This is a genomic window from Streptomyces sp. V3I7, from assembly GCF_030817495.1.
In the GTDB taxonomy this organism is placed as follows: Bacteria; Actinomycetota; Actinomycetes; order Streptomycetales; family Streptomycetaceae; genus Streptomyces.
In genome coordinates, this window is the sequence record NZ_JAUSZK010000001.1 from 1183379 (window position 1) to 1240465 (window position 57087).

The 57087-nt window shown below is 71.5% G+C and carries 51 protein-coding genes and 3 pseudogenes (1 of these 54 running past the window's edge); 10 read left to right on the forward strand and 44 right to left on the reverse strand.

Annotation, left to right across the window (positions count from 1 at the left end; all coding sequences use genetic code 11):
- The 8 genes from QFZ74_RS05675 to infC form a co-directional block, all read right to left on the reverse strand.
- Positions 1–386, reverse strand: the beginning of a protein-coding gene (locus QFZ74_RS05675; RefSeq protein ID WP_307619675.1) for a PP2C family protein-serine/threonine phosphatase. Its footprint begins 784 nt before the window's first position; only the first 386 of its 1170 coding nucleotides appear in the window; the start codon lies at positions 384–386; the stop codon falls past the left edge of the window.
- A 249-nt stretch (positions 387–635) separates the two neighbouring features.
- Positions 636–3179, reverse strand: coding sequence for a phenylalanine--tRNA ligase subunit beta (gene pheT / locus QFZ74_RS05680; protein WP_307619676.1), 2544 nt, complete (start codon positions 3177–3179; stop codon positions 636–638).
- Positions 3179–4300 carry a phenylalanine--tRNA ligase subunit alpha gene (gene pheS, locus QFZ74_RS05685; protein ID WP_307619677.1) on the reverse strand — a complete coding sequence of 374 codons (1122 nt, stop codon included), beginning with the start codon at positions 4298–4300 and terminating at the stop codon, positions 3179–3181. Before pheS ends, pheT begins: the two co-directional genes overlap by 1 nt.
- A 138-nt stretch (positions 4301–4438) precedes the next feature.
- Complete coding sequence (locus QFZ74_RS05690; protein ID WP_307619678.1) at positions 4439–5587, reverse strand: ATP-binding protein; 1149 nt, start codon at positions 5585–5587, stop codon at positions 4439–4441.
- Positions 5588–5636: 49 nt separating this feature from the next.
- On the reverse strand, positions 5637–6497 hold the full coding sequence (locus QFZ74_RS05695) for an RNA methyltransferase (protein ID WP_307619679.1): 861 nt from the start codon (positions 6495–6497) through the stop codon (positions 5637–5639).
- A 174-nt stretch (positions 6498–6671) separates the two neighbouring features.
- On the reverse strand, positions 6672–7055 hold the full coding sequence (rplT, locus tag QFZ74_RS05700) for a 50S ribosomal protein L20 (protein WP_100825257.1): 384 nt from the start codon (positions 7053–7055) through the stop codon (positions 6672–6674).
- A gap of 109 nt (positions 7056–7164) precedes the next feature.
- The gene (rpmI, locus tag QFZ74_RS05705; RefSeq protein ID WP_004933563.1) at positions 7165–7359 is read right to left on the reverse strand and encodes a 50S ribosomal protein L35; all 195 of its coding nucleotides are present in this window, start codon (positions 7357–7359) and stop codon (positions 7165–7167) included.
- 110 nt (positions 7360–7469) lie between these two features.
- Complete coding sequence (gene infC, locus QFZ74_RS05710) at positions 7470–8204, reverse strand: translation initiation factor IF-3 (protein WP_307619680.1); 735 nt, start codon at positions 8202–8204, stop codon at positions 7470–7472.
- Positions 8205–8526: 322 nt separating this feature from the next.
- Between infC and QFZ74_RS05715 the strand changes: the two genes are divergently transcribed.
- Positions 8527–8895 (forward strand): DUF1844 domain-containing protein, encoded by a 369-nt coding sequence (locus QFZ74_RS05715; protein ID WP_307619681.1) that lies wholly within the window; start codon positions 8527–8529, stop codon positions 8893–8895.
- A gap of 18 nt (positions 8896–8913) precedes the next feature.
- Here the strand turns inward: QFZ74_RS05715 and QFZ74_RS05720 are convergent.
- The 3 genes and pseudogenes from QFZ74_RS05720 to QFZ74_RS05730 all read right to left on the reverse strand — a co-directional run bounded on the left by QFZ74_RS05720 (position 8914) and on the right by QFZ74_RS05730 (position 11724).
- Positions 8914–9694: pseudogene (locus QFZ74_RS05720) on the reverse strand (SseB family protein).
- 45 nt (positions 9695–9739) lie between these two features.
- Positions 9740–10921 carry a type VII secretion-associated serine protease mycosin gene (gene mycP / locus QFZ74_RS05725; RefSeq protein WP_307619682.1) on the reverse strand — a complete coding sequence of 394 codons (1182 nt, stop codon included), beginning with the start codon at positions 10919–10921 and terminating at the stop codon, positions 9740–9742.
- Complete coding sequence (locus QFZ74_RS05730) at positions 10918–11724, reverse strand: hypothetical protein (protein WP_307619683.1); 807 nt, start codon at positions 11722–11724, stop codon at positions 10918–10920. Before QFZ74_RS05730 ends, mycP begins: the two co-directional genes overlap by 4 nt.
- A 19-nt stretch (positions 11725–11743) precedes the next feature.
- On the opposite strand from QFZ74_RS05730, the gene QFZ74_RS05735 reads away from it, so the two are divergent.
- The gene (locus QFZ74_RS05735) at positions 11744–12529 is read left to right on the forward strand and encodes a hypothetical protein (RefSeq protein WP_307619684.1); all 786 of its coding nucleotides are present in this window, start codon (positions 11744–11746) and stop codon (positions 12527–12529) included.
- A gap of 515 nt (positions 12530–13044) precedes the next feature.
- The gene (locus QFZ74_RS05740; RefSeq protein ID WP_307619686.1) at positions 13045–14247 is read left to right on the forward strand and encodes an amino acid deaminase/aldolase; all 1203 of its coding nucleotides are present in this window, start codon (positions 13045–13047) and stop codon (positions 14245–14247) included.
- 18 nt (positions 14248–14265) lie between these two features.
- Here the strand turns inward: QFZ74_RS05740 and QFZ74_RS05745 are convergent, their stop codons facing one another.
- The 4 genes from QFZ74_RS05745 to QFZ74_RS05760 are packed head-to-tail and all read right to left on the reverse strand — an operon-like array spanning position 14266 to position 19107.
- Complete coding sequence (locus QFZ74_RS05745) at positions 14266–15516, reverse strand: haloacid dehalogenase-like hydrolase (protein WP_307619687.1); 1251 nt, start codon at positions 15514–15516, stop codon at positions 14266–14268.
- Between the two features lie 34 nt (positions 15517–15550).
- Positions 15551–16369 (reverse strand): 3-oxoacyl-ACP reductase, encoded by an 819-nt coding sequence (locus QFZ74_RS05750; RefSeq protein ID WP_307619688.1) that lies wholly within the window; start codon positions 16367–16369, stop codon positions 15551–15553.
- A complete protein-coding gene (locus QFZ74_RS05755; RefSeq protein WP_307619689.1) occupies positions 16366–17739 on the reverse strand; it encodes an aldehyde dehydrogenase in 1374 nt (457 codons plus the stop codon). Before QFZ74_RS05755 ends, QFZ74_RS05750 begins: the two co-directional genes overlap by 4 nt.
- A gap of 9 nt (positions 17740–17748) precedes the next feature.
- A complete protein-coding gene (locus QFZ74_RS05760; protein WP_307619690.1) occupies positions 17749–19107 on the reverse strand; it encodes a glutamine synthetase family protein in 1359 nt (452 codons plus the stop codon).
- 86 nt (positions 19108–19193) lie between these two features.
- Here QFZ74_RS05760 and QFZ74_RS05765 point away from each other — a divergent pair, with 86 nt between their 5' ends.
- Positions 19194–19952: a FadR/GntR family transcriptional regulator gene (locus QFZ74_RS05765; RefSeq protein ID WP_307619691.1), complete on the forward strand. Its 759-nt coding sequence runs from the start codon at positions 19194–19196 to the stop codon at positions 19950–19952.
- A 110-nt stretch (positions 19953–20062) separates the two neighbouring features.
- Positions 20063–20749, forward strand: a complete 687-nt coding sequence (locus tag QFZ74_RS05770) for a gamma-glutamyl-gamma-aminobutyrate hydrolase family protein (RefSeq protein ID WP_307619692.1) — start codon at positions 20063–20065, stop codon at positions 20747–20749.
- A 489-nt stretch (positions 20750–21238) separates the two neighbouring features.
- Here QFZ74_RS05770 and QFZ74_RS05775 read toward each other — a convergent pair whose 3' ends face one another.
- The 4 genes from QFZ74_RS05775 to QFZ74_RS05790 form a co-directional block, all read right to left on the reverse strand.
- Positions 21239–21964 (reverse strand): helical backbone metal receptor, encoded by a 726-nt coding sequence (locus QFZ74_RS05775; RefSeq protein ID WP_307619693.1) that lies wholly within the window; start codon positions 21962–21964, stop codon positions 21239–21241.
- An 8-nt stretch (positions 21965–21972) separates the two neighbouring features.
- Entirely contained in the window at positions 21973–22545 is a 573-nt protein-coding gene (locus QFZ74_RS05780) for a helix-turn-helix domain-containing protein (RefSeq protein WP_307619694.1), read from the reverse strand.
- 502 nt (positions 22546–23047) lie between these two features.
- Positions 23048–24874 (reverse strand): ABC transporter permease/substrate binding protein, encoded by a 1827-nt coding sequence (locus QFZ74_RS05785; RefSeq protein ID WP_307619695.1) that lies wholly within the window; start codon positions 24872–24874, stop codon positions 23048–23050.
- The gene (locus QFZ74_RS05790; protein WP_307619696.1) at positions 24867–25955 is read right to left on the reverse strand and encodes a glycine betaine/L-proline ABC transporter ATP-binding protein; all 1089 of its coding nucleotides are present in this window, start codon (positions 25953–25955) and stop codon (positions 24867–24869) included. The genes QFZ74_RS05785 and QFZ74_RS05790 overlap by 8 nt, the downstream gene beginning before the upstream one ends.
- A gap of 193 nt (positions 25956–26148) precedes the next feature.
- Here QFZ74_RS05790 and QFZ74_RS05795 point away from each other — a divergent pair, with 193 nt between their 5' ends.
- The 3 genes from QFZ74_RS05795 to QFZ74_RS05805 all read left to right on the forward strand — a co-directional run bounded on the left by QFZ74_RS05795 (position 26149) and on the right by QFZ74_RS05805 (position 29531).
- Positions 26149–27078, forward strand: a complete 930-nt coding sequence (locus QFZ74_RS05795) for a 5'-3' exonuclease (protein ID WP_307624051.1) — start codon at positions 26149–26151, stop codon at positions 27076–27078.
- Positions 27079–27153: 75 nt separating this feature from the next.
- A complete protein-coding gene (locus tag QFZ74_RS05800) occupies positions 27154–27999 on the forward strand; it encodes a siderophore-interacting protein (protein ID WP_307619697.1) in 846 nt (281 codons plus the stop codon).
- A 578-nt stretch (positions 28000–28577) separates the two neighbouring features.
- Entirely contained in the window at positions 28578–29531 is a 954-nt protein-coding gene (locus tag QFZ74_RS05805; RefSeq protein ID WP_307619698.1) for an RluA family pseudouridine synthase, read from the forward strand.
- A 34-nt stretch (positions 29532–29565) separates the two neighbouring features.
- On the opposite strand, the gene QFZ74_RS05810 is transcribed toward QFZ74_RS05805, so the two are convergent.
- The 16 genes and pseudogenes from QFZ74_RS05810 to QFZ74_RS05885 form a co-directional block, all read right to left on the reverse strand.
- Positions 29566–31062 carry a cytochrome P450 gene (locus QFZ74_RS05810; RefSeq protein WP_307619699.1) on the reverse strand — a complete coding sequence of 499 codons (1497 nt, stop codon included), beginning with the start codon at positions 31060–31062 and terminating at the stop codon, positions 29566–29568.
- 87 nt (positions 31063–31149) lie between these two features.
- On the reverse strand, positions 31150–31770 hold the full coding sequence (locus tag QFZ74_RS05815) for an ATP/GTP-binding protein (protein WP_307619700.1): 621 nt from the start codon (positions 31768–31770) through the stop codon (positions 31150–31152).
- Positions 31751–32188 carry a DUF742 domain-containing protein gene (locus QFZ74_RS05820; protein ID WP_307619701.1) on the reverse strand — a complete coding sequence of 146 codons (438 nt, stop codon included), beginning with the start codon at positions 32186–32188 and terminating at the stop codon, positions 31751–31753. The genes QFZ74_RS05815 and QFZ74_RS05820 overlap by 20 nt, the downstream gene beginning before the upstream one ends.
- A complete protein-coding gene (locus tag QFZ74_RS05825; protein ID WP_307619702.1) occupies positions 32185–32592 on the reverse strand; it encodes a roadblock/LC7 domain-containing protein in 408 nt (135 codons plus the stop codon). The genes QFZ74_RS05820 and QFZ74_RS05825 overlap by 4 nt, the downstream gene beginning before the upstream one ends.
- Positions 32589–34292, reverse strand: coding sequence for an ATP-binding protein (locus QFZ74_RS05830; RefSeq protein ID WP_307619703.1), 1704 nt, complete (start codon positions 34290–34292; stop codon positions 32589–32591). The genes QFZ74_RS05825 and QFZ74_RS05830 overlap by 4 nt, the downstream gene beginning before the upstream one ends.
- 335 nt (positions 34293–34627) lie before the next feature.
- Positions 34628–37436: pseudogene (locus tag QFZ74_RS05835) on the reverse strand (DEAD/DEAH box helicase).
- A gap of 148 nt (positions 37437–37584) precedes the next feature.
- Positions 37585–38535, reverse strand: coding sequence for a twin-arginine translocase subunit TatC (gene tatC / locus QFZ74_RS05840; RefSeq protein ID WP_307619704.1), 951 nt, complete (start codon positions 38533–38535; stop codon positions 37585–37587).
- Between the two features lie 47 nt (positions 38536–38582).
- A complete protein-coding gene (gene tatA / locus QFZ74_RS05845) occupies positions 38583–38867 on the reverse strand; it encodes a Sec-independent protein translocase subunit TatA (protein ID WP_307619705.1) in 285 nt (94 codons plus the stop codon).
- Between the two features lie 259 nt (positions 38868–39126).
- Positions 39127–39321, reverse strand: coding sequence for a hypothetical protein (locus tag QFZ74_RS05850; protein WP_307619706.1), 195 nt, complete (start codon positions 39319–39321; stop codon positions 39127–39129).
- Between the two features lie 10 nt (positions 39322–39331).
- Positions 39332–39592 carry a hypothetical protein gene (locus tag QFZ74_RS05855; protein ID WP_307624052.1) on the reverse strand — a complete coding sequence of 87 codons (261 nt, stop codon included), beginning with the start codon at positions 39590–39592 and terminating at the stop codon, positions 39332–39334.
- A gap of 53 nt (positions 39593–39645) precedes the next feature.
- Complete coding sequence (locus QFZ74_RS05860; protein WP_307619707.1) at positions 39646–40725, reverse strand: YafY family protein; 1080 nt, start codon at positions 40723–40725, stop codon at positions 39646–39648.
- A gap of 19 nt (positions 40726–40744) precedes the next feature.
- Positions 40745–41698 (reverse strand): YafY family protein, encoded by a 954-nt coding sequence (locus QFZ74_RS05865; protein ID WP_307619708.1) that lies wholly within the window; start codon positions 41696–41698, stop codon positions 40745–40747.
- A 120-nt stretch (positions 41699–41818) separates the two neighbouring features.
- The gene (locus tag QFZ74_RS05870; protein WP_307619709.1) at positions 41819–42193 is read right to left on the reverse strand and encodes an FKBP-type peptidyl-prolyl cis-trans isomerase; all 375 of its coding nucleotides are present in this window, start codon (positions 42191–42193) and stop codon (positions 41819–41821) included.
- A gap of 95 nt (positions 42194–42288) precedes the next feature.
- Positions 42289–43293: an FKBP-type peptidyl-prolyl cis-trans isomerase gene (locus QFZ74_RS05875; RefSeq protein ID WP_307619710.1), complete on the reverse strand. Its 1005-nt coding sequence runs from the start codon at positions 43291–43293 to the stop codon at positions 42289–42291.
- 144 nt (positions 43294–43437) lie between these two features.
- Positions 43438–44799 (reverse strand): Pup--protein ligase, encoded by a 1362-nt coding sequence (pafA, locus tag QFZ74_RS05880; RefSeq protein ID WP_307619711.1) that lies wholly within the window; start codon positions 44797–44799, stop codon positions 43438–43440.
- Positions 44800–44808: 9 nt separating this feature from the next.
- Positions 44809–46068: an MFS transporter gene (locus tag QFZ74_RS05885; RefSeq protein ID WP_307624053.1), complete on the reverse strand. Its 1260-nt coding sequence runs from the start codon at positions 46066–46068 to the stop codon at positions 44809–44811.
- A 167-nt stretch (positions 46069–46235) separates the two neighbouring features.
- On the opposite strand from QFZ74_RS05885, the gene QFZ74_RS05890 reads away from it, so the two are divergent.
- Positions 46236–47252: a LacI family DNA-binding transcriptional regulator gene (locus tag QFZ74_RS05890; RefSeq protein WP_307619712.1), complete on the forward strand. Its 1017-nt coding sequence runs from the start codon at positions 46236–46238 to the stop codon at positions 47250–47252.
- An 84-nt stretch (positions 47253–47336) separates the two neighbouring features.
- Here the strand turns inward: QFZ74_RS05890 and prcA are convergent, their stop codons facing one another.
- The 6 genes and pseudogenes from prcA to arc all read right to left on the reverse strand — a co-directional run bounded on the left by prcA (position 47337) and on the right by arc (position 53181).
- Positions 47337–48095: a proteasome subunit alpha gene (gene prcA, locus QFZ74_RS05895; RefSeq protein WP_307619713.1), complete on the reverse strand. Its 759-nt coding sequence runs from the start codon at positions 48093–48095 to the stop codon at positions 47337–47339.
- 60 nt (positions 48096–48155) lie between these two features.
- Entirely contained in the window at positions 48156–49001 is an 846-nt protein-coding gene (gene prcB / locus QFZ74_RS05900; RefSeq protein ID WP_307619714.1) for a proteasome subunit beta, read from the reverse strand.
- A pseudogene (locus QFZ74_RS05905) lies at positions 48953–49139 on the reverse strand (recombination endonuclease VII); the annotation flags it as partial. The gene prcB and the pseudogene QFZ74_RS05905, both read right to left, overlap by 49 nt.
- 127 nt (positions 49140–49266) lie before the next feature.
- Positions 49267–49485: a ubiquitin-like protein Pup gene (locus QFZ74_RS05910; protein ID WP_307619715.1), complete on the reverse strand. Its 219-nt coding sequence runs from the start codon at positions 49483–49485 to the stop codon at positions 49267–49269.
- A gap of 186 nt (positions 49486–49671) precedes the next feature.
- The gene (gene dop, locus QFZ74_RS05915; RefSeq protein WP_373462350.1) at positions 49672–51183 is read right to left on the reverse strand and encodes a depupylase/deamidase Dop; all 1512 of its coding nucleotides are present in this window, start codon (positions 51181–51183) and stop codon (positions 49672–49674) included.
- A 231-nt stretch (positions 51184–51414) separates the two neighbouring features.
- Positions 51415–53181, reverse strand: a complete 1767-nt coding sequence (gene arc, locus QFZ74_RS05920) for a proteasome ATPase (RefSeq protein ID WP_307619716.1) — start codon at positions 53179–53181, stop codon at positions 51415–51417.
- Positions 53182–53424: 243 nt separating this feature from the next.
- On the opposite strand from arc, the gene QFZ74_RS05925 reads away from it, so the two are divergent.
- Positions 53425–53730: a ferredoxin gene (locus QFZ74_RS05925; RefSeq protein WP_307619717.1), complete on the forward strand. Its 306-nt coding sequence runs from the start codon at positions 53425–53427 to the stop codon at positions 53728–53730.
- Between the two features lie 41 nt (positions 53731–53771).
- Here the strand turns inward: QFZ74_RS05925 and QFZ74_RS05930 are convergent, their stop codons facing one another.
- The 3 genes from QFZ74_RS05930 to QFZ74_RS05940 all read right to left on the reverse strand — a co-directional run bounded on the left by QFZ74_RS05930 (position 53772) and on the right by QFZ74_RS05940 (position 56977).
- Positions 53772–54350, reverse strand: a complete 579-nt coding sequence (locus QFZ74_RS05930) for a hypothetical protein (RefSeq protein WP_307619718.1) — start codon at positions 54348–54350, stop codon at positions 53772–53774.
- Between the two features lie 232 nt (positions 54351–54582).
- Entirely contained in the window at positions 54583–55485 is a 903-nt protein-coding gene (locus QFZ74_RS05935) for a tRNA (adenine-N1)-methyltransferase (protein WP_307619719.1), read from the reverse strand.
- 49 nt (positions 55486–55534) lie between these two features.
- Complete coding sequence (locus QFZ74_RS05940) at positions 55535–56977, reverse strand: site-2 protease family protein (RefSeq protein ID WP_307619720.1); 1443 nt, start codon at positions 56975–56977, stop codon at positions 55535–55537.
- Positions 56978–57087: the final 110 nt, after the last annotated feature.

Below are 57087 nucleotides of genomic sequence, written 5' to 3' on the forward strand. Positions count from 1 at the left end.
ACGTCGCCCATCACCACCCGTACGCCGTGCTCGGTGGCGACCGCCTCGTACAGGTCGCCGCCGATGTCCGCGCCGCGGTCGGCGGACAACTGCGCGGCGGCGACGGCGAGTCCGTCGAGGCGCGCGGGCGGCGGCCGCAGCAGCACGCGCTGGGCGGCGTCGGCGACCCGGCGCACCTGCCTCAACTCCCGTAGCAGCAGCCAGCGGATGTGGAGCACGAGTCCGGTGCCGACCGCGAAGAACACGGCGCTGGTGGCGATCCGGGCACCCAGCCCGTTCTGCTGGGCGAGCGGGCAGCCCAGCTTGTACACGACGGCCACGCCACCCCAGACCGTAGGCAGCCCCAGGGTGAGGGCGGGCCGCGCCCGTGCCGTGATCCGGATCATGCCGATGCCACCCCACAGAGGGCCAGACAAAACAGACGGACCGGCCCCGAAAGGCCGGTCCGATTCTGTCCACTCCATGCCCCGCGAGGGCCATGCCCGCCGGAAGTTGCCACCCGAACGAGTGAGACTCCGTCAGCTAGCCCGCATTTATGCAGCTGACAGCAGGGCAACTCACCTAGGGGCGAGGGGAACTGCGCGACCAGCCACGAACAACCCGCAGCCGGTAAACAGCACAGTCCCCCACGACGATCAGCCCCTGAGGACCGCTCCCGTGCGCTCCCCGGCAAGGGCGACCGCCGCATCCCGAGCCGCCGAAGCCTCATCCACGGTCAGCGTCCGGTCACCCGCCCGGAAGCGGAGCGCGTACGCCAGCGACTTCTTGCCGTCACCGAGCTGCTCGGCGTTCTCGTAGACGTCGAACAGACGGATGGACTCCAGGAGTTCACCCGCGCCCTCGCGCAGCGCGGCCTCGACGTCGGTGTGCGGCACGAACTGGTCGACGACCAGGGCGACGTCCTGCGTGGCGACCGGGAACGAGGAGATGCTCGGGGCCTGCGGGACCCCGTCACCGGCCTGTTCCAGGGCGTCCAGGTCCAGCTCCATCGCCGCGGTGCGCGCGGGCAGGTGCAGGGCCTTGAGCACGCGCGGGTGCAGCTCGCCGGCGTGGCCGACGACGCGCTCGGTGCCGTCGACGACGATCGCCAGCTCGGCGCACCGGCCTGGGTGCCAGGGGCCGTACTGGCCCTTGCGCACGATCAGTTCGGCGCCCGCCTCGGCGGCGACGTTCCGCGCGGCCTCGACCGCGTCGGCCCAGTCGGCCGGACGGCCCTTGCCCCACCAGCCGGCCTGCTCGCGGGCGCCCGCGAGGACGACGGCGACGTGGCGCGGCTGCTCGGGCAGCGCGGCGTTCAGCGCGGCGATCTCCTCGTCGGTCGGGCGGCGGTCGACGGGCAGATGCCCGGCGACGCGCTGCTCCTCGCGCGGGAGGAAGACCAGACCGGTCTCGAAGAGGGCCAGGTCGTGCGAGCCGCGGCCGTCGTTGCGGCGCAGCGCGCCGAGCAGGCCCGGCAGCAGCGACGTACGAAGCGCGGGCTCCTCGTCGTTGAGCGGGTTGGTCAGCTTGACGACGCGGCGGGCCGGGTCGTCGGCCGCGAGGCCCAACTGGTCGAAGACCTGCTCGCTGACGAACGGGTAGTTCGGCGCCTCGACGTAACCCGCACCGGCCAGCGCGCGGCCGACACGGCGGTGCAGCCGCTGGCGGTCGGTCAGACCGCGGCCCGAGGGAAGCTTGGGCAGCGTCGAGGGCAGGTTCTCGTAGCCCTCCAGCCGGATGACCTCTTCGGCCAGGTCGTTGGGCTCGACGAGGTCGGGACGCCAGGACGGGACGGTGACGGTCAGCTCGTCCTGCCCGTACACGTCGCAGCCGATCTCCTGCAGCCGCCGGACGACGACCTCACGGCCGTACTCGACGCCCGCGACCGTGTCCGGGTGGTCGGCCGCCATGGTGAGGGTGTGCGGCTCGGACGGCGTGCTGACCTGGGTGACCCCGGCCTCGGCGCTGCCGCCCGCGAGCAGCACCAGCAGGTCGGCGGTGCGCTGCGCCGCGGCGGCGGCCGCCTCCGGGTCGACACCGCGCTCGAAGCGGCGGGACGCCTCCGACGACAGCTTGTGCCGGCGGGCGGTGCGCGCGATCGCGACCTGGTCGAAGTGGGCGGCCTCGATGACCACGTCGGTCGTGGCGTTCTCGAGGTCGTCGTGGTCGGCGATCTCGGTGTTGGCGCCGCCCATCACACCCGCGAGGCCGATCGGGCCGCGCTCGTCGGTGATCACCAGGTCCTCGGCGTGCAGCTTGCGCGTGACACCGTCGAGGGTGACGAGCTTCTCGCCCTCGCGGGCGCGGCGCACGCCGATGGTGCCCTGGACCAGGTTCCGGTCATAGGCGTGCAGCGGCTGACCGAGCTCCATCATCACGTAGTTGGTGATGTCGACGGCGAGCGAGATCGGGCGCATGCCGACCTTCTGCAGCCGGCGCTGGAGCCAGATCGGGGAGCGCGCCTCGGGGCTCAGACCGGTGACCGTACGGGCCGTGAAACGGTCGCAGCCGGCGGGGTCCAGGACCTCGACCGGGTAGCCGTACTCGTTCGGGGCCGGTACGTCGATCAGGGCCGGGTCGCGCAGCGGCAGGCCGTAGGCGATGGCGGTCTCGCGGGCGACGCCGCGGATGGACAGACAGTCGCCGCGGTTGGCGGTGACGGCGATGTCCAGGACCTCGTCGACCAGCTCAAGCAGCTCGATGGCGTCCTTGCCGACCTCGGTCTCCGGCGGCAGCACGATGATGCCGTGGCTGCCGTCGTCGCCCATGCCCAGCTCGTCGCCGGAGCAGATCATGCCGTGCGAGACCTTGCCGTAGGTCTTGCGCGAGGCGATCGAGAAGCCGCCGGGCAGCGTGGCGCCCGGCAGGACCACGACGACCTTGTCGCCGACGGCGAAGTTGCGGGCGCCGCAGACGATCTCCTGGGGCTCACCGGTGCCTCCCCCAGTGCCGAAAGCCTGGGAGGTGCCCCCAGCCATGCCCACGTCGACGGTGCAGAAGCGGATCGGCTTCTTGAAGCCCTCCAGCTCCTCGATGGTCAGCACCTGGCCGACGACGAGCGGCCCCTTGAGGTCGGCGCCGAGCTGCTCCACGGTCTCGACCTCGAGGCCTGCCTCGATGAGCTTGGCCTGGACGTCACGGCCGGTCTCCGTCGCCGGCAGGTCGACGTACTCCCGCAGCCAAGAAAGCGGGACCCGCATCAGATCTCCATCCCGAACGGCCGGGTGAACCGGACGTCACCCTCGACCATGTCTCGCATGTCTTCGACGTTGTGGCGGAACATCAGCATCCGCTCGATGCCGAACCCGAAGGCGAATCCGCTGTACTTCTCCGGGTCGACGCCGCAGGCGGTCAGTACCTTGGGGTTGACCATGCCGCAGCCGCCGAGCTCGATCCAGCCCTCGGAGGAGCAGGTGCGGCAGGGGCGGTCGGGGTTGCCGACGGACTCGCCCTTGCACACGTAGCAGAGCATGTCCATCTCGGCCGACGGCTCGGTGAACGGGAAGAAGTTCGGCCGCAGCCGGGTCTTCATGCCGGGACCGAACAGCGACTGGACCATGTGGTCCAGGGTGCCCTTGAGGTCGGCCATGGTCAGGCCCTCGTCCACGGCGAGCAGCTCGACCTGGTGGAAGACCGGGGTGTGCGTGGCGTCCAGCTCGTCGGTGCGGTACACGCGGCCGGGGCAGATCACGTAGACCGGCGGCTCGCGGTCGAGCAGGGAGCGGATCTGCACGGGCGAGGTGTGCGTGCGCAGCACGGCGCCGGATTCGGTGCCGCCCTGGGGGCCCTGCACGAAGAACGTGTCGGCCTCGCCGCGGGCCGGGTGGTCCGGGCCGATGTTGAGCGCGTCGAAGTTGAACCACTCGGCCTCGACCTGCGGGCCCTCGGCGACCTCGTAGCCCATGGCCACGAAGATGTCCTCGATGCGCTCCGAGAGCGTGGTCAGCGGGTGGCGGGCGCCGGCCGGTACGCGGTCGTACGGCAGCGTGACGTCCACGGCCTCCTCGACCAGCACTCGGGCGTCGCGCTCGTCCTCCAGCTCGCCCTGGCGGGCGGCGAAGGCCTTGTTCACGGCGCCGCGGGCCTGGCCGACCAGCTTGCCGGCGGCGGCCTTGGCGTGCGGGGGCAGGGCGCCGATCTCGCGGTTGGCGAGCGCCAGCGGGGACGCGCCGCCCGTGTGGGCGACCTTGGCCTCCTGGAGCGCGTCGAGGGAGTCCGCGGCGGCGAAGGCGGCGAGCGCCTCGTCCCGCATGCGCTCGATCTCTTCCGGTTTCAACGCCTCGACCTCGACAGGGTCGTACGACTTATTCGGTGCCGACATCTCTTCCCGTGCTTCCGATTGGCTGGCTGGAGGTCCCCGTCGCCGATCCGATGACGGATCGTCCCTGACTTCGGGACACAAAGGTGCCAAAGGCCGAGTCTAACGGGGTTGAGGTAGGCGAATGCGCCCGCGGGCGGCTCAGGCCATGAAGGCCGGCGCGCTCACGGGCAACGTAAATCGGAACTCGGCGCCGCCGACAGCGGCCCGGCCGACCGTGATGGTGCCGCCGTGGGCCTCGACGATGCCCTTGACGATGTAGAGCCCGAGCCCCGTGCCCCCGCGCTTGCTGCCCCGCCAGAAGCGGGTGAAGACGCGGTTCATGGACTCCTCCGGGATGCCGGGCCCCTCGTCGCTCACCGTGACCGACGTGCCGGTGTCCTCTCCCTCGCGGGGGGACGCCGAGGGCGTGATGTCAATGGTGACCGTTCCCTCGCCGTGCCGCACCGCATTTTCGAGCAGGTTGCTGAGCACCTGGTCGATCTTGTCGGGGTCGGCCCACAGGGCGGGCAGCGGCTGCTCGACGCGCAGCAGGAACCGGTCGGCGGGCTGGCCGGCGGCGACGTACGCCTGGATGTGCCGCCCCACGGCCGCCCCCATGTCGACGGGCTGGCGGCGCACCTCCAGGCGGCCCGAGTCGATCCGGGAGATGTCGAGCAGCTCGGCGATGAGCCGGGTGACGCGGTTGGCGTCGGCGTCGACGGTCTCCAGCATCAGCCGCTTCTGGTCGTCGGTGAACCGCTCCCACTTGGCGAGCAGGGTGGCCGTGAAACCCTTGACGGAGGTGAGTGGCGAGCGCAGCTCGTGGGCGACGGTGGCGATCAGCTCGGCGTGACTGCGTTCGGTACGGCGGCGGGCCTCGGTGTCGCGCAGGCAGACGACGACGCGCCGCACGGGACCGGTGGGCTCGCCACGCACGTACCGCGCGGAGACGAGCACCTCCCGTCCGCCGGGCAGCAGCAGGTTCCGTTCGGGCTGCCGCGTCCGGATGGTGAGGCCGGCGTACGGCTCGGTGAGCTGCCACCACCGCCGCCCTTCGAGGTCCTCCAGCGGCAGCGCCTTCTCCAGCCGCAGGCCGAGGGCGTCGGCGGCGTCAATGCCGGTGATGCGGACGGCGGCCGCATTGAAGCGGACGACGCGGCCGTGCTCGTCGGCGACGACGAGGCCGTCGGGGAGGTCGTCGGGGTCGATGCCGGGGTGGGCGGGAGGCTCGTCGGGTTCGCCCTGCCGGGGCGCGGGTGCGCACCGCGCGCCGTGTTCCTCCGGCGCACTGCTGGTGCCGACGTTCATCCCCGCACCTCACCCTTCAGCCGCCGGGGCCCCCGAGCTGGTCACCCTACTAGCTCTTGGTGACGGAGCGGCACCCTCCGGAGGCGCGCTGTGCACGGGCCGACGCGTAGAGACATACGGCCGCGGCGGTCGCGAGGTTCAGACTCTCGGCCTTGCCGTGGATGGGAACGCGTACGACGGCGTCCGTGAGCGCCCGGGTCTCCTCCGGCAGCCCCCAGGCCTCGTTGCCGAACACCCAGGCCGTGGGGCCGCCCATCGTGCCCTTGTCGAGCTCGTCGTCGAGGTCGTCGGTGCCGCAGCCGTCGGCGGCGAGGATGCGGACCCCGGCGGCCTTGAGGCCCTCGACGGCGCGCTCGACGGGGACGCCGACGGCGACGGGCAGATGGAAGTGGGAGCCGACGGAGGCGCGGACGGCCTTGGGGTTGTACAGGTCCACGGAGGCGTCGGTGAGGACCACGGCGTCGGCACCGGCGGCGTCGGCGCAGCGCAGGACCGTGCCGGCGTTGCCGGGGTCACGGACGTTGGCCAGGACGGCGACGAGCTGGGGCCGGGCGGCGAGGATGTCCTCGAAGGGGGTGTCGAGGAACCGGCACACGCCGACCAGGCCCTGCGGGGTCACGGTGGTGGAGATGTCTGCGATGACCTCCTCCGAGGCCAGGTGCACCCGGGCACCGGCGGCACGGGCCTCCCCCACGATGTCGGCGTACCGCTCCGCGGCCTCGACGGTGGTGAACAGCTCGACGAGGGTGGCGTCGCCGCCCGCCCGGTGCGCAGCCGCCTCCCGCACGGCCTGCGGCCCCTCCGCGAGAAACATCCGGTCCTTGCTCCGGAAGTTCCGCTTGGCGAGCCGACGCGCGGCGCTCACACGCGCGGACCGGGGAGAGATCAGCTCGGGGGTGGCGGGGGCCATGGGGTTCACCTCTACAACTATGGTCCGCTGGCTCTCTCTCCGCCGCGACGGTGCACAACCACGACGGCGGTCTTCGGCGGTGCCGAACCCAGCGGAAGTCTCGGGACACAAGCGGACCCGCAGGCCATGCGGCCTGCGGGTCCTCAAGTACGTCGGCCTAAAGCCAGCGCAGCGTCACGCGGCCTTCGGCGCGTTGACGTCCGCCGGCAGCGCCTTCTGCGCGGCCTCGACCAGCGCGGCGAACGCGCCGGCGTCGTTGACGGCCAGCTCGGCCAGGATCTTGCGGTCGACCTCGATGTTCGCGGCCTTCAGACCCTGGATGAAGCGGTTGTAGGTGATGCCGTTGGCGCGGGCAGCGGCGTTGATGCGCTGGATCCACAGCTGACGGAAGTCGCCCTTGCGCTTCTTGCGGTCGTTGTAGTTGTAGACCAGCGAGTGGGTGACCTGCTCCTTGGCCTTGCGGTACAGGCGCGAACGCTGACCGCGGTAGCCGGAGGCCTGCTCGAGGATCGCCCGGCGCTTCTTGTGGGCGTTGACTGCCCGCTTGACGCGTGCCACTTTTTTAACTCCTTGTAGCGGGGCCGTGGAGTGGACTCAGACTCGCACGACCCGGAAACGATTGGGTCCCGGTCCAGACGTACGGCGCTCGGTGCGAGCGCCGCTCACGTCACTTGCCGAGAAGCTTCTTGATCTTCGCGGCGTCGCCCGGGGCCATCTCGGCGTTGCCGGTGAGGCGGCGCGTCACGCGGGACGACTTGTGCTCGAGCAGGTGGCGCTTGCCGGCGCGCTCACGGAGCACCTTGCCGGAGCCGGTGACCTTGAAGCGCTTGCTGGCACCGCTGTGCGACTTGTTCTTCGGCATAGCGCCGTAATCTCCTCGTCGGTGGCGCCCCGGTGCCCGGTCGTGAAACCGGGCACGGTGGAGCGTCGCTCTTGTATGGGTTACATCCTGGGGACTCGCGTCCCCCGGGATCACGCCTCGGCGGAAGCCTCGGCAGGAGCCTCGGCGGCAGCCTCGGCAGGGGCCTCGTCGCTGTCGGCCTCCGCGGCGTTCTGCGAGCGGCCGGGGTTGGCCTTCGCGTCCGCCTTGCGGGCCTCCTGCGCCTGACGGGCCTCGGCCATCGCCTCGGTCTTCTTCTTGTGCGGACCGAGGACCATGATCATGTTGCGACCGTCCTGCTTCGGGTTCGACTCGACGAAACCGAGGTCCTGGACGTCTTCCGCGAGGCGCTGCAGCAGTCGGTAGCCCAGCTCGGGCCGGGACTGCTCGCGACCACGGAACATGATCGTGATCTTGACCTTGTCGCCCTGCTTGAGGAACCGGACGACGTGACCCTTCTTGGTGTCATAGTCGTGCGGGTCGATCTTCGGCCGGAGCTTCATCTCCTTGATGACCGTGTGCGCCTGGTTCTTGCGCGCCTCACGGGCCTTCATGGCCGACTCGTACTTGAACTTCCCGTAGTCCATGAGCTTGCACACGGGCGGACGGGCGTTCGCCGCGACCTCGACCAGGTCCAGGTCGTACTCCTGTGCAAGCTCCAGGGCCTTGGCAAGCGGAACAATCCCGACCTGCTCGCCGCTGGGACCGACAAGTCGCACCTCGGGAACGCGAATCCGGTCGTTGATGCGGGGCTCGGCGCTGATGGATCCTCCTCGGTAAGCACCACGCGACGGTCTGGCGGACAGCCGCGTAACGTCTGTATGCATTAGACCTAACCGAGCCGGAGCACAAAAAATGCCCCGGACGATCTCACAAGCGGGGCTCCTCGAACTACCGGAGCACCGCCGCGGACATCGCGGGGCGCTATCGGACGGATCACCGCCACGAGGACGGGACCGTCTGACCGGTGACCCGCCGCCCCGAGGGGCGGTCAGGTGGGAGTTCGAAACCTCCACTTGTGGGCCGGACGCGCTCACCATGAGGCATACGTGTCCAGCCGGTCGTCACACAAGGTTAGCAGCATCGCCAGGGAAGGGCTAATCGGGCCGACGGCGCTGACCGGTCGGTGCTGCGCCTATCGTGTGGGGCATGAGTGAGACCTCCCCTTCCGGCCCCGCCGAGCAGCCCGACTACGACGAGATGACCCGCGACATCGCCGAGGTCCCCGCCGTCGAGGTGATCGTGACGGTCGCCGTCAACCTGATGAGCGCCGCCGCCGTGAAGCTGGGGCTGACCGAGGAGGGCGACCGGTACAAGGACCTGGACGAGGCCCGCAAGCTGATCACCGCGCTCGCCGGTCTGCTGGACGCGAGCACGACCGAGATCAGCTCCTTCCACGCGGCTCCCCTGCGTGACGGCCTGAAGTCGCTCCAGCTGGCGTTCCGCGAGGCCTCGCTCGTCCCGGACGACCCGGGCCAGGGCCCGGGCGAGAAGTACACCGGCCCGGTCTTCGGCTAGCCGGCCCCGCCATCGGCCTCATCCCCGTACGTACAAGGGCTCGCCCGGAGGCGTGGTCCCGGCCGGCAGCAGTGCCAGGTCGAGGCCCCGCACCAGGCGGGCCCTCAGTGTTTCGTCGGCCGCGAGGCGCTGGGCGACCGCGCGGGCGGTTTCGGCGGGGGCGGCGGACGCGTCGAGGACGAGGGCGAGCGTGCCGTCGGCCCGGCCCGGGCCGAGGTGGGCGCGGAGGACCGCGGGCTCGGCGGCGACGGCGGCGCGCACGGCCTCGGTGACGACCGGGTCGGCGAGCGGGTCGGTGGTCGTACGGCCCTCGGCGAGCGCGAGCAGCGCGGGTCCCGTGAGCTCGAACGGCACCGGGCCGGCCAGGTCCAGCACGACCGTGTCCGCCTTCTCGTGCGCGGCGGCCCGGAGCGCCTGGTGCAGGGGTACGGCGACGGGCCGGGCCTCGGGGTCCCAGAGGGCCAGCGACTCGGTGGAGGTGAAGGCGGGCAGCGCGGTGCGGGGTCCGGCCTTCAGGGTCGGTACGGCCATGTCGCTGGTCTTCTCGCGGCGCAAGCCGCCCGCCCGTCGCCCACCACCACCCTTCCAAGGAGCTTCGCGCCCCTCCTCACTGTCCTCCTCGACCTCGCCGAGCACGGCCACCACGGGCACGAGCAGCCGGGCACCCTTGAGCGCCTCCAGGACGGGGCCCACGGCGGTGCGGTCCCCGGCCCAGGCGGCGAGCGCGGCGCTCAGCGCGGGGGTCGGCGGAGCCGTCGTCATCGGAGAAGCCAGAGTCGGGAATGTTCTTGTTCGCCACGGTCACCGACCTTATCGGGCGCCCCGAGGGGCGTACGTGGCCGGTCTAGCGGAAGTCGTTGCGGCGGCCGCGGTAGAGGACGACGGCGCCGACGAGGAGCACGACGCCGAGCCCGCCCGCGACGAGTCCCGCCCAGGTGGAGGGGTCGGAGGTGCCGTCCGGGTCCGGACCGGGACCGAAGTACTTCTTGCCGTACGCGGCCTGGCCGGCGTGCTGTGCCTTGACGTCCCCGCCCTCCTTGATGGCGGCGGCCGGGTCGATGAAGCCGAAGCCGCGGGAGTCGTCGCGGCCGTGCGTCGGGGCGTCGCGGGCGGTGTCCTCCAGGAGCTTCTTGATCTGGGCCGGAGTGAGGTCCGGGTGGGCGGCCCTGATGAGCGCGACGGCACCGGAGACGAAGGCAGAGGCGGCGCTCGTCCCCCAGCCCTCGTAGTACTTGTGGTCGGGGTCGGCGATGACGACGTCGACGCCCGGCGCGCTGACGGTGGCGTACCAGCGGCGGGTGGAGAAGGAGGCGCGGGTGCCGTAGCGGTCGACGGCGGTGGCGGCGATGACGCCCGGGTAGGCCGCCGGGTAGGAGATGTGGTCGCCCTTGTCACCGCCGTTGCCCGCGGAGGCGACCACGGCGACGTTCTTCTTCAGCGCGTACTGGACGGCCTCGTCCTCGCTGGGCTCGGGGTGCGCGGAGGCGGAGTCGTCGCCGAGGGAGAGGTTGATGACGTCGGCGCCGTGGTCGGCGGCCCAGCGGATGCCTTCGGCGAGGGCGTTGCCGCGGGTGCTGCGGGCCTTGCCGCGGGCCCGGTCGCCGTCCTCCAGGATCACGCGGACGGGGAGGATCCTGGCCTCGGGGGCGACGCCCATGACGCCTTCACCGTGGCCGGCCCCGTGCCCGTGGCCGGCGATGATGCCGGCCATCGCAGTGCCGTGCCGGGCCCAGGCGCGGTCGCCGCGCTCGGCGCCGAAGCGGATGAGGTCGGTGCCGGTCAGGACGTTGCCGGCCAGGTCGGGGTGGTCGGCGTCCACCCCGGTGTCCAGGACGGCCACGGTGATGCCCTTGCCCTTGGTGGTGCGCCAGGCCTCGTCGGTGTGCAGGGCGGACAGGGCCCACTGCCGGGCGCGTATGCCGTCGGCGTGCGCGGTGGTGGACGGCAGGAGGGCGAGGGAGCCGGCGAGGAGAACGCTCAGGGCCGCGGACCGTGCCGTACGCCGATTCCGGTTCACGAGGCTCATGAGGGCGTCTCCGTGGACGGGCTGACGGTCTGGCGCAGGCGCCGCTCGATGCGGTCGGTGAGGCCCTGCGCCTCGTTGCCGAGGCCCGCCTGGCCGGGTGCGGTGGTGGCGCCGGACTGCATGGCCTCGGCGGCGGGCTGCGAGGTGTCGACCTCGCGGCCGTCGGCCCAGCCGGAGACAGCGAAGGCGACGACCGGGGCGTCGGTGAGGACGGACACCGTCCAGCTGGCGCGCTGCCGGGCGCCGAAGTGCGCGGCGGCGGTGCCCTTGGCGGCGTACGGGCGGGGCATCAGGTCGGGGCGGCGGCTCAGGCCGTCGTCGTCGAAGCGCCGGGCGAGGGCGGACATGCCGGCGGGGTCGGCCTTGGTGAAGAGCAGGCCGACGGTGGTGACGTGGCTCTGGGTGGCGTCGACGTAGGTGGCGCGCAGGAGGCGGCGGCAGCCGGCGGGCGCGAGCGCCTTGCGCAACAGCGGGTCGAAGGCGTCCGCGCAGGTGTCGTCCGGGGCGACGGCGATCCGCGTCCAGGTGCGGTCGGCTCCGCCGGGGCCCGCTCCCCGGCCGTCCACGGTGGGCGGGAAGAGGTCGTCGACCGGCACGTTGTGCCACAGCTCGGCGGCGGAGCTGAACCCGCTGTCGCCGCCGGGGCCGTCCGAGTCACCGAGCCAACTCCCGGTCACCGCACCGCCGATGAGCCCGATCCCGAGCACCACGCAGGCGGCGGCAGCGGCGACGCGCGGCCGCGAGCCCCAGCCGAGCAGCCGCGAGCGGCGGGGCTCGGCGTGGCCCGCGGGCTGGTCGAACACGCTGTAGCTCTGGGACTGGGTGAACCTCTGCCCCGCGGGCACCCCGGCCATGGGCGCGGTCCAGGACAGAGCAGGGTCCGGGGACGCCGCGGGCGGCGGTCCGACCGTCGGCGGGGCGACCGGCCGGGGCGGCACCTCCGCGACGCCGGGCCGGGCGGCGGGCATGGGGCCCGGGCCGGGGTTCCGCTCGGCCGGGGCCGGCTCCGGCGGCACGGGCCGCAGCCGGGTGGTCGTCTCCGACGGGGTCTGGGGCGGGACCGTGGACGGGCGGGCCAGGGCGGAGCGAGGATCCGCGCCGGGCTGCGGCCGGGGCCGCGGCTCCGGCTTCGCCGCCTCTGGCGCGACGGGGCGCAGCCGGGCGGTCGACTCGGCCGGAGCCAGAGCGGAAGCCGAGGCCGGGACGGAAGCCGGGGGCGAGGCCGAGGCCTGGGCCGAAGCGGACGCCGGGGCCAGAGCCGGAGCGGACGCCGGGGCGGAAGCCGAGGCGGCCTGGGCGGAAGCCGAAGCTGGGGTCGGAGTCGAAGCGGACGCCGGGGCAGAACCCGAGGCCGGAGCCGGAGCCGGGGCGAAAGCCGAGGCCCAAACCGAAGCAGACGCCAGGGACGAGGCCGAGGCCGGAACCGAGGCCGGGGCGGAAGCCGAGGCGGCCTGGGCCGAAGCCGAAGCTGGGGTCGGAGCCGGAGCGGACGCCGGGGCGGAAGCCGAGGCGGCCTGGGCGGAAGCCGAAGCTGGGGTCGGAGTCGAAGCGGACGCCGGGGCCGGAGCCGGGGCGGGAGCCGAAGCGGAAGCGGAAGCCAGGGCATGAGCCGAGGCCGAGGCCGTAGCGGAAGCCGGGGCAGAAGCCGGGGCCGGGGCCTGGCCCGGGACCGTGCCCGTGCTGCCGGGGGTCGGAGGGGTGTCGGGGAAGCGCGCCGTGGCGGGTGGGGGCGGCATGGCGTCGGTGCGGGGCGGGGTTTCCGGGGACTCGCCGGAACCGGGGGTGGCGTTCGCGGGGCCGGGGGCGGAGGAGACGGGAGCGTGCCGTGCTTCCGTGCTCATGCACACCCCGTTTCCTCGTGCCCAGCCCGTGGTCGTACGCGCGTTTCGTCCGCGGGCCGACACCCCGTCCGGCGGGCCCGTGGGAAGTCGTCCGTCCGGGCACGCCTACCCGCACGGGCGAAGCGGCATCCCGGTGCGGTCCTGCGGCCCGGGGCGTTCCGCCGCGTGTGCGCGTCACTCTACGGGTTGTTCCTGACCGAGCGGGAACCAGTCCGCGCCCCCGGGGCATCTGCCCGGAACATCCCCCTACCCTGCGGTAATCCTGTCTGGCAGGCTTCGTTCATGACTGTGCGCGCCGCCGAGCGGGCCCGGTACGGCCGGGCCACGGCCCATCTGGACGCCCCTCTCGCGCTCGTGGATCTGGAGGCCTTCGACGCCAACGCGGACGATCTCGTCCGCCGCGCGCGCGGGAAGCCGGTCCGGGTCGCCAGCAAGTCCGTGCGCTGCCGGGCCCTGTTGGAGCGGGTCCTGGCCAGGCACGGCTTCTCGGGCGTGATGTCCTTCACGCTCGCCGAGTCGCTGTGGCTCGCGCGCTCCGGTTTCAACGACGTCCTGCTCGCCTATCCCTCGGCCGACCGGCAGGGCTTCGCCGCGCTGGCCGCCGACGCCGAGCTCGCGTCCGCCGTGACGGTCATGGTGGACGACCCCGCCCAGCTCGACCTCATCGACGCGGCCCGCGACGGTGGCCGTGAAGTGGTGCGGGTCTGCCTGGAGTTGGACACCTCGCTGAAGCTGTTCGGCGAGCGGCTGCGGTTCGGCGCGCTGCGCTCGCCGGTGCGCTCCCCCGGCCAAGTCGCCGAGCTGGCACGGGCGGTGGCTCGGCGACCGGGCTTCGCGCTGGTGGGGATCATGGCGTACGAGGGGCACATCGCCGGGGTGGGCGACGACGTCGCCGGGCGCCGGCTGCGCTCGCGCGCCGTGCGGCTCATGCAGGCGGCCGCCCGGCGCGAACTGGCCGAGCGGCGGGCCGCGGTGGTGCGGGCGGTGCGGTCCGTGGCGCCGGACCTGGAGTTCGTCAACGGCGGCGGCACGGGCAGTGTGCAGCACACGGCCGCCGAGGACGCGGTCACGGAGATCGCGGCCGGCTCCGGGCTGTACGTGCCGCATCTGTTCGACACCTACACATCCTTCACCGGCCGTCCGGCCGCCCTCTTCGCGCTGCCCGTCGTACGGCGGCCGGGCGCCGGGGTCGTGACCGTGCTGGGCGGCGGCTATCCGGCCTCGGGTGCGCCGGGACGCGACCGGCTTCCGGTGCCGTACCTCCCGGAGGGGCTGCGGTACGACGGCTCGGAGGGCCCCGGCGAGGTGCAGACGCCGCTGCTCGGCTCGGCCGCCGACGGCCTGCTCATCGGCGACAAGGTGTGGTTCCGGCACGCGAAGGCCGGCGAGCTGTGCGAGCGGTTCGAGGCGCTGCACCTCGTCGAGGGGGACGCGGTGACGGCCACGGTGCCCACGTACCGGGGCGAGGGCCGCACGTTCCTCTGAGGCCGCGTCCGGTTCAGTTCAGTACACGGTGTCCGCCTGGTCCGGGACGACCGAGCCGTCGTCGCGCAGCAGCGGGGTGTGGCTGCCGTCGGGCGCGTTGTAGGCGGTCGTGGAGCATGGGTACGGCTCGGGCCTGCGCGGCAGCGGTTCGATGAACATCGGGTTGACGACCCAGCGTCCGTCGGCGTCGTCGTAGGCCCGGCACATCAGCTCGGCCTTGTCGCGGTTGACGACGAGGTGGGCGCCGGTGGCGTCGCCGACGAAGGTGACGTCGGTGTCGGCGTCGCCGCCCGCGACGACGGGCCGCCGCGCCGCGGGCTGCTTCTCCCAGGCGGCGGCGCCGTGGATGCCGTACACCTCCTGGTTGATCCAGCAGCGCTTGCCGTCGATGTACGGGATCGCCGCGCCGCGCGTGGCGGGGACGTCGCCGCAGCCCTGGTTCCACGTGGTGATGCGGCCGTGGCGGTCGAGGACCGAGCGGATGGCGATGGTGTGCGCGGCGTCGATGCCGACGGCCCGGGACCAGACCTCGGTGACCGGCTCGGAGCCCGCCGAAACGATGTACACGTCGAATCCGGCTCGTCGGAGGGTGCGGATCAGGGCGCGCTGCTGGTCGTAGTAGCGGGCGTAGGCGGGGATCGTGTGGGTGCCGAGGGTCCGGGTGGCGCCGATGGGCGAGGCGAGTGCCTCGCGGCGGGCGGCCGCGGCGTAGGAGGAGAGTTCGGCCGGGGTGCGGCCGGCGAAGAGCTGGGGCACCCAGGCGTACTGCGGCACGGTGCGCCGGTGGTTCCAGGTGCCCGCGAAGGCCGGGGCGCCGCTCATGGTGCGGGCGTTCTCGCGGATCTCCAGGATCTCGTCCGTGCAGCGGGCGTTGTCCGACGTGCGCAGGGGGACGGGCGTTCCCGCGCCGCAGGCCCGGGTCAGGGCCTGGTCGGCGGCGTCGGTGAGCCAGGCGCTGGTGTCCTTCCACCGGGCGGGGCGCAGGAGTTCGTCGTGTCGCAGCGCCCAGGAGATCGTGGCGTCGGTGATGTCGTTCTTCGTGATCGTGTTGTCCCAGTCGAAGGCGGCGACCGGGTGGGTCCTGCCGGGATCCCCGGCGCAGGTGCCGTACGCGTCGATCACCTGCTGGAGGCGGGCGCGGTTGTCGCCGTACCAGTCCCCGGCGAGGCGGGGGCAGTGGGGGCGTACCGGCGCCGATGCTGCCGAGGTGGGTGCGGCCGCCAGGGTGGCGGCCGCGACCAGGGTCCACGTGAGGAGATGGCGTCGCATGGGACGTGGACCGTACACCGGCAGAACGCTCCGGCTAGAGAGGCGTGACGTACGCGCCCGAGATTCCGCCGTCCACCAGGAAGTCGGTGGCGTTCACGAAGGAGGAGTCGTCGCTGGCCAGGAAGGCGACGGCGGCGGCGATCTCGTCGGCCTCGGCGAACCGGCCGAGCGGGATGTGCACCAGGCGGCGCGCGGCCCGCTCCGGATCCTTGGCGAACAGCTCCCGCAGCAGGGGGGTGTTGACCGGCCCGGGGCACAGCGCGTTGACCCGGATCCCCTCCCGCGCGAACTGCACGCCCAGCTCGCGCGACATGGCGAGGACCCCGCCCTTGGAGGCGGTGTACGAGATCTGCGAGGTCGCCGCGCCCATCCTGGCCACGAAGGACGCGGTGTTGATGATGGAGCCCCTGCCCTGGCGGCGCATGTAGGGGATGGCTGCCTTGCAGCACAGGTAGACGGAGGTGAGGTTGACCTCCTGGACGCGCTTCCAGGCCTCCAGGCCGGTCTCCAGGATGGAGTCGTCGTCGGGCGGGGAGATGCCCGCGTTGTTGAAGGCGACGTCGACGCTGCCGTAGGTGTCGTACGCCGTCTTGAACAGCGCCTCGACCTGCTCGGGGTCGGTGACGTCGGCCTGCACGAACAGCCCGCCGACGTCTTCCGCGGCGGCCTTCCCGGCGGTCTCGTCGATGTCGGCGCAGACCACATGGGCGCCCTCGGCGGCGAGGCGCCGGGCGGCGGCGAGTCCGATGCCGCTGCCAGCTCCGGTGACGACGGCGGTACGGCCGACCAGACGGCGGCAGATGCTCTCCTGAGCCTGGCTTTCCTGAGCCTGGCTTTCCTGAACCTCGGTCACAGTGCGGGCCCCTCCGTGCTGATGAAGACGTTCTTGGTCTCAGTGAAGGCGGTCAGCGCGTCGGGGCCCAGTTCACGGCCGACACCCGACTGCTTGAACCCCCCGAAGGGGGTCCAGTAGCGCACGCTGGAATGGGAGTTGACGGACAGGTTGCCGGCCCGCACGGCCTGCGAGACGCGCAGGGCGCGGCCCAGGTCGCGGGTCCACAGGGAGCCGGCGAGGCCGTACGGGGTGTCGTTGGCGAGGCGGACGGCGTCCGCCTCGTCGGTGAACGGCAGCAGCACGGCGACCGGGCCGAAGATCTCCTCGCGGGCGGCGGCGGAGTCGTGCCGCTCCCCGGTGAGCACGGTCGGCGGGAACCAGAAGCCGGGCCCGTCGGGCGCGCCGCCGCGCAGGGCGGGGGCATCCGCCGGTACGAACTCCCGTACCCGGTCGAGCTGTTGGCGCGAGATCAGCGGCCCCATCTGGGTCTTCTCGTCGGCCGGGTCGCCCACCACCACGGCGGACAGCGCGTCGGCGAGCAGCTCGCGAACCTCCTCGAACACCGGCTCCTGAACGAGGATCCGCGTGCGGGCGCAGCAGTCCTGGCCGGAGTTGTCGAGGAAGGAGAAGGGATCGACGGCGGCCTTCAGGTCGGCGTCGGCGAAGACGATGTTGGGGCTCTTGCCGCCGAGTTCGAGGGTGACGGGCTTGACCTGCCGGGCGCAGCGCTCCATGACCTCGCGGCCGGTGCGGGTGGAGCCGGTGAACACGATCTTCGCCACGTCCGGATGGTCGACGAGCGCGCGACCGGCGATGTGGCCGTGTCCGGGCAGCACCTGGAAGAGGTGCTCGGGAAGGTCTGCATCTAGGGCGAGTTGAGCCAGACGCAGGGCGGTGAGCGGGGTCGTCTCGGCGGGCTTGAGGACGACCGCGTTGCCCGCGGCGAGGGCCGGGAAGGAGCCCCAGGCGGCGATGGGCATCGGGAAGTTCCAGGGGGCGACGACGCCGACGACGCCGAGGGGTTCCTGGAAGGTGACGTTCCAGCCGCCGGGGACGGGGATCTGCTTGCCGAGGAGGCGTTCGGCGCCGCCGGCCGCGTAGAGGAGGAGGTCGCGGGCGTTGCCGGCCTCCCAGCGGGCGTTGCCGAGGAGGTGGCCGGCCTCGCGGACCTCCAGCTGAGCGAGTTCGTCGAGGTGGGCGTCCACGACGTCGGCGAAGCGGCGCAGCAGGCGGGCCCGGTCGGCGGGGGCTGTCGCGGCCCACTTCGTCTGCGCCCGCGCGGCCCGTGCCACGGCGGCGTCCACGTCGGCCGCGCTCGCGGCGGGGACGGTGGCGACGATCTCTTCGGTGGCGGGGTTGAGTACCTGGAGCTCGAGCTCGTTCGACAAGGAAGAACCTCACATGCGTTCGAAGGAGCGGCGCAGCTCCCAGTCGGTCACCGCGGCGTCGAAGGCCTCCAGTTCGACGCGGGCCATGTTGCGGTAGTGCGCGACGACCTCGTCACCGAAGGCGGCCTTGGCGATGGGGCTGTTCTCCCAGAGCTCGGCGGCCTCGCGCAGGGTGCTGGGCACGTGCTCGAACTCGGCCGCGTAGGCGTTGCCGGGGCAGGGATCGGGCAGCTCCAGCCCCTGCTCGATGCCGTACAGCCCGGCGGCGACCAGGCTGGCCACCGCGAGATACGGGTTGACGTCCCCGCCGGGCAGCCGGTTCTCGAAGCGCAAGGAGCGGCCGTGGCCGACGACGCGCAGGGCGCAGGTGCGGTTGTCGTGGCCCCAGGCGACGGCGGTCGGGGCGAAGGAGCCGGGCTGGAACCGCTTGTAGGAGTTGATGTTCGGGGCGTAGAGGAGCGCGAAGTCGCGCAGGGCCGCCAGCTGCCCGGCGAGGAAGTGCCGCATGACCGCGGACATCCCCTCGGGCCCGGCCATCGCGTTGGTGTCGTCGGCGTCCGCGAGCGAGAGGTGGATGTGGCAGGAGTTGCCCTCGCGCTCGTTGTACTTGGCCATGAAGGTGATCGAGACGCCCTCCTGGGCGGCGATCTCCTTGGTGCCGGTCTTGTAGACGGCGTGCTGGTCGCAGGTGACCAGGGCCTCGTCGTAGCGGAAGGCGATCTCGTGCTGGCCGGGGTTGCACTCGCCCTTGGCGGACTCGACGGTGAGGCCGGCGCCGGCCATCTCGTTGCGGATGCGGCGCAGCAGGGGCTCGATGCGGCCGGTGCCGAGGACCGAGTAGTCGATGTTGTACTGGTTGGCCGGGGTCAGCCCCCGGTAGTTCGCGTCCCAGGCCTGCTCGTAGGTGTCCTTGAAGACGATGAACTCCAGCTCCGTGCCGACCTGGGCGGTGTAGCCGAGTTCGGCGAGCCGCTCCAGCTGGCGGCGCAGGATCTGGCGGGGCGCGGCGACGACCGGGGAGCCGTCGTTCCAGGCGAGGTCCGCCATGAGCAGGGCGGTGCCGGCGTTCCAGGGGACACGGCGGAGCGTGTCGAGGTCGGGGTGCATGGCGAAGTCGCCGTAGCCGCGGTCCCAGGAGGACATCGTGTAGCCGTCGACGGTGTTCATCTCGGCGTCGACGGCGAGGAGGTAGTTGCAGCCCTCGGTGCCGTGCCGGAGGACCTCGTCGAGGAAGAAGCGGGCGGCGAACCGCTTGCCCTGGAGGCGCCCCTGCATGTCGGGGAAGGCCAGGACGACGGTGTCGATCTCACCGCTCGCGACGAGGGCGTGCAGCTCCTCGACGCCGAGCGGCGGTGTGCGGTCTGCCACGGGAGAGTCTCCTTCGGCTTCTTCGGCACGGCCGGGAGCCCTAAGGTATGGGGGCGAACCATTGCTTGGGAAGGGGGTGCGACCTGATGTCGCGGGAGACGGGAACTGGGGGACGGGAGACGGGAACGGAGAAACCGGACGAGCGTCTGGCGCCGGTGCTGCGGCCGGTACGGGCGGGCAACGGCTTCGAGGAGGCGCTGGAGCAGATCCTCCAGGTCGTACGGCTGGGCCTGGTGCCGGGGGGCGAGCGGCTGCCGGCCGAGCGGGAGCTGGCGGACCGGCTCGGGATCAGCCGGGTGACACTGCGCGAGGTGCTCAAGGTGCTCGCCGAGCAGGGGCTGGTGGAGTCGCGGCGCGGGCGCTACGGCGGAACGTTCGTCCTGCCGAGGGCCGACGCGGGCGGCGAGGACGAGCTGCGGCGCCGGATCGCGGAGGTCGACGTCGAGGACGTCCTGCGCTTCCGGGAGGTGCTGGAGGTGGGCGCGGCGGGGCTGTGCGCCGCGCACGGTCTGACCGGCGAGCGCGCGGAGCGGTTGCGCACGGCGCTGGCCCGCACGCACGACGCGCCCCTGGCCGACTACCGCCGCCAGGACACCCTGCTGCACCTCACCCTGGCCGAGCTGTCGGGTTCGCCGACCCTGAGCGCGCAGTACGCGGCGGTCCGGGCGACGGTGAACGAACTGCTCGACTGCATCCCGCTCCTGGTACGCAACCTCGAACACTCCCAGCGCCAGCACACCGCGCTCGTGGAGGCGGTGCTGGACGGCGACGCGGAGGGGGCGCGTGAGATCGCGCGGGAGCACTGCGCGGGAACGGCGGCGCTGCTGCGGGGCTTTCTGACCTGAACCGGTCCGCCCGGGTGTCGGGTCCCGCGATCGTGGGCACCCATGGCAAAGGTGTGGATGCGATCCATTGCGATCCATTCGATCCATCAACGGGAGCGGGAGACGGCCGGATGGCGGGCAGGGCACTGATCGGCGTCAGTACGTATCTGGAGCCGAGCGCGCGCTGGGGCGTGTGGGACATGGAGACGGCGCTGCTGCCCGCCGCGTATCCGCGGCTGGTGCAGCGGGCCGGAGGCCTGGCAGCGCTGCTGCCGCCGGACGCACCGGAGCAGGCGGCCGCGGCCGTGGCCCGGCTCGACGGCCTGGTGATCGCCGGCGGTCCGGACGTGGAGCCGGTGCGCTACGGCGCCGAGCGCGACCCCCGCACCGGCCCGCCGTACCCGGCGAGGGACGCCTGGGAACTCGCCCTGATCGACGCGGCGTTGGCGGCCGGCGTGCCGCTGCTGGGGATCTGCCGGGGCATGCAGCTGCTCAACGTGGCGCTCGGCGGCACCCTGGTCCAGCACATCGACGGCCACACGGGCCCCGTCGGCGTCCTCGGCCGGCACTCGGTCAAGCCGGTACCGGGCACGCGGTACGCCGCCGTCGTCCCCGAGGAGACGGACGTACCGACGTACCACCACCAGGCCGTGGACCGCCTGGGCGAGGGACTCGTACCGTCGGCGTACGCGGCGGACGGCACGGTGGAAGCCGTCGAGCTGCCCTCGACCGCCGGGTGGGTGCTCGGGGTGCAATGGCACCCGGAGATGGGCAAGGACCTGCGAGTGATGCGGACACTGCTCACCGCGACCACCTGAGCCACCCGGCCCTCACGGCGCCCTCAACGCCGCCACGCTCCCGGGCGCACGGCCTCGGTGAACACCCGAGGACCTCTGTGAGCGAGAGGCCGTCCGCAGGTCAGTCGCCGTCCGCGGCGGACGGCACAGTGGCGGCCGCCGAGCGGCCCCGCAGCCGCTCGGCGCGCAATGGCCGCACGCCCTCAACGCCGCCACGCTCCCGGGCGCAGGGTCTCCGTCAGCACTCGGGGCGCCTCGGCGAGCGACGGCCGTACCAGGTCAGTTGCCGTCCGCGGCGGACGGCACAGTGCGGGCCGCGGCCCGGCAGCCGCTCCGGGTGCAATGGCCGCACGCCCTTAACGCCGCCGCGCTCCCGGGCGCACGGCCTCGGTGAACACCCGAGGACCTCTGTGAGCGAGAGGCCGTCCGCAGGTCAGTCGCCGTCCGCGGCGGACGGCACAGTGCGGGCCGCGGCCCGGCAGCCGCTCGACGTGCAATGGCCGCACGCCCTCAGCGCCGCCGCGCTCGCGGGCGCAGGGTCTCCGTCAGCACTCGGGGCGCCTCGGCGAGCGACGGGCCGTACCAGGTCAGGTGGCGTCCGCTGACGAGTGCGCAGCGCAGGCCGGGGAAGGCCTCCGGGCCGTCGTCGGCCGTGAAGCGGTACGGCTCGTCGGGGAGGACGACGACGTCGGGTGCCGCGGTCCGCAGCTCCTCGACCGGGATGCGCGGGTAGCGCTCCGCGTGCCCGGCGTGGAGGTGGTCCACGCCGAGGCGGGCCAGGACGTCGCCCGCGAAGGTGTCCCGGCCGAGGACCATCCACGGTCGCCGCCAGACGGGGACGACCGCGCTCGTGCGTTCCGTGGGCGCGGGCAGGGACGACCAGGCGTTCTCCGCCTCGTCCAGCCATCGCGGCCGTGCGCCGGCGCCGCACGCGGCCAGTACCCGGTCCAGCTCCCGGAAGGCCTGCGGGACGTCGCGCACCTCGGTGACCAGCACGTCCAGACCCGCGGCGCGCAGGGCGTCGAGGTCGGCGGCGCGGTTCTCCTCCTCGTTGGCGACGACGAGGTCGGGAGCGAGGGCGACGATCCGCTCGACGCGCGGGTTCTTGGTGCCACCGACACGGGTGACCTCCAGACCCGCCGGACGGTCGCACCAGTCCGTGGCGCCGACCAGGGCCCCGGGGAGCGAGACGGCGACCGCCTCGGTGAGGGACGGGACGAGAGAGACGATCCGCACGACAGCGTCTACCGTGACCGGTCGCGCAGCGCCTCGATGTGCTCGGCCACGGCGACGATGATCACGCGGGTGTCCGGGACCGTGGCCCGCCAGCGGTGGCGCACGCCGCCCGTGAGGTACAGGGTGTCGCCGCGGCCGAGTCGGTAGGCGCGGCCCTCCGCCTCGATCTCCACCGCGCCGTCGGCGACGTACATCACCTCGTCGTTGCGGTGCTGGAACTCGCGGCCCGCGTCGTGGTCGCCGGTGAACTCCGAGGCGTGCAGCTGGTGATGGCCGCGCACCAGCGAGCGCACACGCGGGGCGAAGTCGTCCAGCGTGACGTCCTCGGCGCGGACGACATCGACGCTGCACGCCGGATCGGCGGCGGCGAGGAGTTCGACGGCGGTGGTGCGCAGAGCGTCGGCCACCTTCTCCAGGGAGCTCCGGCTGGGGCGCGCCCGGTCGTTCTCGATCTGGCTCAGGAAGGGCACCGAGAGGCCGCTGCGCTCGGCCACGACGGCGAGGGTGAGCTCCAGCGCACGGCGTCGCCGCCGGACGGCCGCGCCCACGCGCAGGGGCTGCTGTTCCTTGTGGTCGCCCATCGCTCCGGCTCCCTCCTCCGCTCGTCGCTCCACCGCCGGGGCACCCGGTGCCGGGCGCGGGTGCTCTGATGAGTTGTCTGCACCCTACGCATGTTCGGCAAACCGTTTCATGCGCCCATCACATCCGTGTCACGTACGAGGGACACGACCCTCATGGTTCGCGCCAGCGATCGTCCGGAGCCTGGCGGCTCCGCGGCGCGTGGCCCGCGGCCGGCCCCGACCGGCACGAGGTCACGCTCCTTTCGGTTCAAGGCGCAACGGGTCGCAAATGTTCCCGTCAGCGCCGTGGTGAGCTGGGAGGCGGTGTGGCGGGCGCCTGCTGGCCCTGACGGCAGAGGCCGGTGGTTCCGCGACCCTTGGGCCGGGGCTTGGCGCTCTGTGGTTGGCCGGATCCTTTCCGTGGGCGGGTGAAGGGGGCGGCCATACGACGAGGGGTGGGTGTCATCGCCCGCGCTCGCGCGGTGACACCCACCCCTCATGAGGCGGTCACGGGACCGTCAGGTCACCCGGCCGCCCGGTCCTTGTCGTGCTGTCCGGCCACCGGCGCCCAGCGGTCGAGCAGACCCGGGTGCCGCCGCAGCCAGGTGCGCACGGCTTCCTGCTCCTTGCCCTTGCCGGCCTTCTGGATCCCGGCTTCCAGGCTGGTGAGCTGCTTCTCCGTCATGGAGAAGTCCTTCAGCCACTTGCCGACCTCGGGGTTGTCGGCGGCGAATCCCTTGCGGGCCAGGGTGTGCACGCCGTCGCCCTTGCCCCAGGCGCCCTTCGGATCCTTGAGCTTCTTCAGGTCGTAGTCGCTGTACGCCCAGTGCGGCGACCACAGCGTGACGACGATCGGCTGCTCCTTGGCGTACGCGCGCTTGAGCTCGGCGAGCATGGCCGGGGTCGAGCCGTCGACGACGTCGAACGAACCCTTGAGGCCGTACTCCTTGAGGACCTTGTCCTTGAGCAGGCCCATCATGCCGGCGCTCGGCTCGATGCCGACGATCTTGCCGTCGAACTCCGAGGCGTGGCTCTTGAGGTCCGCGAGGGAGTCCACGCCCTTGACGTACGACGGGACGGTCAGCTCCAGCGACGTGGGCCCGTACCACTTGCCCAGGTCGTCGAGCCGCTTGCCGTACTTCGCCCAGTACTCGGCGTGCGTGGTGGGCAGCCAGGAGTCCGTCTCGAAGTCGAGCTGGCCGTTCGCCATGCCGGTGTAGAGCGGGCCCGCGGCGTACTGGGTGGCGGTGACCTTGAAGCCGCGCTCCTGAAGGATCTCCTTCCACAGGAAGGTGGAGGCGATGCCCTCGTCCCAGGGGATGTAGCCGAGCTTGATCTCCTTGCCCTTGCCCACGTTGGCGGCGGAGGCCGGGCCGGTGCCGGAGGCGGCGCCGAAGATGTTCATGCCGCCGGCGACGAGGGCGAGGACGATCACGCCGACGACCGCGACGACCGGACGCGGCCGGTAGGTCCAGAACCGGGCGCCACCGGCCGCGCGGGCCTTCGCGGCGGCCCGGCGGCCGAGCGGGGAGATCTGCGTGCCGAGGGCGCTGGTCATCCGGTCCAGGTAGATGGCGAGGACGACGATGCCGACGCCCGCCTCGAAGCCGAAGCCGATGTCGAGCTGGCCGATGGCCTCGTTCACCGCGCCGCCGAGGCCGCCGGTGCCGACCATGCCGGCGATGACGACCATCGACAGGCCCAGCATGATGACCTGGTTGACGCCCGCCATGATCGTCGGCAGGGCGAGCGGCAGCTGCACGCGCAGCAGGGTGGAGCCGGGCCGGGTACCGAACGCCTCGGCGGCCTCGACGAGTTCGGCGTCGACCTGGCGGATGCCGAGCTCGGTCATGCGGACGCCGGGAGCGAGCGCGAAGATCAGCGTGGCGATGACGCCCGCGGCGGTGCCCAGGCCGAAGAAGAGGATGGCCGGGATCAGCAGGACCATCGACGGCATCGTCTGGAGCAGGTCCAGGGCGGGCCGCACGGCAGCGCTGACCGCCTTGGAGCGGGCGGCCCAGATGCCCAGCGGCACGGAGATCACCAGGGCGACCACCGTCGCGACGAGCACCAGGGCCAGCGTCGACATGGCCTGGTCCCACAGGCCGAGCGAGTCGACGAGCGCGAAGCCCGCGAAGGCGAGGACGCCGGCGACGAGGCCACGCAGCCACCAGGCCACGACCGCGAAGACACCGGCCAGGAGCAGAGGTTGGGGCGCGCCGAGGACGGCGTCGAGGCCGTCGTACATGCCCTCCACGACCGTGCGGATCGCGTCGAAGAGCCACGACATGTGCTGGACCAGCCAGTTGACGCCGGAGTCGACCCAGTCGCCGAGCGGAAGCCTAGGCACCGGCGCTCACCCTCCCCCCGTGACCGGCTCGGGCGTGGTCGCACGGCTCGGGGTCTCCCGCCTGGTCGCCGATGAATCCGACGAGGCGCTCACCGGGTACGACGCCGACGAGTTCGCGCTCGCGGTCGAGGACGGCGACCGGGTGCGTCAGGCGGGCGCTCATCGCGCACAGCTCGGTGAACGGCGTGTCGGGCGTGGCCGTCTCGCAGCCGCAGTCGGCCTCGTGGCCGTCGACGTCGGTGTCCATGACGGCGCTCGCGGTGAGCACGCGGGAGCGGTCGACGTCCTGGGTGAAGGAGGCGACGTAGTCGTCGGCGGGCCGGACCAGGATGTCCTCGGCGCTGCCGATCTGGACGATGCGTCCGTCGCGCATGACGGCGATGCGATCGCCCAGGCGCATGGCCTCGTTGAGGTCGTGGGTGATGAAGACGATCGTCTTCTTCAGCGTCTTCTGCAGCTCCAGCAACTGGTCCTGCATGTCGCGCCGGATCAGCGGGTCGAGCGCGCTGAAGGACTCGTCCATCAGCAGCAGGTCGGCGTCGGTGGCGAGCGCACGGGCCAGGCCCACACGCTGCTGCATGCCGCCGGACAGCTCGTCGGGCCAGGAGTCCTCCCAGCCGGCCAGGCCGCACAGGGCGAGCGCCTCGTCGGCACGGCGTTCGCGCTCGGCGCGGGGCACGCCCTGCACGCTCAGCCCGTAGGCGGCGTTGTCGCGGACGCTGCGGTGCGGGAAGAGCGCGAAGTGCTGGAAGACCATGCTGATCTTCTTCGAGCGGACCTCGCGCAGCTCGCGGTCGGAGAGCGAGGTCAGGTCCTGGCCGTCGAAGCGGACGTGTCCCGCGGTCGGTTCCGACAGTCCGTTGAGCATGCGCAGCAGGGTGGACTTGCCTGATCCGGACAGGCCCATGACCACGAAGATCTGGCCGGGCTCCACGGTGAACGATGCGTCGATCACGGCGGCGGTGGTGCCGTCGGCGCGCAACTCCTCCCGTCCCGCGCCCTTTTGGAGCCGCTCGACTGCGTCGTCGGGTCGTCTGCCGAACACCTTGTACAGGTGCTCGGCCTCAAGCCTCGCGGACACGCGTACCTCTCGTTTTGACAATAAACACGGAGGACGCGCGGTCCGCCGGCGTCAGGACCGGGCGGCGGCGTCACTCCGGGGCCGCGCCTGCCCGGACTTATCCGAACCAAACGGCAAGTGATCGATGCCACATACCGTGACGGCGACCCCGGCGCGGGTGGCCCGACGGTGACTGTCAGTGGCGTACGGCATGATGCGGGACGTGACCGGACGACTGATGCTGCTCGACACCGCCTCCTTGTACTTCCGCGCCTACTTCGGCGTGCCGGACTCCGTGAGGGCGCCGGACGGCACGCCGGTGAACGCCGTGCGGGGCCTGCTGGACTTCATCGACCGGCTGGTGAAGGACCACCGGCCGGACCGGCTGGTGGCCTGCATGGACGCCGACTGGCGGCCGCAGTGGCGGGTCGATCTGATCCCCTCCTACAAGGCGCACCGGGTCGCCGAGGAGCACGAGGCGGGGCCGGACGAGGAGGAGGTGCCGGACACGCTGGCGCCGCAGGTGCCGGTCATCGAGGACGTCCTGGACGCCCTCGGTATCGCGCGCGTGGGGGTCGCGGGATACGAGGCGGACGACGTGATCGGCACGTTCACGGCGCGCGCCGACGGCCCGGTCGACATCGTCACCGGCGACCGTGATCTCTACCAACTGGTGGACGACCAGCGGGGGATCCGTGTGCTGTACCCGTTGAAGGGCGTCGGCACGCTCCAGATGACCGACGAGGCCGTGCTGCGCGGGAAGTACGGCGTCGGCGGGAGCGGGTACGCGGATCTGGCGCTGCTGCGCGGCGACCCGAGCGACGGGCTGCCCGGCGTGCCCGGCGTCGGCGAGAAGACCGCGGCCAAGCTGCTGGCGGAGTTCGGTGATCTGGCCGGAATCATCGCGGCGATCGGCGACCCTAAGGCCAGGCTCACGCCGTCGCAGCGCAAGCGGCTGGACGAGGCGCGGCCGTACCTCGCCGTGGCCCCGAAGGTCGTCCGGGTCGCCGACGACGTCCCCCTCCCGGACGTCGACACGGCGCTGCCGCACACTCCGCGTGACTCCGCCGGGCTGGACGCGCTGGCAGCACGCTGGGGACTGGGCGGCTCCCTGCAGCGACTGCTGGTCACTCTGGAGGCGTGATCCCGATGAAAGGGGGTGGAGAGTGAGAGAAGGTGCTAACTTAGGTATACCTAAGTGTGCAGCAGGGAGGCTGTCATGGCAGTGCGTCCGGGACGTCAGGCGCGCCGGCTCCACTCCGCCCAGGTCGTACGTACCGAGCGGCTGACCCCGAACATGCAGCGCGTGGTGCTGGGCGGTGACGGTCTCGCCGGTTTCACCGCGGACACCTGCACCGACCATTACGTGAAGCTGCTCTTCCCGGCCGACGGTGCGGTCTACCCGGAGCCCTTCGACCTGGAGCGGATCCGTGCGGAGTTCCCGCGCGAGCACTGGCCGGTGACGCGGACGTACACCGTGCGCGACTGGAACCCCGTCCCCGGCGAGCTGACGCTGGACTTCGTCGTGCACGGCGAGGAGGGCCTGGCCGGCCCGTGGGCCCTGCGCGCCCGCCCCGGCGACACCGTACGGTTCCTGGGCCCCGGCGGCGCCTACACCCCCGACGTGAGTGCCGACTGGCATCTCCTCGCCGGTGACGAGAGCGCGCTGCCCGCGATCGGCCGCTCCCTGGAGAGGCTGCCCGACGGCTCCCGCGCCCACGTCTTCATCGAGGTCGCCGGCCCCGAGGAGGAGCAGAAGTTCGACTCCGACGTGGACGTCGTCTGGCTGCACCGCGGCAACCGCCCCACCGGCGAGGCCCTGGTCGAGGCCGTCCGCGCCCTCTCCTTCCCGGAGGGCCGCGTCCACGCCTTCGTCCACGGCGAGGCGGCCTTCGTCAAGGACCTGCGCCGCCTGCTCCGCGTCGAGCGCGCCATCCCCCGCGAACACCTCTCCATCTCCGGCTACTGGCGCCTCGGCCACAACGAGGAAGGCTGGCGAGCCGTCAAACCCGAATGGAACGCCCGCATCGAGGCGGAACAGGAGGGCGGGTCGGTGGCGGCGTAGGGCCGTTACGGGGGGGGCGACGGGCCGTGGCTGGGCGCCGAGCGGCGACTTGATGTGTCGCGCCTCGGCGCCGCGGCGACAACGCCCGAGGACCTCGCGGGCCCCGCCCGCGCATGAGGCGGCCTGCGACGCAAGGCCCAGCCCACGTGCCGCGATACCGACAACTCGGTCGCCCCGGCGCTGAGAACCGGCGCCATGCGGCGCGCCTCGGCGTCGCGACGTACTCCCGAGGGACTCGCGGGCGCCCGCGCGTGAGGCGGCTGCACCTGCCGTCCGTCATCGCATGGCCCCGGCGCAGGTACGACGGAGGCGGCGAGCAACGGCCCACGGCTCACCTCAGGCGCAGCTCCCGAAGGTCCCCGACCGAGTCAGCGGGTCGCGGCACCGACTGCCCGCGCGTGCGACGCGAAGCGGTAACCGCCCTGGCGGTCGCCGCCCACCCCGGCTCCAGGTGGCAGCACCACGCCCCTCGGACGAGCCCAGAGCAGGCAGACGCACAACCACCGCCCCAAGCCCCACGACGCCGCAGACGCGCGCGGAATCGGCTGGCCCGGCGGAGCGCCTACGCTGGGGGTGAGATGAGACGTAAGACCCCGATCCCGCCCTCGCCCCTGCCGCAGCGTCAGGGGGTGGACGCGGTGCGGGTGCGGTTGCCCCGGGAGGGGGTGTGGGGGACCGTGCGGGAGTATCTGGTGGCGCGGCTGACCGGGGCCGGGCCCGGCGTGGTCGACGGGATGATCGACTCGGGGGCGTTCCTCGGCGCCGACGGGCGGGCCGTCGCGCCCGACGCTCCGTACGTGCCGGGCATGTTCGTGTGGTTCCACCGCGCGCTGGCCGACGAGGTGCCGGTGCCGTTCCCGGTGGAGGTCGTCCACCGGGACGAGCACATCGTCGTGGCCGACAAGCCGCACTTCCTCGCCACCACCCCGCGCGGCAGCCACGTCACCGAGACCGCGCTGGCCCGGCTCCGGCGTGAGCTCGGCATCCCGGAGCTGTCCGCCGCCCACCGCCTGGACCGCCTCACGGCCGGACTCGTGCTGTTCACGGTACGGCCCGAGGAGCGCGGCGCGTACCAGACGCTGTTCCGCGACCGGCGTGTGCGGAAGGTGTACGAGGCCGTGGCGCCGTACGACGCCTCACTCTCCCTCCCCCGGACCAGACGCAGCCGGATCGTCAAGGAGCGCGGCGTGCTGGCCGCCCGCGAGGTCGAGGGCGAGCCCAACGCCGAGACCCTGCTCGAACTCGCCGAGCACCGGCCCGCGGACGGGCCGGCCCGCTACCGGCTGACCCCGGCCACCGGCCAGACCCACCAGCTGCGCGTGCACATGAACGCCCTCGGCCTGCCGATCCTCGGCGATCCGCTGTATCCGGAGGTGGCCCCCGCCGGACCGGCCGACGACTTCCGCCGCCCGCTCCAACTGCTGGCGCGGACACTGGAGTTCACCGATCCGGTCACAGGGGCCGAGCATCGCTTCCGTAGCGGGCGGGAGCTTCAGGCCTGGACCTCGTACGAGGAGTGGGCCGCCCCGTAGACGGCTCCGGTCCTCCCGCCCGCCGGTCCTCCGGTCAGTGGCCGTACCACCAGCGGCGCAGGCGCTCCCAGACGCCCAGAGGGCGAACCTGTTGCGGTACCGGTACCGGTACCGGCGCCGGTGCCGGCTGGGCCGGAGCGGCCGGCTCGGCGACCGGGGCGGAGGCGGGCATCGGCGTACGCGTGGTGCCCACCTGCCACGTCGTGCGCTGCGGCGGGATCGGGGCGTGGCTGGGCTTGTCCGCCACGTCCTGCTGCGGCTTCGGCTCGAACCGCACCGGCAGTGACACCAGATGACGGGACGCGATCGACGACCGCCACGTCAAGTCGTCCTCGTCGCAGTCGAGTTGGATGTCCGCCAGCCGCATCAGCAGCGCGTCGACCCCGACGTCGGCGATCGCGCGCCCGATGTCCTGCCCCGGGCACTCGTGCGGACCGCCGCTGAAGGCGAGGTGGGAGCGGTTGCCCTGCATGTTGGCGGTCAGGTCGGGCCGTACCCGCGGATCGACGTTGCCCGGCGCGGGCGCGTACAGCAGCCCGTCGCCCTTCCGGATGTGCTGACCGCCCAACTCCGTGTCCTGCTTGGCGAAGTAGGCGAAGATGGTGCTGAACGGCGGCTCGTCCCACAGAGACTGCTCGACCGCCTCCGGCACCGTCATCTGACCGCCGTTGAGCTGGGCACGGAAGCCCGGATCCGTGAGGACCATGCGCAGCGCGTTGGCGAGAAGGTTGGTGGTGGCCTCGTAGGCGGCGAAGAGCACGAGGCGCAGGTGCTCTCTGACCTCGTCGTCGGTCAGTCGCGCCGGGTGGGTGATGAGATAGCTGGTGAAGTCCTCCTCGGGCCGGGCGCGGCGGCGGGTGGTGAGCCGGCTCAGCGCATCCATCACGTAGGCGTGGCTGCTGATCGCGGTCTCCGTGCCCTTGAGCGCGTCGCGGGCGGACTGCACCATGCGGTCGTTGTACTCCTCGGGCATGCCGAGGATCTCGCACATCACCGCCATCGGCAGATGCTCGGCGAACTGGGAGACCAGGTCGGCGCGGCCCGTCTCGCAGAAGTCGTTGACCAAGCGCTGGGTGTGGCGGCCGATGTAGCGGCGGATGCCGCGGTGGTCGATGGTCGAGATGGCGCCGGTCACCGCGGCCCGCAGTCGCTGGTGCTCCTCACCCTCGGCGTGGGCGCAGATGGGCTGCCAGGCGATGTGCGGCATGAGGGGATGGTCGGGCTTGACCATCCCTTCGAGGAGTGGCCGCCAGATGCGGCTGTCCTTGGTGTACAGCGAGGGGCTGCGCACCATGTGCAGGTTCTCGGCGTGCCCGAGGACCACCCACATCGGCACGTCGTCGTGGAGCAGGACCGGAGCCACGGGGCCGTGCTCGCCGCGCAGCCGCTCGTACAGGCCGCCCAGGTCCTCCGCCTCGGGGCCGTACAGCCGGTGCAGCCCGCCGGGCCCCCGGCCGTGCGCCGGGCAGCCGGGCGGCGGCCCGACAGCGGGATCGTCCGTACCGGTCGAGTAGTGCGGTTCAGGAGTCACTGAGTCGCTCCGAAACTGAAGTGGATGTCGACGGAGAGGGAGGAGAGGGAGGAGAGGAAACGGAGTGGGAAGCGGACGGACAACGGATCACGTGAGCGCACCGCTCATCGCGAGCGAGTGCAGGAAGCGCATCAGGGTCATCAGCACGTCCCGGCTGGAGGCCCGGCGGCGTGCGTCGCAGTCCACGATGGGGATCTCCGGGGACAGATCGAGCGCCGTACGCAGCTCCTCGACCGGGTAACGGGGCGCGTCCGGAAAGGAGTTGACGGCGATGACGAAGGGCACGCCGCGCTCCTCCAGGCGCCCTATGACGTCGAAGCTGACCTCCAGGCGCCGGGTGTCGACCAGGACGACCGCGCCGAGCGCCCCTTCGAACAGGCCGTTCCACAGGAACCAGAAGCGTTCCTGGCCGGGGGTGCCGAACAGGTACAGCACCAGTTTCTCGGTGATGCTGATCCGGCCGAAGTCCATGGCCACGGTGGTGGCCGTCTTGGATTCGGAGCCGTAGTTGTCGTCGACGCCGACCCCGGCCTGCGTCATGGTCTCCTCGGTGGTCAGCGGCCTGATCTCGCTGACCGAGCCGACCATCGTCGTCTTGCCGACCCCGAAGCCCCCCACGATCACGATCTTCACCGCGGCCTGGGCGGTCTGCGGGAGATGGTCCTCGGTGCGTGGGCCCGGGATGGTGTCAGAGCTTTTGAAGTCCATGCATCACCGCTTCGAGGAGTGACCGGTCGGGAAGCGCCTGGCGGACGATCGGGGCGCGCGCCTGCACCAGTTCGGCCGAGATCAGCTCGGTGATCAGGGCGGTCATCGTGCTGAACGGCAGATTGAGATAGGCCGAGAGCTCGGCCACCGATAACGGGGCGGCGCAGAGCCGGAGCAGCGCCGCCTGCTCCGGCGCCACGGACGGGGGCGGGTCGGCGCGCGCGACGATGAGCGTCACCAGGTCGAGTTCGGCGCGCGCCCCGTCGGGGCCGGAGATGACGTACAGCCGCTCGGGGTTCTTGGCTCGGCCGCCGCCCTCGCCGCCCTCCTCGCCGTCCGCCTTCGGCTCCACGGGGACGGGCGGCGGCGGGGGCGCGTCCCGCTGGACTCTGCGCCGTTTGCGTTGCGGAGGAGTCATACGGTCTGCCCGTTCCGCCGGGGCGGACTGGTCAGATGGGCACCGATCCGGACGACGAGGTCGCGCATGCGGCCGCTCATCCGGCCCGGCTCGCAGACGACGTCGGCGAGCACGGCGAGGTAGGCGTTGGCTCCGGCCGACATGAGGTAGAAGTAGCCGCCGTCGATCTCGATGACGACCAGCTTCATCTCACCGTTGCTGCCCGGGAGTTCGTGGGCCACCGCGCCCGCCAGGCTCTGCACGCCCGCGCAGGCGGCGGCGAGCCGGTCGGCGGAGTCGGGGTCGCCGCCATGGCGGGCGATGCGCAGTCCGTCGGCGGAGAGCACCACGATCATCTCGATACCGGGCACGCCGGCGGCGAGATCCTTGAGCATCCAGTCGAAGTTGGCTCGCTGCTGGATCACTTGGGGTCCCCCTCGTCGTCGGTCTCCGCCTGGGCAGGCTTCTCGATCAGGTGCAGATACGCGGTCGGGTTGCGGGTGAAGTCGGTGGGGTGCACGCCCGGGTTGCCCTCCTTGAGGCCCTCCCAGAACGACTCGACCCACAGCCCGGGTTCACGGTTCTTCTTCTTGTCGCGCTCGGCCTGGCGCGCGGCCTCGGCGTCGCTGTCGGGCTCGGCCCCCGACTCGGACGCCTGCCGGGGCACGGACGCGGCCTGGGGCGCCGCCGCGGGCTTGGTCTGCGACCAGACGGTCGGCCGGCCCTCGCGCTCGGCCCGCTCGATGGCGGCCTGCTCGGCGTACCGCTGGCTGAGCGGCGTCTTCATCTTGCTGCGGCGCTGCGGCAGTCCGCCCGCCGTCCACTCGGTGACCTCGGGGACGTCGTCCTCCATGGAGACGCCCGCGGGGATGCGCGGACTGGTCGGGCGGCGCCGCTTGGGCGGCCGCTTGGGGCCTTCGAGGGCGCCGAGTTCGGCCTTCGGCACGGCGGTGGCGCCGATGCCGTGGGCGAGTCCGGGGGCGCGCTCGGTGGTCATCATGTTGCTCGGCACGACGAGCACGGCACGCACCCCGCCGTACGCCGAAGCCCGCAGCGAGACCTGCATGTTGTACGTCGAGCAGAGCCGGCCGACGACGGCGAGGCCCAGGCGCGGGCTCTCCCCGAGGTCCTGGAGGTCGACGCCGGCCTTGGCCCGCTCCAGCATGGTCTCGACCCGGGCGCGGGCCTCCTCGCTGAGGCTGACGCCGCCGTCCTCGATCTCGACGGCGACACCGGTCTGCACCTCGGTGGCGGTGACGTGCACCTTGGTGTTCGGCGGCGAGTAGCGGGTGGCGTTGTCGAGGAGTTCGGCGGCCGCGTGGATGACCGGCTCGACGCAGGTCCCCTTGATGTTGACCTTGGCGATGGAGGCCAGGTCGATGCGCCGGTACTCCAGGATGCGCGACATGGCGCCGCGCAGCACGCTGTACAGGGCGACGGGTTCGGGCCACTGGCGGCCCGGACGGCCGCCGCCGATGACGGAGATGGAGTCGGCGAGGCGGCCGATCAGCGCGGTGCCGTGGTCGATGCGCAGCAGGTCGTCGAAGACCTCGGGGTTACGGCCGTGGTCCTCCTCCATCTCCCTGAGTTCCATGGCCTGTTGGTGGACGATGGCCTGGACGCGCTGGGCGATGTTCACGAAGGAGCGCTGCGCGGCGTCGCGCATGGACTCCTCGTCGTCGACGATCTTCAGCACGGTGCGCAGCAGATCGCGCTGCGACTGCGGAAGGTGGCGCAGCTCGGGGTCGGCGTCGAGAACGGAGTGGATGACCTCGCGCGGGGACTGGCCGCGGCGCAGCCGGTCCAGTGCGGCCGGCACGATCTGCCGCCCGAACCGGACGAGTTCCTCGTCGTGGGTGGCCAGGCGCCGCTCGAGGTACGCGGTCGTCTGGTCGTAGTCGGACCGCAGGGCGCGCAGATGACGTCCGCGTCGTACGGCCTCGGCCGCCGTCACGGCCACGAGCAGCGTGGCGACGGCTCCGCACCAGCCGACGGGGGCCCGGGCGGGTCCCTGTACCAGGGCGACGGCGGCTCCGGTCGCCGCTGCCATCACGATGGCCGGTAGCAACAGCGCACGCGCATAGGGAAGTTCACGCCCACCGGGAGGCGATTGCACACTCACCATGTATGCCCTCTGAGACGAATCGGCTGGGAGTCGGGGGAACTGACGGGGGGTCTGCCAGGGAAGAAACAGGGAACTGACTGGATCTTCGGCATCATTGGGAACACGCGCACGAATTCATCGCAACTCGATGCGCCGCGGGCGAGCTTAGTCCGACCGGATCAACGGCGTGGCATATTCCGCAAGCACCTGAAATCACGCGCGTGACAGGAGTAGCCTCGGCCCCATTTGCACGCTCGGGTCTCATTCGCACACGATGCGTGACGACGTACGCGTGCGCGAAAAAGCCCCGTACCCCTTCCGGAAGGGGTACGGGGCTCTGCCCGGTACGAGCGGTGTCAGCCCACCGACGAGTAGGCGACCACACCCCGCCGCAGCTGGTCGACCGCCTTGCGGGCGTTCTTCGCCACCGTCGAGCCCTCGGTGGGGGCCGCCGCCGCGATCTGGCCCAGCACGTCGATCACCTGCTTCGTCCAGCGCACGAAGTCACCGGCCGGCATGTCCGCCTCGCGCAGCACCTCGTCGAGGCCCTTGCCGGAGGCCCACATGTAGGCGGCCCAGGCGAAGCCGAGGTCGGGTTCGCGCTGGCCCACGCCCTCCGTCTGGGTGATGCGGAACTCCTCCTCCAGCGCGTCCAGCCGGCCCCAGATGCGGACCATCTCGCCGAGCGCGTCCTTCGCCTTGCCGGCGGGCAGCTTGGGCGCCATCGCGTCGTCGGAGACCCTGGACTCGTACACCAACGCCGAGACGCAGGCGGCCAGTTCCTCCGGGCCGAGGCCGTCCCAGACCCCGGCGCGCAGGCATTCACTGGCCAGCAGGTCGAGTTCGCCGTACAGCCGGGCGAGGCGTCGGCCGTGCTCGGTGACCTCGTCGGCGCGCAGGTAGTCGAGTTCGGTCAGCAGCGCCACGATCCGGTCGAAGGTGCGCGCGATCGTGTTCGTGCGGCCCTCGATACGGCGCTCCAGCTGCGAGGTGTCGCGCAGCAGCCGGTGGTAGCGCTCGGCCCAACGGGCGTGGTCCTCACGGTCGTTGCAGCCGTGGCAAGGGTGGGCACGCAGCTCCGTGCGCAGCCGGGCGATCTCGCGGTCGTCGGCCGCCTGGGAGCGCCGCTTGCGCTGCCGCTCGGGCGTGATGTGCCCGGCCTTGGTACGCAGCGCGGAGGCGAGGTCCCGACGGGACTGCGGCGAGCGCGCGTTGAACGACTTCGGGATGCGCATCCGCTCCAGCGGCTCCACCGGCACCGGGAAGTCCATGGACGCCAGCCGCTTGACCTGCCGCTCGGCGGTGAGGACCAGCGGGCGCGGGCCGTCGTGGTGGTCGAAGCCGCGGTGGCCGTTGGACCGGCCCGCGGGCAGACCGGGGTCCAGCACGAGGGCGAGGCCCGCGTACTTGCCCGTCGGGACGTGGATGATGTCGCCCGGCTTGAGCTTCTCCAGCGCGACGGCCGCCTCCGCGCGCCGCTGGTTGGCGCCCTGCCGTGCCAGCTCGGTCTCGCGGTCCTTGAGCTCGCGGCGCAGCCGTGCGTACTCCTCGAAGTCGCCGAGGTGGCAGGTCATGGACTCCTTGTAGCCCTCGAGCCCCTCCTCGTTGCGCTGCACCTGCCGGGAGATCCCGACGACCGACCGGTCGGCCTGGAACTGCGCGAACGACGTCTCCAGCAGCTCACGCGAGCGGTGCCGCCCGAACTGCTCGACCAGGTTGACCGCCATGTTGTACGACGGCTTGAAGCTGGAGCGCAGCGGATAGGTGCGCGTACCGGCCAGACCGGCCACGTGCTCGGGGCTCGTGCCGCGCTGCCACAGCACGACGGCATGGCCCTCGACGTCGATGCCGCGGCGCCCCGCACGGCCGGTGAGCTGGGTGTACTCGCCCGGGGTGACGTCGGCGTGCTGCTCGCCGTTCCACTTGACGAGCTTCTCCATGACCACCGAACGGGCGGGCATGTTGATGCCGAGCGCGAGCGTCTCGGTGGCGAAGACGGCCTTCACCAGACCGCGCACGAACAGCTCCTCGACGACCTCCTTGAAGGTCGGGAGCATGCCCGCGTGGTGGGCGGCGATGCCGCGCTCCAGGCCCTCCAGCCACTCGTAGTAGCCGAGGACGTGCAGGTCCTCGCGCGGGATCGAGGCGGTGCGCTCCTCGACCAGGGCGCGCACCTGCTCGCGCTCGTCCTCGTCGTTCAGGCGCAGCCCGGCGTACAGGCACTGCTGGACGGCGGCCTCGCAGCCGGCGCGGCTGAAGATGAAGGTGATGGCGGGCAGCAGGCCCTCGGCGTCGAGGCGCTCGATGACCTCGGGGCGGCTCGGCGTCCACGCCCGGGCGCGCTGGCGCCGCTCGCGCTCCGCGGTCGGCCTCGCGCATGGCGCGGCCGCGCTTGCGGTCCTGGTAGGACGGGCGGGTGGCCTCCATCCGGGCCAGCCGGGTGAGGTCGGGGTTGACGGCCTTCTTCTGGCCGTCGCCCTCCTCGAACAGGTCGTACATCCGGCGCCCGGCGAGCACATGCTGGAACAGCGGCACGGGCCGGTGCTCGGAGACGATCACCTCGGTGTCGCCGCGGACGGTGTCCAGCCAGTCGCCGAACTCCTCGGCGTTGGACACGGTCGCCGACAGCGACACCAGGGTCACCGACTCGGGGAGGTGGATGATCACTTCCTCCCAGACGGCGCCCCGGAAGCGGTCGGAGAGGTAGTGCACCTCGTCCATGACCACGTAGCCGAGGCCGAGGAGGGTCTGGGAACCGGCGTACAGCATGTTCCGCAGGACCTCGGTGGTCATCACGACGATCGGAGCGTCGGAGTTGACGCTGTTGTCGCCGGTGAGGAGGCCGACCTTGTCCGCGCCGTAGCGGCGGCACAGGTCGGCGTACTTCTGGTTCGACAGCGCCTTGATGGGTGTCGTGTAGAAGCACTTCTTGCCCTGCTCGAGGGCGAGGTGGACGGCGAACTCGCCCACGATCGTCTTGCCTGAGCCGGTGGGGGCGGCCACCAGCACGCCCTTGCCTCCCTCGAGCGCCTGACACGCCTCGACCTGGAAGTCGTCGAGGTCGAAGTCGTACATCTCGCGGAAGGGTGCGAGCGCGGTGGCCTGCTCGGCGGCCCGCACCCGGGCTGCCGCATACCGCTCGGCCGGTGAGAGGTCCTCTGTCATCGTGCTTTCGAGCGTACCCGCCCCCGCCGACATCGGAACGATCATTATCCGGAACCCGGGTTCCGGGACGGGTACGCACAACGCCGGGTGCCCCTGATCCCGAGGGGGGTCAGGGGCACCTCGATCGAACGGGTTCGGCCAGGGCCGGTCAGGTGACGTCGTCGTATCCGTCGACCCGGTCCCCGCTCGCCTGCTCGGGCAGCATCCGCCCGGCCGAGACGGACTCGACCTCTTCTATCGCCTCGGGGGTGAGGTCGAGGTCGGAGGCCTCGTCGTCACCGGGACCGAGAGCGGCGCGGCGCTGCCTGCGCCGGTCGTTGAGCAGCGAGAAGGCGACCGCGCCGAAGTACAGGATCCAGATGGGACCGGCGAGGGCCAGCATGGTCAGCGGGTCCGTACTGGGGGTGGCGACGGCCGCGAAGACCGTGATGCCCAGGATCATCCCGCGCCACCAGCCGAGCATGCGCTTGCCGGTGATCGCACCGGTCAGGTTGAGCATGATCAGCAGCAGCGGCAGCTCGAAGGAGAGACCGAAGACGAGAACCATGCGCATGACGAGGTCGAGCAGGTCGTCCAGCGGCAGCAGGTTGTCGGCATTGTTCGGGGTGAACCCGATCAGGACCTTCGCCGTGGTGGGCAGCACCCTGTACGCGAAGTACGCGCCGCCGAGGAAGAGCGGCGCGCCGGTACCCACGAAGCCGAGCGCGTACTTCTTCTCGTGCTTGTGGAGACCGGGGGCGACGAACGCCCACAGCTGGTACAGCCACACCGGGGAGGCACCCACGACGCCGGCCATCAGGGAGACCTTCAACGCCAGCGTGAACGGTCCGAGCAGACCGTTGATCGTGATCCGCGCGCAGGGCTGGCTTCCGTCGTGCGCCTTCGCCAGTTCCTCGAAGGACTTGGCACAGCCGATCGAGTTCAGAATCGGCTTGGTGACGACGTTGATGATGTCGTTGTAGAAGAAGGCGGCGAAGCACGTCACCACGACAATGGCCAGCATCGCCTTCGCGAGCCGGTTGCGAAGCTCACGCAGGTGGTCCGCAAGGGGCATCCGCCCCTCGGGGTCCTTCTCCTTCTTGCGGGCAGACTTGAGCAACCCACGTCCTCATCTCGTGCGGCCGGCCGGAGGTCTCCGGCCGGGCGTCAGCGCTTGGTGGTGTCCGTCGGCTCGGTGACCGGCCGGGAGCTGGACACGTCGCCGGGGGCCGCCTGGATGGTGCGCTGCGAGGGGGCCTGCTCGCCGGTGTCCGGCTGGGCGGCCTGAGCGGACGAACCGCCGTCGTCCTTCATCGCCTTGGCCTCGCTCTTGAGGATGCGCGCGGACTTGCCGAGCGAGCGGGCCATGTCCGGAAGCTTCTTCGCGCCGAACAGCAGGATGATGACGACGAGGATGAGAATGATCTCGGGGGCTCCGAGCCTTCCGAACATAAGTCTTTACCTTCTCACCGAGGCGGCTGGGTGGGTGCTGTCCGACCAGTCGGGCAGGCGTCCGAGCGATCGTGGTCGCAGCGATCGTAACGCTCGGGGGTAAACGTGAGGCAATCCCCGTACGTCGTCCCGGTCCGCGGTGCGGGCCTCGTCCTTCGCACCGCGAGCAGCAGCGTACCTGCCTGCCCCGACCCTGTGACAGGGAGGAGTACGGCATGGCCCCCACGGCCTGGAACGTACCCGGCCGGCATGGCGAGCGTCACAGCGAGTCGGCGGCGCGGGCCGCGCTCGCGGCCGCCCGCTCCAGGTCCTCGGCGGCCCTGTTGATACGGCTCGCGGAGTCCGTGACCTGCTGCCCCAGACGCCGCGCCTCCAGGAACACCCGGATGGCGAACACGCCGAGGACGGCGAGAGACACGAAACCCACAGCTACCGCGAACATCGGCCAGAACATGGCGTCGAGCCTAGACCGTGGAGTAGAGGCGCAGGGTGCTGACCCCGCCGCCGGTGAGTAGCTCGACGATGCGCTCGCCCGCGGGCTTGCGGACGGCGGCGCCGCACTCCGGGCAGGTGAAGGAGTAGAACGTCGTCCGGCTGCTGGCGCCTATGGCCAGGCGCAGGGCGCCCGGGGAGAGTTCGTAGCAGTTGCGGCAGTCCGGGCAGGCGGCCCGGTAGACGACGGGGACCACGCGCCGCATCCCGGCGAAGGCGGACGCGACCGTCATCCCGCTCGCGTCCTGTCGGGCCCACTCCCCCGCACCGCTCACCCGAGTCTCGTTCAACGCCCTCGCTCCTGGCTGTCGTCCGGCCCCTCGCTGTCGTCCGGCCCCTCTCCCCGCGCCGCCCGGTCTCCCGGTGGTCCGCCCGGTATCGCCGGGGCGGCCTCGTACGCCGCGAGGGCGTCGCGGGCCGCCCGGCGGGCGCTGTCGGCCAGTTCGGGGGGCGAGACGATGCGGCCGTCGGGGCCGAGCCGCAGCGCGAGGCGCCGCAGCGAGGTCGGGTCGGGGGTGCGCAGGGTGATGCGCAGGCCGCCGTCGGCAAGCTCCTCGGCGCTGTCGTGCGGGTAGTACTCGGCGACCCAGCGGCCGGCCGGGCCGACCTCGATCACGACCTCCGGGTCCTCGGCGGCCGGCTGCACCAGGCTCTCCGAGAGGTCCCGCAGCTCGACCTCCGGCGGTGCGGACGGCTCGTCGAGGATGCGGATCTCGGCGACCCGGTCGAGGCGGAAGGTGCGGCGCGCCTCGGAGCGGCGGCACCACGCCTCGACGTACGTGTGCCCGACGCTGACCAGGCGGATGGGGTCGATCTCGCGCTCGGTGACCTCGTCGCGGGCGGGCGAGTAGTAGCGGATCCACAGCCGGCGGCGCTCGGAGATCGCGCGGTCGACATCGGCGAAGACGCCGCCCTCGGACTCGAAGGTCACCGACAGGCGTGAGCTGGCGCCCGCCGCCTCGCCGGCCGACGTCTCGACCTTGGCCGTGGCGCGCAGCAGCGCCTGCCGGTCGCTCTCGCGCAGGCCGGGCAGTGTGGCCACGGCGCGGGCGGCCACCAGCAGCGCGGTCGCCTCGTCGGCGGCCAGCCGCAACGGCTCGGCCGCCTCCTCGCCGAGCGCGGCGGGGTTGTGCCACCAGATGCGCTCGCCGTCGGTGTCGATGTCCAGCAGGTCGCCGCCGCGGAAGCTGGTGCCGCACATGGGCAGCACGTCGAGGTCGGAGACCAGCTCGTCCTCGGTGATGCCGAAGGCGCGCGCGACGTCGGCGACCCGCGCGCCGGGGCGCTCCCGCAGGTACGTCACCAGGGAGAGCATCCGCCGCGTCTGGTCGATGGCGTTCACGGGCCTGACCGGTTTGCCTGCCACTGTCTTGCTCCGCTCCCCCTCAGCCCTTGGCCACGGCACGCAGCCGGTCCACCACGTCCGCGCGCAGCTCGGCCGGCTCCAGCACCATCACATCGGGCCCGAACTCCACCAGCCAAGCATCGAGGCCGTGCCCGTACGGAATCTCCAACTCGTCCCAGCCCTCGCCGAGTTCCCGAACGGCGGTGGCCTTCGCTCGAAGGGGGTACCCGGCGCCCGAGCGCAGCCGGATCAGGGCCGAGCGGTCGGTGATCTCGCCGGCCCAGCCCGCGACGGTCTCGCGCACGGTGACGACGTCCGGCACCGGCGCGGTGAAGCCGGTGCCGCGCGAGCGCACCTTGCCGGTGATCCGGGACAGCCGGAACACGCGCTCGGCGCCCCGGTCGCGGTCCCAGCCGGCCAGGTACCAGTGGCCGCGCCAGCACTCCAGCGCCCACGGCTCCACATGCCGGGGCTCGGGGCGGGCGGCGGTGGCCTTGCGGTAGTCGAAGAGGACCGGCCGGCGATCACGGCAGGCGAGCATCAGCGGCTCGAACGCGGTCTCGTGGACCGGGATCCGCGGCTCCAGCGCGCCGTGCGGTTCGTACGGATCGACGTCCTCGGGGAGACCCGCCGCGCGCAGCTTCTGCAGGGCGCCGCTGGCCGCGCCGGCGAGGCGGGCCTGCTGCCACACCTTGGCGGCGAGCCCCAGGGCGGCGGCCTCCTCGGCGTCCAGCGTGATGGCCGGCAGGCGGTTGCTGTCGCGGCGGGCGAGATAGCCGACGTCGCCCTCGATGTTCTCGACGGTCTCGATGACGAGGCCGAGCTCGCGCAGATCGTCCTTGTCCCGCTCGAACATCCGGTTGAAGGAGTCGTCGGTCCCGGCTTCGAGGTAGGCCTCGATGGAGCCGCGCAGCTCCCGCTTGCTGAGCGGCCGCCGGGTCGACAGCAGGCACAGCGCGAGGTTCATCAGCCGCTCGGCCTTGGCAATGGCCATCGACGCCCTTCACCTTCCCTTATGGTCCTTACGACCGATGACCGTACCGCTCCGCGGCGGCCCGGCCAAAGCCGAGGGCCCATGCCCGAGCAGGCATGGGCCCCAGGTGATCGGATCCGATCAGACCGCGACCAGGTCGCAGACGAAGATCAGCGTCTCGCCGGGGGCGATCAGGCCGCCGCCCGCACCGCGGTCGCCGTACGCGAGGTGGGCGGGAATCGTGAGCCGGCGGCGGCCGCCGACCTTCATGCCCTGCACACCGCGGTCCCAGCCGGCGATGACCTGTCCGGCGCCCAGCTGGAACTCCAGCGGCTTACCGCGGTTCCAGGAGGCGTCGAACTCCTCGCCCGTGGAGAAGGCCACGCCCACGTAGTGAACCTTGACGAAGTCGCCCGCCTTCGCCTCCGGGCCGTCGCCCTCCCAGATGTCCACGATCTCGAGGTCCGTCGGCGCGTCGCCTTCCGGGAAGTCGATCTCGGGCTTGTCGATGTTCACGTCTCTAGCTCCTGCTTGTGTACGACTCGTAACGCGGTCAGTCTTTCATCCCGCCGCGCATGACGCCTCCAACGGGCGTTTTCCAGCCCGCGCCACTACATCGCGGCCAGGATGTCCAGGGAGAAGACCAGCGTGGAGCCCTTCTTGATGACGCCTCCGGGCGGCGGCGTGTCGCCGTAGCCCAGGCTCGGCGGCACGACGACCAGGATCCGGCTGCCGACCTTCTTGCCGGTCACTCCCTGCGCCAGCCCCTTGAGGACCTGCTGCATCTGCTGCACCGAGAACTGGCTCAACCGGCCCGATCCGTACGTCTGCTCGAACGTCTTGCCGCCGTCCCAGACGATGCCCTTGAACTGGCACAGGATCGACTGGTCCGCCTTGACCGCGGGCCCGTCGCCCTCCAGCACGTACTCCGAGACGAGCTTGGTGGGCGGGTCGCTCTTCGGGACGTCGATGGAGGGCGCGCTGCCGTTCGTGTTCGTGCCGACCTTCGGCAGGGCGGCGTCGTTCTGCGGGACCTCCTTGCCCTTCGCGGAGCTCTTGGAGTTGAAGCTGTCCAGCAGGTCCACGACGAACACCAGTGTGTCCGTGCCCTTGATACCCGCCTGCGCGTTGCCCGAGGAGCCGTAGCCCCAGGTCGGCGGCACCGCCATCTCGACGCGACTGCCGACCTTCTTGCCCTGCAGGGCGTACCGCCAGCCGTCGATGACGCTGCCCTTGGCCAGCTGGAGCACCAACGGCGTCTTGCGGTCGTAGGAGTTGTCGAAGACCTTCGCCGTGGCCCAGACCTGGCCCAGGTAGTTGGCCTGCACGAAGTCGTTCTCGGCGACCGTACGCCCGCCGCCGGCGATGACCGTCTTGACCGCGAGGTCCTTCGACGGCTCGCCGTCGCCCTTGGCCACCGTCGGCTTCTCGCCGAACTTCTTGCCTGCCGTGATGGCCGGCAGCGGGCCCTCCACGATCTTCGGTGGCGGCACCGACGACGCCGAGCCCGACGGCGACGGACTCGCCTTGCTCGAAGCGGACTTGTCGTCACCACATGCGGCAAGCGTGACCAGTCCGGCGGGTACGGCGGCGAGGAGAAGTGAGCGTCGGCGCACGGTAAGGCCTCGTAATCGGTCGATCTTGTTGATGGCGTGCGCGCAACTCTACGGCGTGAGAAGGGCGCCGTACGGGAAACGTACGGCGCCCGTGTGGCGTTCCGGCACTTCTGTGCCAAGACGCTTTGCCCACAAGCGTTCTGATCACATTCCGGCGATCAGCTTTTCCACCCGGTCGTCGACGGAACGGAACGGATCCTTGCACAACACCGTGCGCTGCGCCTGGTCATTGAGCTTCAGGTGCACCCAGTCGACGGTGAAGTCCCGGCGCTGCTCCTGGGCGCGGCGGATGAAATCGCCGCGCAGCCTGGCCCGAGTGGTCTGCGGCGGAACCGACTTGCCCTCGAAGATCTTCAAGTCGTTGCAGATCCGGGTGGCTTGGCCCTTCTTCTCCAGCAGGTAGTAGAGCCCACGACGGCGGTGGATGTCGTGGTAGGCGAGGTCTATCTGCGCGACCCGCGGATGGGACATCGTCATGTTGTGCTTGGCCCGGTACCGCTCGATGAGCTTGTACTTCATGACCCAGTCGATCTCGGTGTCGATCCGGTCCAGGTCCTCGGACTCGATCGCGTCGAGCGTGCGGCCCCACAGCTCCAGGACCTGCTCGACCGTGCCGGTGCGGATGCCCCGGCGCTCGCAGAAGTCCACGGCCTTCTCGTAGTACTCGCGCTGTACTTCCAGGGCCGACGCCTCGCGGCCGCTGGCCAGGCGCACCTTGCGGCGCCCGGTGATGTCGTGGCTGACCTCGCGGATGGCCCGGATCGGGTTCTCCAGGGTCAGGTCCCGCATCACCGTGCCCGCCTCGATCATGCGCAGGACGAGGTCCGTGGCCCCGACCTTGAGCAGCATCGTCGTCTCGGACATGTTGGAGTCGCCCACGATGACGTGCAGACGGCGGTAGCGCTCGGCGTCCGCGTGCGGCTCGTCACGGGTGTTGATGATGGGACGGGAGCGGGTCGTCGCCGAGGAGACGCCCTCCCAGATGTGCTCCGCCCGCTGACTCACGCAGTACACCGCACCGCGCGGCGTCTGCAGCACCTTGCCGGCGCCGCACAGCAGCTGCCTCGTCACCAGGAACGGAATGAGGATGTCCGCGAGCCGGGAGAACTCCCCGTGCCGCGCCACCAGGTAGTTCTCGTGGCAACCATAGGAGTTGCCCGCCGAGTCCGTGTTGTTCTTGAACAGGTAGACGTCGCCTGCGATTCCTTCCTCGTGCAGGCGTCGCTCCGCGTCCACCAGAAGCCCTTCGAGAATGCGCTCTCCGGCCTTGTCGTGGGTGACCAGTTCGGTCACGTTGTCACATTCGGGTGTCGCGTATTCCGGATGTGAGCCCACGTCGAGATAGAGCCGGGCGCCGTTCCGCAGAAAGACATTGCTGCTACGGCCCCATGACACGACACGGCGGAAGAGGTACCGCGCCACCTCGTCAGGCGACAGGCGGCGCTGTCCCCTGAACGTGCACGTGACGCCGTACTCGTTCTCCAGCCCGAAAATGCGGCGGTCCATGAGTGAACATTACGCCCGATCCCCTGAGCTGAAACGGGGTTCGACAGCACGATTTGGATCATTTTCCGATGAAGCCGCAACGACCGCGCCCGCGGCGGGAGCTGCGAGGACCCGTCCGGTGCCCAGTAGCACCAGCAGCGAGACGGCCCCCGCGACGGCCGGCACGGCGAAGCCCCACAGGGCACCGCCCGCCTCGACGACCGGGCCCGCGACGGCCGCGCCGGCCGACGTGCCCACGGTGAACGTCGTCACCAGCCAGGAGAACGCCTCGGTGACCGTGCCCTTCGGCGCGTGCCGGTCCACGATCACGAACGCGCAGGCGATGCACGGCGCCAGGAACACCCCCGACAACGCCGTGAGCAGCACCATCGCCACCGCACCCGGCATCAGCGGCAGGGGCAGGTAGAACACCGCCAGCAGCCCCACCAGCGCCCGCAGCCGCCGCTCCGGTGCGCCGCTCCACTGCCGCGCCCCGTAGACGGTGCCGCCCACCAGCGCGCCGAGGCCCAGCGCCGCCATCAGCCAGCCGTACACCAGGCCCCCGCCGTGACTGTCGGCGTAGGGCACCGAGGCGACGGTGATGGAGCCGAGCGCGACGCCCACGAACAGGAACGAGGCGAGCAGCACCAGCAGGCCCGGCGACCTCAGGGCGCCCAGCCAGTGCGCCTCGCGCGGCGCCGAGCGCCAGGCGCGCGAGGGCGGCGAGACCACCACGGAGAGCGCCCCCAGCACGCCGAGGAGCTGGAGGATCAGCAGTGCGGCCCGCTCCGACCACAGCGACACGCACAGGGTCACCAGCAGCGGGCCGACGGTGAACATCACCTCCTGCGCGATCGCGTCCATGGCGTACGCCGTGTGCACCTGGTCCTCGCGGCGCAGCACCGAGGGCCACAGCGCCCGCAGGCCGCCCTCCAGCGGCGGCGTGAACAGCCCCGCGACCGCGACGGCGGCGTACGCGAGCGGCAGCGGGTCGGTGCCCGAGAAGGCGAAGACGGTCATCGCGAGCGCCGAGAGGACCGCGGCGGGCAGCTGCACCCGCGGCTGCCCGTACATGTCCACCAGGCGTCCGAGCACGGGCTGTCCGGCGGCGTTGGCGATGCCGTACACCGCGGCGAGCGCGCCGGCCAGGGCGTACGTGCCGCCCTCGGCGCGGACGAAGAGCATCAGCGCGATCGCGGCCGTGGCGTTCGGCAGCCGGCCCACCAGCGTGCCCGTGAGCAACCGTGCCGCGTGTCTCGCCTTGAGGATCTCCAGGTACCCCGCGGCCATCAGTCCTCTGTCCTCCACCGGCTCGCCCGTGGCACTCACCGGCCTCGGAGCATCGCGTAGTTTTACGTATAACGTCAGTGGTCATACGTACCATGTGCGCTGTTCAGCAGTCCAGCCGCGTTCAGCGGTCCAGCCGCGCACCAGCCAGACGAAGGAGCACCCCCACGGTGGCACGCAGCACCACGCGCCCGACGAGCCGTGACGTCGCCCAGGCCGCCGGGGTCTCCCAGGCGGCCGTCTCCCTCGTCCTCGGCGACAAGTGGCGCGGCCGCGTCGCCGAGACCACCGCCCAGCGCGTCCGGCAGGCCGCCCAGGACCTCGGCTACCGGCCCAACCTGGCCGCCCGCAACCTGCGCCTCGGCCACACCCGCACCGTCCTGCTCGTCGTCCCCGCCCTCACCACCGAGTTCTTCGCCGGCGTCTACACCGGCGCGGCCCGCGTCGCCGGCCGGCACGGCTTCGGCGTGGTCCTCTACCCCTCCCCCGCGGGCGTCGGCCCCGCCCGCAGCCCCTTCGGCTCCGCCCAGGCCGCCCTCGACGGCGTCATCGCCTCCTCCATGGCCGCCGACGCCCTCACCGCCATCCGCGGCGACCAGCTCCCCCTGGTCATGCTCGACAGCGACCCCGCCGGCAGCCTGGGCGCGGCCACGGTGAACCTCGACATCGCCGACGGTGTCCGCCAGGTCGCCGGCCATCTGTTCGGGCTCGGCCACCGCCGCTTCCTGCATCTCGCCGCCGACGTCGCCTCGTGGACCTTCGAGGTACGCGCGCGTGAGCTCGCGCAGCGCGTGGGCGCCGTCCCCGGCACGGACCTGAGCACCGTCCGCGCCCCCATCTCCATCGACGGCGCCCGGGCCGCCACGGAGGCCGCGCTCGCCGCGCCCGGCCCCCGGCCCACCGCCGTCGTCTGTGACGACGACAAGCTGGCCGCGGGCGCCTACAAGGCGCTGCGCCGCCTCGGCCTGCGCGTCCCCGACGACATCTCGGTCACCGGCCTCGACGACCTCGCCCTCGCCACCGCCATCGATCCCGAGCTGACGACCGTGCGTCTGGACGCCGAGCTGTTCGGCGAGCGCGGCATGGAGGCGCTCCTCGCGGTCCTGGAGGGCCGTGAGCCCGAGGGCGGCGACATCCCGGTCGAACTGGTCGTACGGGGCTCGACGGCGCCGCCACGGCGGCTCTGAGAGCCCCGGCCGCGGACACGGCCGCGCCCCGACCGGTGGGAACCGGCCGGGGCGCGGGGTCGTACAGGGAGGGACGGTGCCCGGTTACTTCTCCTCCGGGCCCTCGTCGTCCTCGGCGGTGTCGGCCTCCGTGGCCGCGGTGCCGTCGCCCGCCAGCAGACGGGACAGCTGGCGGCCCACGATCCGCTTGAACTTGCGCTTCTGCGGGCGCGTGCGGTCCAGCACCGCGACCTCGAGCCGCTCCGCGGGAATCTCCCGCTCACTGCCGTTCGCGTCCCGGGACAGCGCCTGCACCGCCAGCTTCAGCGCCTCCGCCAGCGTCATGCCTTCGCGGTGCCGCTGGTCCAGGAAGCTGTTGATCTGCTCCGCGTTGCCGCCCACCGCGACCGAGCCGTGCTCATCCACGATCGACCCGTCGTGCGGCAGCCGGTAGATCTGGTCGCCCTCCGGCGTCTCACCGACCTCCGCCACGACCAGCTCCACCTCGTACGGCTTCTCGGCCGCGCTGGAGAAGATCGTGCCCAGCGTCTGGGCGTACACGTTGGCCAGACCGCGGGCCGTCACGTCGTCGCGGTCGTAGGTGTAGCCGCGCAGATCCGCGTACCGCACGCCGCCGATGCGCAGGTTCTCGTACTCGTTGTACTTGCCGGCGGCCGCGAAACCGATCCGGTCGTAGATCTCGCTGAACTTGTGCAGCGCGCGGGACGGGTTCTCACCGACGAACACAATGCCGTCGGAGTACTGCAGCACGACCAGGCTGCGGCCACGCGCGATGCCCTTGCGGGCGTACTCCGCCCGGTCGGCCATGGCCTGCTGAGGTGAGACGTAGAACGGCGTCGACACCGGTTATCCGTCCCTTTCTGTCGGAGTCAGAGGATCACCTTGATAAGACCGGCCGCGCGGTTACAGCAGCGCCGCCCGCGGACCGTCGGGCTGCGCGAGGCGCCGCTCCAGCACCGAGCGGGCGATCTCGGCCGACTCCTCCTCGCTGAGCCGGCGGAAACCGTCCTCGGTGATCACGGTGACGATCGGATAGATCCGGCGCGCGACGTCGGGACCGCCGGTCGCCGAGTCGTCGTCCGCCGCGTCGTACAGGGCCTGGACGACCAGCGTGGTGGCCTCGTCCTCGGACAGGTCGTCCCGGAACAGCTTCTTCATCGAACCGCGCGCGAAGACCGAACCGGAGCCGGTGGCGGCGTAGCCGTGCTCCTCGGAGCGGCCGCCGGTGACGTCGTAGGAGAAGATCCGGCCCCGGTCGCGGCCGACGTCGTAGCCCGCGAAGAGCGGGACCACGGCCAGGCCCTGCATGGCCATGCCCAGGTTGGAACGGATCATGGTCGACAGCCGGTTGGCCTTGCCCTCCAGCGACAGCTGGGCGCCCTCGACCTTCTCGAAGTGCTCCAGCTCCAGCTGGAAGAGCTTGACCATCTCCACGGCCAGACCGGCGGTGCCGGCGATGCCGACGGCCGAGTACTCGTCCGCCGGGAAGACCTTCTCGATGTCCCGCTGCGCGATGACGTTGCCCATCGTCGCCCGCCGGTCACCGGCGAGCACCACGCCCCCGGGGAAGCTCGCGGCCACGATCGTGGTGCCGTGCGGCGCCTCGATCACACCTTGCGTGGGCGGCAGCTGACGCTTCCCGGGCAGCATCTCTGGCTGCTGCTCGGCAAGAAAGTCCATGAACGAGGACGACCCGGGCGTCAGGAAGGCAGCTGGTAGACGCCCGGTGCCATGAGTGTTGGCTTCCACGAGATTCCTTCCGGATAGGCGGCGGCCCGGCGTGCGGCGTCGGGGTCCGGCCCCCTGGGTGCCGCTCGCCGAATTGCGGATGAAGCACGGTACGCCACGGACCCTACCCGTCTCGCGGCCGTGATCCACGTGAACAGCCATGGGGCTTCATGCGTCGCCCTGCCGAGCGCGGAGACTGCTCGCGGTGTGCACAGCTTCCACCGCGAGCAGCCCTCCGGAACCGCTCACCGGCCGACCCGAACCCCCGAAGCCTTCGATCCGAAGGCTACTGGCCGCCCTTTTGAACAAAGGAACGAACGAAATCCTCGGCGTTGGACTCGAGGACGTCGTCGATCTCGTCGAGGACGTCGTCCACATCGTCGCTCAGCTTCTCGTGACGCTCCTTGAGTTCGTCCGAAGCCTGTGCGTCCTGCGCCTGCTCCTCGACCTCCTCGGTGGAGCGCGTCGCCTTCTGCTGGCCGCCGCCGGTGTCCTTGGTCGCCATATCCCTCACCCCGCTCAGTTCGCCCGACATGGGTCGGCAGGTCGGCAATCCCGCCGAATGGTGATGATCAGACCCTACAAGCCGGGTCCGACATCGGCCCCGCAGTTTCTCCAACGTACGGGGACCACCTCGATGATTCCCTGCCGCGGGGGTTTCCACCCCGCCCGGCCGGCGCGTGTGCCCGGGTCAGTCTCCGGAGAGGACCCTGACCAGGTCTTCCGCCGTGCGGCAGCGGTCCAGGAGTTCCTTGACGTGATTTCGCGTTCCGCGTAGCGGTTCGAGGGTCGGGACCCGCTGGAGCGAGTCCCGGCCCGGGAGGTCGAAGATGACCGAGTCCCAGGAGGCGGCCGCGACATCGTCCGCGTACTGCTCCAGGCAGCGCCCGCGGAAGTACGCCCGGGTGTCCTCCGGCGGCTTCGTACGGGCCCGCTCGACCTCGGCCTCGTCCAGCAGGCGCTTCATGCGCCCACGGGCCACCAGACGGTTGTACAGGCCCTTCTCGGCGCGTACGTCGGCGTACTGGAGGTCGACCAGGTGCAGCCGGGCGGCGTCCCAGCCGAGGTCGTCGCGGCGGCGGTAGCCCTCCATGAGCTCGCGCTTGGCGACCCAGTCCAGCTCGCCGGCGAGGCTCATCGGATTGTTCTCGAGTCGGTTGAGGGTGTCCTCCCAGCGGGACAGGACGTCCTTGGTCTGGTCGTCGGCGTCCGCCCCGTACCGCTCCTCGACGTACTTGCGCGCGAGCTCGTAGTACTCCATCTGGAGCTGTACCGCGGTGAGGGTCCGGCCGCTGCGGAGGGTGACCAGCCTCTGCAGCGTGGGGTCGTGGGAGACCTGGTGGAGGGTGCGAACGGGCTGGTCCACCGCCAGGTCGACGGCGATGAAGCCGTCCTCGATCATGGACAGCACGAGGGAGGTGGTGCCGAGCTTGAGGTAGGTCGAGATCTCCGACAGGTTCGCGTCGCCGATGATCACGTGGAGCCTGCGGTACTTCTCCGCGTCCGCGTGCGGCTCGTCGCGCGTGTTGATGATCGGGCGCTTGAGGGTCGTCTCCAGACCCACCTCGACCTCGAAGTAGTCGGCCCGCTGGCTCAGCTGGAAACCGTGCTCGTGGCCGTCCTGACCGATGCCGACGCGGCCGGCGCCGGTGACGACCTGGCGGGAGACGAAGAAGGGCGTCAGATGGCGCACGATGTCCGAGAAGGGGGTCTCCCGCTTCATCAGGTAGTTCTCGTGCGTCCCGTAGGAGGCGCCCTTGTTGTCGGTGTTGTTCTTGTACAGGTGGATCGGCTGCGCGCCGGGCAGCGCCGCGGCACGCTCTGCGGCCTCGGCCATGATGCGCTCGCCGGCCTTGTCCCACAGGACGGCGTCGCGGGGGTTGGTGACCTCGGGGGCGCTGTACTCGGGGTGGGCATGGTCGACGTAGAGCCGGGCGCCGTTGGTGAGGATCACGTTGGCGAGGCCGATGTCCTCGTCGGTGAGCTGGCTGGCGTCGGCGGCCTCGCGGGCGAGGTCGAAGCCTCGGGCGTCCCGCAGCGGGTTCTCCTCCTCGAAGTCCCAGCGGGCCCGGCGGGCCCGGTGCATCGCCGCCGCGTAGGCGTTGACGATCTGGGACGAGGTGAGCATGGCATTGGCATTGGGGTGGCCGGGGACGGAGATCCCGTACTCCGTCTCGATGCCCATTACTCGCCGTACGGTCATGCGGCCCTCCTTGCCCGGCGGCGCCCTCGGTCGTGGGTGCCCCTAGTACCGCTGGCGCTCCGGTGCGTGTGCGGTGCCCGTCCCCGCACGGTGCGACTCGGCGGTACCGAAGAGCCTAGAACGCCTTTGCACTGGTGGGGAGATCATTTACGTCATTGCCTTGTTCCGGCGTGCCCCGGAAAACGGACGGCTGCGGATGCCCGGTCGGGGCACCCGCAGCCGCCCTTCCGTTTACAGGTACTGCCCGGTGTTCGCCACCGTGTCGATGGAGCGGCCGGTGTCGGCGCCCTGCTTTCCGGTGATGAGCGTACGGATGTAGACGATCCGCTCGCCCTTCTTGCCGGAGATCCGGGCCCAGTCGTCCGGGTTGGTGGTGTTGGGAAGGTCCTCGTTCTCCTTGAATTCGTCCACGCAGGCCTGGAGGAGGTGCGAGACGCGAAGGCCCTTCTGGTTGTGCTCGAGGAATTCCTTGATCGCCATCTTCTTGGCGCGCCCGACGATGTTCTCGATCATGGCGCCGGAGTTGAAGTCCTTGAAGTACAGGACCTCCTTGTCACCGTTAGCGTAGGTGACTTCCAGGAAGCGGTTCTCCTCGGATTCGGCGTACATCTGCTCGACCGCGGTCTGGATCATGCTCTGGACCGTCATCACCCTGTCGCCGCTGTGCTCGCCGAGGTCGTCGGAGTGCAGCGGGAGGCGCTCGGTGAGGTACTTCCCGAAGATGTCCTTGGCCGCTTCGGCGTCCGGACGCTCGATCTTGATCTTCACGTCGAGCCGGCCGGGCCGCAGGATGGCGGGGTCGATCATGTCCTCGCGGTTCGAGGCGCCGATCACGACCACGTTCTGCAGGCCCTCCACACCGTCGATCTCGGCGAGCAGCTGCGGGACGATGGTGTTCTCCACGTCCGAGCTGACACCGGAGCCACGGGTGCGGAAGAGCGACTCCATCTCGTCGAAGAAGACGATCACGGGGGTGCCCTCGCTGGCCTTCTCCCGTGCGCGCTGGAAGACGAGGCGGATCTGCCGCTCGGTCTCACCGACGTACTTGTTCAGGAGCTCGGGGCCCTTGATGTTGAGGAAGAAGCTCTTGCCGGCGGCCTGGCCGGTCACCTCGGCGACCTTCTTGGCCAGCGAGTTGGCGACGGCCTTGGCGATGAGCGTCTTACCGCATCCGGGAGGCCCGTACAGCAGGACGCCCTTGGGCGGCCGCAGTTCGTGCTCCTTGAAGAGGTCGGGGTAGAGGTACGGAAGTTCCACGGCGTCGCGGATGGCCTCGATCTGGTTGCCGAGGCCGCCGATCTGCTCGTAGCCGATGTCGGGGACTTCCTCGAGGACGAGTTCCTCGACCTCGCTCTTGGGGACGACCTCGTAGACGTAGCCGGAGCGCGGTTCGAGCAGCAGGGCGTCGCCGGGGCGGATGGTGACGTCCAGCAGCGGCTCGGCGAGCCGCACCACCCGCTCCTCGTCGGTGTGCCCGAGCACCAGGGCGCGCTCGCCGTCCTCAAGGATCTCCTTGAGGGTGACGATGTCCCCGACGCGCTCGTATCTCATCGCTTCGACCACGTTGAGCGCTTCGTTGAGCATGACCTCCTGGCCGCGCCTGAGGTCGTCGAGTTCGACGCTCGGGCTGACGTTGACCCGGAGCTTGCGGCCGCCGGTGAAGATGTCGGCCGTGCCGTCCTCGTTGGCCTGGAGGAAGACTCCGAAGCCTGCGGGCGGCTGAGCGAGCCGGTCGACCTCTTCCTTGAGGGCCACGATCTGGTCGCGAGCCTCGCGGAGCGTGTTGGCGAGCCGCTCGTTCTGAGCGGACACTCCGGCCAGATTGGTCTGCAGCTCGACGATCCGCTCCTCGAGAATCCTCGTGTGCCGCGGAGAGTCGGCGAGCTTGCGTCGCAGGACGGCGATCTCCTGCTCAAGATAGGCGATCTGCCCGGCCGGGTCTTCGGACCCCCGCCCCGGGCGGATGCCGCGGTTCATGTCGTCGTCGTGGGCTGCCACGGTCCTCACCTCCTCCAAGGGGAGCTGGACGCTTCCAGACCCTACCTGGGTGGGTGTCGATTGAAACCCCTAGATCACAAACACTGTCAAGGAGTGTCCGATCTTCACCCTTGCGCTCTCCCTCACGCCAGGCAAATACCCACCGAACATGATTGGGAAGCCGCCGGAGGTAGGGTCGAAGAGTTCAACACCCGTCAGAGCTGGCCGGATTCCCGCGGGCTCGACGTAGAAATGGCAGGAGAGATGACCGTGCAGCAGGAGACCCGAAGCGACGACGAGGCGCTGGAGGTCTGGATCGACCAGGATCTGTGTACGGGCGACGGTATCTGCGCCCAGTACGCGCCGGAGGTGTTCGAGTTGGACATCGACGGGCTGGCCTATGTGAAAGGCGCGGACGACGAGCTGCTGCAGGCCAAGGGGGCAGTGACACCGGTGCCGTTGCCGCTTCTCACGGACGTGGTGGACTCCGCGAAGGAATGTCCGGGCGACTGCATTCATGTGCGTCGCGTTTCGGACAAGATCGAGTTGTACGGACCTGACGCGGAGTGACGCGTCAGCCACGCGTGGTGAGCAGAGCCTGACGTCTTGCGTCAGGCGTTGCCGGCCTCGGCCTGGGTGGAGCGGATGAACGCGCGGCCGTTCCACTGCCACTTGGTCGCGGTCTTCAGATCGGGGCAGCAACTCGGTACGGCGGCTGAGGAGTAGCCGAGCAGGGTGGCGTCGACGGCCGCGTCGTGGACGGTGAAGTCGGTGACGGTGCGCCGGTCCTTGGGGTCGACGAGGGTGGCGACGACGCGGGGCCGCGCGTCACCCGTGCCCCGGGTGAGGACGTAGACGCCGTCGGGCGGGGTGCCCATGGGGGCGTCGCAGTGCACGACGGCGACCGTCTCGGGGCGGCCGTCGCCGTCGAGGTCCCCGGCGGCCTTCTTGACCACCAGGGCCTTCACCGGCCCGCAGGTGAGAGGGAAATCGACGCCTCGGGTGGTGGGTGCGGTGGCCGCGGGCGCGGGGGGCGCCTTCGGGGCGGCGGCGGGCTGGGCGGCCGTGGCCGAGCCCGGTTGCAGGACCGAGGAGAGGGCGACCACGCCGGCGACGGCGGTCGCGGTGGCGACCCAGTGGATGGGGCGCGGATGCGTGTGCGCGAGTTCCGGAACGGCGGATGGCTGCACTAGGAGTGTCTCCTGCGAGGGCTGTGCCGGTGGGGGTGGCCAGCATGGTGCCACACGTCACACCGCCAGGGAACGGCGGGGTACGGGATTTCCGCAGGCGGCGGCCTCGCGGGCGCCGCGGGCTCACGGAGTGTGGCGCCCTGTCAACGCACAGGCGCCGCGGCCGAGTTCCGGGTCGGACCCGGGAACTGGGCTGCGGCGCCTGTGCGTTGGTGGTGCGAAGGGGGCCGGCTCAGCGGCCGGCTCCGCCGTCGGCGTTGGGGCCGGCGTAGTCCTCGCCGTAGGCGCCCTTGGCGGGGCGGCGGCGGCGCATGGGCGGCTCGACGCCGTCGGCGAGGCGACGGGCGGTGAGCAGGAAGCCGGTGTGGCCGATCATCCGGTGGTCCGGGCGGACGGCCAGGCCCTCGATGTGCCAGTTGCGGATCATCGTCTCCCAGGCGGTCGGCTCGTTGAAGCAGCCGATCTCCCGGATGGACTCGACGGTCCGGGCGAGCTGCGTGGTGGTGGCCACGTAGCAGCAGAGGATGCCGCCGGGGACGAGCGCCTTGGAGACGGCCTCCAGGCACTCCCAGGGGGCGAGCATGTCGAGGATGACGCGGTCGACCTCGGTGTCGGACAGGTTGTCCTGGAGGTCGCCGACGGTGAGCTGCCAGGCGGGGTGCGGGCCGCCGAAGTAGCGCTCGACGTTCTGCTTCGCGATCTCGGCGAAGTCCTCGCGGCGCTCGTAGGAGTGCAGCATGCCCTGGTCGCCGATGGCGCGCAGCAGGAAGCTGCTGAGCGATCCGGAGCCGACGCCGGCCTCCACGACGCGGGCGCCGGGGAAGATGTCGGCGAAGGCCAGGATCTGCCCCGCGTCCTTGGGGTAGACCACGGCGGCCCCGCGGGGCATGGACAGGACGTAGTCGGGGAGCAGGGGGCGCAGCGCGAGGTAGGCCACGTTGCCGGTGGTGCGGACAACGCTGCCCTCGGGAGCGCCGATCAGTTCGTCGTGCGGGAAGGAACCCTTGTGGGTGTGGAAGTTCTTCCCGGCTTCGAGCGTGAACGTGTAGTGGCGGCCCTTGGGGTCGGTCAGCTGAACCTGGTCCCCGACCTTGAAGGGCCCGCGCCTGCGGGCGGCACCGGTCGGTTCGGACATGTGACCAGACTACCGGCGTTTGCGGGGGTCGCCGACCACTGGGTGATCGTCACGGGGTGCGGGCCATGGCCTTGACGAAGGCGCGCTCGACGTCGGCGGCGGACAGGACGCCGTAGATCTCGCCCGTCTCCTCGACGACCAGGTACTCGGTGGCCGGGGTGGCACGGAGCGTGTCGAGGAGGTCCTCTCCGGCCAGCTCGGCGGAGACGCACATGCCGTCGGTGAGGTCCGCCGCGAGGCCGCTGACGGCGACCCAGGGGCGGCGGTGCTCGGGTACGCCGACGATGGCGGCCTCGCGGACCAGGGCGAGGGGGCTGCCGTCGGCGTCGACGACGACCAGCGCGCGGGCCCCGGCGGCGTTGGCGCGGCGCAGGGCCTCGGAGAGGGGGGTGTCGGTCTCGACGGGGACGGCGCGGCGGGTGAGGGCGCGGGCGCGCAGTTCCGGGAGGTGCTCGCGCAGGCGGGCCATGCGGAGGCTGTTGCCGGCGCCGGTCCAGATGATCGCGGCGAGGATCGCGGCGAGCAGGGCGTCGGTGAGGGTGCCCAAGCTGCTGATGTCCTGGCCGCCGTCGCCGAGGATGCCGTACTGGTTGAGCAGCGGGAGGCCGATCAGGACGGAGAGGGCGAGGGCGCGGCCGGCCCAGGCGGCGGCGACGGTGCCGCTCATGGGCCTGCCGGTGATCTTCCAGATGACGGCGCGGAGCATGCGGCCGCCGTCGAGGGGCAGGCCGGGCAGCAGGTTGAAGGCGGCGACGAGGACGTTGGAGACCATCAGGCCGGCGAGCAGGACGCCGGGGACGGTGCCCGGCCGCACGAACTGCAGGGCGGCGTAGAAGACGCCGGCGAGGACGAGGGAGAGCAGCGGGCCGACGAAGGCCAGCACGAACTCCCGGCCGGGGGTCTCGGCCTCCTTCTCGATCTCGGAGGCGCCGCCGAAGAACTGGAGCTGGATGCGGCGGACCGGGAGCTGGAAGCGGAGGGCGGCGACGGTGTGCGCGAGTTCGTGGACGAGGACGGAGCCGTAGAAGGCGACCGCGAAGAAGAGCGACACGAAGTAGCGGACGAAGCCGAGTTCGGGCAGGACGCGGTCGAGCTGGCCGCCGAACACCCAGGTGATGAGGGCGGCGACGAGGAACCAGCTGGGCGCCACGTACACGGGCACTCCGAAGACGCGCCCCATGAGCAGTCCGCCGCCGGGGTCCTTCGACCGTCGCGGGCCCTCGCCTTCGGCGGGCTCCGTCCTGCCCGAGTCGGCGAGGGTGCGCGGGGCGCTGCCGCTGTCGTCGGCGGGGGCGTCGGCGGCGCCGGTGGGCTCGCCGTCCGTGTCGGTGTCCGCCTTCGGCTTGTCGTCGGCCGCGTCGTCGCCGGTGGGTTCGGCCGGTGCGGCGGTGTGCTCGGGCCCGGGGGGCTCCGGGGTTGTTGGAGTTGAGGGGTGCTCGGCCGGCTTGTCCTTGCCGGGTCGCGAGTGCCCGCTCCCGCCGCTCACGTCCACGGTGTCCCCTCGTTCGAAGCGTCCTCCGCGCCTGCCGGCGCAGGGGTCTCGGGTCGATGGTATGCGTCGCCGGTCACCGTGCCTCTCCGGCACCCCCGTGTTCGCGTCGG

Coding starts and splice junctions, on each gene's coding strand:
- pheT (WP_307619676.1), bottom strand. CDS start 3,179: ATGCGGGTCCCGCTTTCTTGGCTGCGGGAGTACGTCGACCTGCCGGCG.
- pheS (WP_307619677.1), bottom strand. CDS start 4,300: ATGTCGGCACCGAATAAGTCGTACGACCCTGTCGAGGTCGAGGCGTTG.
- QFZ74_RS05690 (WP_307619678.1), bottom strand. CDS start 5,587: ATGAACGTCGGCACCAGCAGTGCGCCGGAGGAACACGGCGCGCGGTGC.
- QFZ74_RS05695 (WP_307619679.1), bottom strand. CDS start 6,497: ATGGCCCCCGCCACCCCCGAGCTGATCTCTCCCCGGTCCGCGCGTGTG.
- rpmI (WP_004933563.1), bottom strand. CDS start 7,359: ATGCCGAAGAACAAGTCGCACAGCGGTGCCAGCAAGCGCTTCAAGGTC.
- infC (WP_307619680.1), bottom strand. CDS start 8,204: ATGCATACAGACGTTACGCGGCTGTCCGCCAGACCGTCGCGTGGTGCT.
- QFZ74_RS05715 (WP_307619681.1), top strand. CDS start 8,527: ATGAGTGAGACCTCCCCTTCCGGCCCCGCCGAGCAGCCCGACTACGAC.
- mycP (WP_307619682.1), bottom strand. CDS start 10,921: ATGAGCCTCGTGAACCGGAATCGGCGTACGGCACGGTCCGCGGCCCTG.
- QFZ74_RS05740 (WP_307619686.1), top strand. CDS start 13,045: ATGACTGTGCGCGCCGCCGAGCGGGCCCGGTACGGCCGGGCCACGGCC.
- QFZ74_RS05745 (WP_307619687.1), bottom strand. CDS start 15,516: ATGCGACGCCATCTCCTCACGTGGACCCTGGTCGCGGCCGCCACCCTG.
- QFZ74_RS05765 (WP_307619691.1), top strand. CDS start 19,194: ATGTCGCGGGAGACGGGAACTGGGGGACGGGAGACGGGAACGGAGAAA.
- QFZ74_RS05770 (WP_307619692.1), top strand. CDS start 20,063: ATGGCGGGCAGGGCACTGATCGGCGTCAGTACGTATCTGGAGCCGAGC.
- QFZ74_RS05780 (WP_307619694.1), bottom strand. CDS start 22,545: ATGGGCGACCACAAGGAACAGCAGCCCCTGCGCGTGGGCGCGGCCGTC.
- QFZ74_RS05795 (WP_307624051.1), top strand. CDS start 26,149: ATGCGGGACGTGACCGGACGACTGATGCTGCTCGACACCGCCTCCTTG.
- QFZ74_RS05800 (WP_307619697.1), top strand. CDS start 27,154: ATGGCAGTGCGTCCGGGACGTCAGGCGCGCCGGCTCCACTCCGCCCAG.
- QFZ74_RS05805 (WP_307619698.1), top strand. CDS start 28,578: ATGAGACGTAAGACCCCGATCCCGCCCTCGCCCCTGCCGCAGCGTCAG.
- QFZ74_RS05815 (WP_307619700.1), bottom strand. CDS start 31,770: ATGGACTTCAAAAGCTCTGACACCATCCCGGGCCCACGCACCGAGGAC.
- QFZ74_RS05820 (WP_307619701.1), bottom strand. CDS start 32,188: ATGACTCCTCCGCAACGCAAACGGCGCAGAGTCCAGCGGGACGCGCCC.
- QFZ74_RS05830 (WP_307619703.1), bottom strand. CDS start 34,292: ATGGTGAGTGTGCAATCGCCTCCCGGTGGGCGTGAACTTCCCTATGCG.
- tatA (WP_307619705.1), bottom strand. CDS start 38,867: ATGTTCGGAAGGCTCGGAGCCCCCGAGATCATTCTCATCCTCGTCGTC.
- QFZ74_RS05850 (WP_307619706.1), bottom strand. CDS start 39,321: ATGTTCTGGCCGATGTTCGCGGTAGCTGTGGGTTTCGTGTCTCTCGCC.
- QFZ74_RS05855 (WP_307624052.1), bottom strand. CDS start 39,592: ATGACGGTCGCGTCCGCCTTCGCCGGGATGCGGCGCGTGGTCCCCGTC.
- QFZ74_RS05865 (WP_307619708.1), bottom strand. CDS start 41,698: ATGGCCATTGCCAAGGCCGAGCGGCTGATGAACCTCGCGCTGTGCCTG.
- pafA (WP_307619711.1), bottom strand. CDS start 44,799: ATGGACCGCCGCATTTTCGGGCTGGAGAACGAGTACGGCGTCACGTGC.
- QFZ74_RS05885 (WP_307624053.1), bottom strand. CDS start 46,068: ATGGCCGCGGGGTACCTGGAGATCCTCAAGGCGAGACACGCGGCACGG.
- QFZ74_RS05910 (WP_307619715.1), bottom strand. CDS start 49,485: ATGGCGACCAAGGACACCGGCGGCGGCCAGCAGAAGGCGACGCGCTCC.
- dop (WP_373462350.1), bottom strand. CDS start 51,183: ATGACCGTACGGCGAGTAATGGGCATCGAGACGGAGTACGGGATCTCC.
- QFZ74_RS05925 (WP_307619717.1), top strand. CDS start 53,425: ATGACCGTGCAGCAGGAGACCCGAAGCGACGACGAGGCGCTGGAGGTC.
- QFZ74_RS05935 (WP_307619719.1), bottom strand. CDS start 55,485: ATGTCCGAACCGACCGGTGCCGCCCGCAGGCGCGGGCCCTTCAAGGTC.